At 73.1% G+C, this 55,903-nt stretch carries 49 protein-coding genes (1 of these 49 running past the window's edge); 28 read left to right on the top strand and 21 right to left on the bottom strand.

Features of this window, described 5'->3' with window-relative positions:
• Positions 1-5 precede the first annotated feature (5 nt).
• Positions 6-1,220, top strand: a complete 1,215-nt coding sequence (locus tag ACIP84_RS22970; RefSeq protein ID WP_401799810.1) for an acyl-CoA dehydrogenase family protein — start codon at positions 6-8, stop codon at positions 1,218-1,220.
• Between the two features lie 119 nt (positions 1,221-1,339).
• On the opposite strand, the gene ACIP84_RS22975 is transcribed toward ACIP84_RS22970, so the two are convergent.
• Positions 1,340-1,933 (bottom strand): TetR/AcrR family transcriptional regulator, encoded by a 594-nt coding sequence (locus ACIP84_RS22975; protein ID WP_401799812.1) that lies wholly within the window; start codon positions 1,931-1,933, stop codon positions 1,340-1,342.
• Between the two features lie 108 nt (positions 1,934-2,041).
• Positions 2,042-2,818 (bottom strand): SDR family oxidoreductase, encoded by a 777-nt coding sequence (locus ACIP84_RS22980; RefSeq protein ID WP_401799814.1) that lies wholly within the window; start codon positions 2,816-2,818, stop codon positions 2,042-2,044.
• Positions 2,819-3,021: 203 nt separating this feature from the next.
• Between ACIP84_RS22980 and ACIP84_RS22985 the strand changes: the two genes are divergently transcribed.
• From ACIP84_RS22985 to ACIP84_RS23005, 5 genes are all read left to right on the top strand, one after another.
• On the top strand, positions 3,022-4,314 hold the full coding sequence (locus ACIP84_RS22985; protein ID WP_401799817.1) for an exo-beta-N-acetylmuramidase NamZ domain-containing protein: 1,293 nt from the start codon (positions 3,022-3,024) through the stop codon (positions 4,312-4,314).
• Between the two features lie 118 nt (positions 4,315-4,432).
• A complete protein-coding gene (locus tag ACIP84_RS22990) occupies positions 4,433-5,776 on the top strand; it encodes an erythromycin esterase family protein (protein WP_401799819.1) in 1,344 nt (447 codons plus the stop codon).
• A gap of 194 nt (positions 5,777-5,970) precedes the next feature.
• Entirely contained in the window at positions 5,971-7,239 is a 1,269-nt protein-coding gene (locus ACIP84_RS22995; RefSeq protein WP_401800039.1) for a serine-threonine protein kinase, read from the top strand.
• A 214-nt stretch (positions 7,240-7,453) separates the two neighbouring features.
• A complete protein-coding gene (locus ACIP84_RS23000; RefSeq protein WP_355959331.1) occupies positions 7,454-8,068 on the top strand; it encodes a hypothetical protein in 615 nt (204 codons plus the stop codon).
• 17 nt (positions 8,069-8,085) lie between these two features.
• Positions 8,086-8,820 (top strand): 3-keto-5-aminohexanoate cleavage protein, encoded by a 735-nt coding sequence (locus tag ACIP84_RS23005; RefSeq protein ID WP_401799822.1) that lies wholly within the window; start codon positions 8,086-8,088, stop codon positions 8,818-8,820.
• A 53-nt stretch (positions 8,821-8,873) separates the two neighbouring features.
• Here ACIP84_RS23005 and soxR read toward each other — a convergent pair whose 3' ends face one another.
• On the bottom strand, positions 8,874-9,356 hold the full coding sequence (gene soxR, locus ACIP84_RS23010) for a redox-sensitive transcriptional activator SoxR (RefSeq protein ID WP_355959333.1): 483 nt from the start codon (positions 9,354-9,356) through the stop codon (positions 8,874-8,876).
• 124 nt (positions 9,357-9,480) lie between these two features.
• Here soxR and ACIP84_RS23015 point away from each other — a divergent pair, with 124 nt between their 5' ends.
• Positions 9,481-9,942, top strand: coding sequence for a MaoC family dehydratase (locus ACIP84_RS23015; protein ID WP_055601811.1), 462 nt, complete (start codon positions 9,481-9,483; stop codon positions 9,940-9,942).
• On the opposite strand, the gene ACIP84_RS23020 is transcribed toward ACIP84_RS23015, so the two are convergent.
• The 3 genes from ACIP84_RS23020 to ACIP84_RS23030 all read right to left on the bottom strand — a co-directional run bounded on the left by ACIP84_RS23020 (position 9,933) and on the right by ACIP84_RS23030 (position 12,191).
• Positions 9,933-10,559: a TetR/AcrR family transcriptional regulator gene (locus tag ACIP84_RS23020; RefSeq protein WP_355959335.1), complete on the bottom strand. Its 627-nt coding sequence runs from the start codon at positions 10,557-10,559 to the stop codon at positions 9,933-9,935. The two genes, ACIP84_RS23015 and ACIP84_RS23020, sit on opposite strands and share 10 nt — an antisense overlap.
• A gap of 100 nt (positions 10,560-10,659) precedes the next feature.
• Positions 10,660-10,947 (bottom strand): YiaA/YiaB family inner membrane protein, encoded by a 288-nt coding sequence (locus tag ACIP84_RS23025; protein WP_055601809.1) that lies wholly within the window; start codon positions 10,945-10,947, stop codon positions 10,660-10,662.
• A 92-nt stretch (positions 10,948-11,039) separates the two neighbouring features.
• On the bottom strand, positions 11,040-12,191 hold the full coding sequence (locus tag ACIP84_RS23030; RefSeq protein ID WP_401799825.1) for an acyl-CoA dehydrogenase family protein: 1,152 nt from the start codon (positions 12,189-12,191) through the stop codon (positions 11,040-11,042).
• A 71-nt stretch (positions 12,192-12,262) separates the two neighbouring features.
• Here ACIP84_RS23030 and ACIP84_RS23035 point away from each other — a divergent pair, with 71 nt between their 5' ends.
• The 4 genes from ACIP84_RS23035 (at position 12,263) to ACIP84_RS23050 (ending at position 15,691) form a co-directional block, all read left to right on the top strand.
• A complete protein-coding gene (locus ACIP84_RS23035; protein WP_401799827.1) occupies positions 12,263-12,970 on the top strand; it encodes a TetR/AcrR family transcriptional regulator in 708 nt (235 codons plus the stop codon).
• A gap of 18 nt (positions 12,971-12,988) precedes the next feature.
• Positions 12,989-13,684: an ArsR/SmtB family transcription factor gene (locus ACIP84_RS23040; RefSeq protein ID WP_401799829.1), complete on the top strand. Its 696-nt coding sequence runs from the start codon at positions 12,989-12,991 to the stop codon at positions 13,682-13,684.
• Positions 13,685-13,887: 203 nt separating this feature from the next.
• Complete coding sequence (locus ACIP84_RS23045) at positions 13,888-14,802, top strand: DMT family transporter (protein WP_401799830.1); 915 nt, start codon at positions 13,888-13,890, stop codon at positions 14,800-14,802.
• 214 nt (positions 14,803-15,016) lie between these two features.
• A complete protein-coding gene (locus ACIP84_RS23050) occupies positions 15,017-15,691 on the top strand; it encodes a TetR family transcriptional regulator (protein ID WP_355959344.1) in 675 nt (224 codons plus the stop codon).
• 61 nt (positions 15,692-15,752) lie between these two features.
• On the opposite strand, the gene ACIP84_RS23055 is transcribed toward ACIP84_RS23050, so the two are convergent.
• Complete coding sequence (locus ACIP84_RS23055; RefSeq protein ID WP_355959345.1) at positions 15,753-16,415, bottom strand: helix-turn-helix domain-containing protein; 663 nt, start codon at positions 16,413-16,415, stop codon at positions 15,753-15,755.
• Positions 16,416-16,537: 122 nt separating this feature from the next.
• On the opposite strand from ACIP84_RS23055, the gene ACIP84_RS23060 reads away from it, so the two are divergent.
• The 10 genes from ACIP84_RS23060 to ACIP84_RS23105 all read left to right on the top strand — a co-directional run bounded on the left by ACIP84_RS23060 (position 16,538) and on the right by ACIP84_RS23105 (position 25,546).
• Complete coding sequence (locus ACIP84_RS23060; RefSeq protein ID WP_189833334.1) at positions 16,538-17,476, top strand: DMT family transporter; 939 nt, start codon at positions 16,538-16,540, stop codon at positions 17,474-17,476.
• A 77-nt stretch (positions 17,477-17,553) separates the two neighbouring features.
• Positions 17,554-18,354 carry an MBL fold metallo-hydrolase gene (locus ACIP84_RS23065; RefSeq protein ID WP_355959347.1) on the top strand — a complete coding sequence of 267 codons (801 nt, stop codon included), beginning with the start codon at positions 17,554-17,556 and terminating at the stop codon, positions 18,352-18,354.
• 26 nt (positions 18,355-18,380) lie between these two features.
• Positions 18,381-19,082, top strand: coding sequence for a DsbA family protein (locus ACIP84_RS23070; RefSeq protein WP_073915220.1), 702 nt, complete (start codon positions 18,381-18,383; stop codon positions 19,080-19,082).
• A 220-nt stretch (positions 19,083-19,302) separates the two neighbouring features.
• On the top strand, positions 19,303-20,481 hold the full coding sequence (locus ACIP84_RS23075) for an aminotransferase class I/II-fold pyridoxal phosphate-dependent enzyme (RefSeq protein ID WP_355959349.1): 1,179 nt from the start codon (positions 19,303-19,305) through the stop codon (positions 20,479-20,481).
• Positions 20,471-21,016 (top strand): DUF6190 family protein, encoded by a 546-nt coding sequence (locus ACIP84_RS23080; RefSeq protein WP_401799836.1) that lies wholly within the window; start codon positions 20,471-20,473, stop codon positions 21,014-21,016. The genes ACIP84_RS23075 and ACIP84_RS23080 overlap by 11 nt, the downstream gene beginning before the upstream one ends.
• 25 nt (positions 21,017-21,041) lie before the next feature.
• On the top strand, positions 21,042-21,848 hold the full coding sequence (locus ACIP84_RS23085; protein WP_383583938.1) for a dihydrodipicolinate synthase family protein: 807 nt from the start codon (positions 21,042-21,044) through the stop codon (positions 21,846-21,848).
• On the top strand, positions 21,845-22,735 hold the full coding sequence (locus tag ACIP84_RS23090) for an iron-containing redox enzyme family protein (protein WP_401799838.1): 891 nt from the start codon (positions 21,845-21,847) through the stop codon (positions 22,733-22,735). The genes ACIP84_RS23085 and ACIP84_RS23090 overlap by 4 nt, the downstream gene beginning before the upstream one ends.
• A complete protein-coding gene (locus tag ACIP84_RS23095) occupies positions 22,732-23,112 on the top strand; it encodes a Rieske 2Fe-2S domain-containing protein (RefSeq protein WP_355959354.1) in 381 nt (126 codons plus the stop codon). Before ACIP84_RS23090 ends, ACIP84_RS23095 begins: the two co-directional genes overlap by 4 nt.
• Positions 23,109-24,560, top strand: coding sequence for a purine-cytosine permease family protein (locus tag ACIP84_RS23100; RefSeq protein ID WP_401799840.1), 1,452 nt, complete (start codon positions 23,109-23,111; stop codon positions 24,558-24,560). The genes ACIP84_RS23095 and ACIP84_RS23100 overlap by 4 nt, the downstream gene beginning before the upstream one ends.
• Before the next feature lie 2 nt (positions 24,561-24,562).
• Positions 24,563-25,546 (top strand): PDR/VanB family oxidoreductase, encoded by a 984-nt coding sequence (locus tag ACIP84_RS23105; RefSeq protein WP_355959357.1) that lies wholly within the window; start codon positions 24,563-24,565, stop codon positions 25,544-25,546.
• A 183-nt stretch (positions 25,547-25,729) separates the two neighbouring features.
• Here ACIP84_RS23105 and ACIP84_RS23110 read toward each other — a convergent pair whose 3' ends face one another.
• The 12 genes from ACIP84_RS23110 to ACIP84_RS23165 form a co-directional block, all read right to left on the bottom strand.
• Positions 25,730-26,812, bottom strand: coding sequence for a Zn-dependent alcohol dehydrogenase (locus ACIP84_RS23110; RefSeq protein WP_401800042.1), 1,083 nt, complete (start codon positions 26,810-26,812; stop codon positions 25,730-25,732).
• Positions 26,813-26,969: 157 nt separating this feature from the next.
• Positions 26,970-28,361, bottom strand: a complete 1,392-nt coding sequence (locus ACIP84_RS23115; protein ID WP_401799843.1) for an aldehyde dehydrogenase family protein — start codon at positions 28,359-28,361, stop codon at positions 26,970-26,972.
• Between the two features lie 268 nt (positions 28,362-28,629).
• The gene (locus ACIP84_RS23120) at positions 28,630-29,439 is read right to left on the bottom strand and encodes a class F sortase (RefSeq protein ID WP_401799845.1); all 810 of its coding nucleotides are present in this window, start codon (positions 29,437-29,439) and stop codon (positions 28,630-28,632) included.
• Positions 29,440-29,512: 73 nt separating this feature from the next.
• On the bottom strand, positions 29,513-30,364 hold the full coding sequence (locus tag ACIP84_RS23125; RefSeq protein WP_401799846.1) for a hypothetical protein: 852 nt from the start codon (positions 30,362-30,364) through the stop codon (positions 29,513-29,515).
• Positions 30,365-30,504: 140 nt separating this feature from the next.
• The gene (locus ACIP84_RS23130) at positions 30,505-31,959 is read right to left on the bottom strand and encodes a CitMHS family transporter (RefSeq protein ID WP_401799849.1); all 1,455 of its coding nucleotides are present in this window, start codon (positions 31,957-31,959) and stop codon (positions 30,505-30,507) included.
• A gap of 132 nt (positions 31,960-32,091) precedes the next feature.
• Positions 32,092-34,293 carry a molybdopterin oxidoreductase family protein gene (locus tag ACIP84_RS23135; protein WP_401799851.1) on the bottom strand — a complete coding sequence of 734 codons (2,202 nt, stop codon included), beginning with the start codon at positions 34,291-34,293 and terminating at the stop codon, positions 32,092-32,094.
• Between the two features lie 84 nt (positions 34,294-34,377).
• Positions 34,378-35,007 (bottom strand): TetR/AcrR family transcriptional regulator, encoded by a 630-nt coding sequence (locus ACIP84_RS23140; RefSeq protein ID WP_355959366.1) that lies wholly within the window; start codon positions 35,005-35,007, stop codon positions 34,378-34,380.
• Between the two features lie 82 nt (positions 35,008-35,089).
• The gene (locus ACIP84_RS23145; protein ID WP_401799854.1) at positions 35,090-36,628 is read right to left on the bottom strand and encodes a hypothetical protein; all 1,539 of its coding nucleotides are present in this window, start codon (positions 36,626-36,628) and stop codon (positions 35,090-35,092) included.
• A 145-nt stretch (positions 36,629-36,773) separates the two neighbouring features.
• Positions 36,774-41,681: an RICIN domain-containing protein gene (locus ACIP84_RS23150; RefSeq protein WP_401799855.1), complete on the bottom strand. Its 4,908-nt coding sequence runs from the start codon at positions 41,679-41,681 to the stop codon at positions 36,774-36,776.
• 469 nt (positions 41,682-42,150) lie between these two features.
• On the bottom strand, positions 42,151-43,488 hold the full coding sequence (locus ACIP84_RS23155; RefSeq protein WP_401799857.1) for a hypothetical protein: 1,338 nt from the start codon (positions 43,486-43,488) through the stop codon (positions 42,151-42,153).
• Positions 43,485-44,318 (bottom strand): hypothetical protein, encoded by an 834-nt coding sequence (locus tag ACIP84_RS23160; RefSeq protein ID WP_401799859.1) that lies wholly within the window; start codon positions 44,316-44,318, stop codon positions 43,485-43,487. Before ACIP84_RS23160 ends, ACIP84_RS23155 begins: the two co-directional genes overlap by 4 nt.
• Positions 44,315-46,576, bottom strand: a complete 2,262-nt coding sequence (locus tag ACIP84_RS23165) for a right-handed parallel beta-helix repeat-containing protein (protein WP_401799862.1) — start codon at positions 46,574-46,576, stop codon at positions 44,315-44,317. The genes ACIP84_RS23160 and ACIP84_RS23165 overlap by 4 nt, the downstream gene beginning before the upstream one ends.
• Before the next feature lie 206 nt (positions 46,577-46,782).
• Between ACIP84_RS23165 and hmgA the strand changes: the two genes are divergently transcribed.
• The 3 genes from hmgA (at position 46,783) to ACIP84_RS23180 (ending at position 50,442) form a co-directional block, all read left to right on the top strand.
• On the top strand, positions 46,783-48,114 hold the full coding sequence (gene hmgA / locus ACIP84_RS23170; protein WP_355959375.1) for a homogentisate 1,2-dioxygenase: 1,332 nt from the start codon (positions 46,783-46,785) through the stop codon (positions 48,112-48,114).
• A 40-nt stretch (positions 48,115-48,154) separates the two neighbouring features.
• A complete protein-coding gene (locus tag ACIP84_RS23175; RefSeq protein WP_355959377.1) occupies positions 48,155-48,904 on the top strand; it encodes a GntR family transcriptional regulator in 750 nt (249 codons plus the stop codon).
• A gap of 263 nt (positions 48,905-49,167) precedes the next feature.
• Positions 49,168-50,442, top strand: coding sequence for a type ISP restriction/modification enzyme (locus tag ACIP84_RS23180; protein ID WP_401799865.1), 1,275 nt, complete (start codon positions 49,168-49,170; stop codon positions 50,440-50,442).
• Here ACIP84_RS23180 and ACIP84_RS23185 read toward each other — a convergent pair.
• Positions 50,429-51,166: a TetR/AcrR family transcriptional regulator gene (locus tag ACIP84_RS23185; protein WP_401799868.1), complete on the bottom strand. Its 738-nt coding sequence runs from the start codon at positions 51,164-51,166 to the stop codon at positions 50,429-50,431. The genes ACIP84_RS23180 and ACIP84_RS23185 overlap by 14 nt on opposite strands.
• A gap of 62 nt (positions 51,167-51,228) precedes the next feature.
• Here ACIP84_RS23185 and ACIP84_RS23190 point away from each other — a divergent pair, with 62 nt between their 5' ends.
• The 3 genes from ACIP84_RS23190 to ACIP84_RS23200 all read left to right on the top strand — a co-directional run bounded on the left by ACIP84_RS23190 (position 51,229) and on the right by ACIP84_RS23200 (position 54,255).
• On the top strand, positions 51,229-52,167 hold the full coding sequence (locus tag ACIP84_RS23190; protein ID WP_401799870.1) for an ATP-binding cassette domain-containing protein: 939 nt from the start codon (positions 51,229-51,231) through the stop codon (positions 52,165-52,167).
• A complete protein-coding gene (locus ACIP84_RS23195) occupies positions 52,164-52,982 on the top strand; it encodes an ABC transporter permease (protein ID WP_401799873.1) in 819 nt (272 codons plus the stop codon). The genes ACIP84_RS23190 and ACIP84_RS23195 overlap by 4 nt, the downstream gene beginning before the upstream one ends.
• 76 nt (positions 52,983-53,058) lie before the next feature.
• Entirely contained in the window at positions 53,059-54,255 is a 1,197-nt protein-coding gene (locus tag ACIP84_RS23200; protein ID WP_401799875.1) for a CaiB/BaiF CoA transferase family protein, read from the top strand.
• Between the two features lie 284 nt (positions 54,256-54,539).
• On the opposite strand, the gene ACIP84_RS23205 is transcribed toward ACIP84_RS23200, so the two are convergent.
• Positions 54,540-54,812 (bottom strand): hypothetical protein, encoded by a 273-nt coding sequence (locus tag ACIP84_RS23205; protein WP_030315798.1) that lies wholly within the window; start codon positions 54,810-54,812, stop codon positions 54,540-54,542.
• Positions 54,813-55,146: 334 nt separating this feature from the next.
• Between ACIP84_RS23205 and ACIP84_RS23210 the strand changes: the two genes are divergently transcribed.
• A protein-coding gene (locus ACIP84_RS23210) for a protein kinase (RefSeq protein ID WP_401799878.1) crosses the window boundary here: on the top strand, positions 55,147-55,903 show its 5' portion. The gene runs 290 nt beyond the window's last position; the window shows 757 of its 1,047 coding nt (coding positions 1-757); the start codon lies at positions 55,147-55,149; its stop codon lies off the right edge, out of view.

Below are 55,903 nucleotides of genomic sequence, written 5' to 3' on the forward strand. Positions count from 1 at the left end.
CCGCCATGGACTTCGCCTACGACGCGCGCACCGAGGAACTCCGCGAGAAGCTCCTCGCCTTCATGGACGAGCACGTGTATCCGGCCGAGCGGACGGCCGAGGAGCAGCGCGCCCTGCTCACCTCGCCGTGGGACACCCCGCCGGTCGTCGAGGAGCTGAAGGCCGAGGCCAAGCGGCAGGGCCTCTGGAACCTCTTCCTGCCGGACGCGGAGTACGGTGCCGGGCTGACGAACCTCCAGTACGCGCCGCTCGCCGAGATCACCGGCCGCAGCCCGCAGCTGGCCCCGACCGCCCTCAACTGCGCCGCCCCGGACACCGGGAACATGGAGCTGCTCGCCCAGTTCGGCGACGAGGCGCAGCGGAAGCAGTGGCTGGAGCCGCTCCTCACGGGCGAGATCCGCTCGGCGTTCGCGATGACGGAGCCGGAGGTCGCCTCCTCCGACGCGACGAACATCGAGACCCGGATCCGGCGGGACGGCGACTCGTACGTCGTCGACGGCCGCAAGTGGTATATCTCCGGAGCCATGAACCCCGACTGCAGGATCTTCATCGTGATGGGCAAGACCGACCCCGACGGGGCCGACCTCCGCCGTCAGCAGTCGATGATCCTGGTGCCGCGCGACACCCCCGGAGTGGAGGTGCGGCGCGCGATGCAGGTCTACGGGTACGAGGACCACTACCACGGCGGGCACGCCGAGGTGGTCTTCGACGACGTCCGCGTCCCCGCCTCGCACCTCATCGGCGAGGAGGGCGGCGGCTTCGCCATCGCGCAGGCCCGGCTCGGCCCCGGCCGCATCCACCACTGCATGCGGCTCATCGGCATGGCCGAGCGGGCCGTCGAGCTGATGTGCCGCCGGGCGGTCTCCCGTACCGCCTTCGGCAAGACCCTCGCCCAGCAGGGCGTCGTGCAGAACTGGATCGCGGACGCGCGGGTGCAGATCGAGCAGTTGCGGCTTCTCGTCCTCAAGACGGCCTGGCTCATGGACACCGTCGGCAACCGGGGCGCGCACACCGAGATCCAGGCCATCAAGATCGCGACCCCGCGCGCGGTGGTCGACATCATCGACAAGGCCGTGCAGGCGCACGGGGCGGGCGGGGTCTCGCAGGACTTCCCGCTGGCCGAACTGTGGGCGGCGGCGCGGACGCTGAAGCTCGCCGACGGCCCGGACGAGGTGCACCAGCGGTCGCTGGCGCGCCGGGAGCTGAAGAAGTACCTGTAGCCGGCCCGGGCCTCAGCCCAGGCGCACCCACGACGAGAAGCGGCGGTCGACGGCCGCCGCCCGCTCGTCCGTCTCTTCCGCCCCGCCCACGGGCGGGCCGGTTGTCCCCGAAGGGGCCCTCAGGGCCGCAGGGCCCTGAGCAGGAGGTCGGCGAGGTGGCCGGCGACCTGCTCGGGGGTGAGCGGGCCGTCCGGGCGGTACCAGGTGGAGAGGTGGTGCACCGAGCCGAAGTGGTAGTCGACGACCAGGTCGGCGGGGGTCGCAGAGGAGAACACCCCGGCCCGCTGCCCCTCCTCGATCAGGGCGCGGAACCGCTCGTGGTAGCGGCGCCTCTCCGACCTGACCTGCTTGTTCTTCTCCGGGCTGAGGTGGTGCATGGAGCGGAAGAAGATGGCGGCGTCGTCGAGGTTCTCGATGGTGGTGACGACGACGTCGGCGGCGGCGTCGCGCAGCCGGTCCTCGATGGGCGCGTCGGCGTCCGCGAAGGCGTCGAGGCGCTCCTGCTGGAGGCGCAGGACGCGGGAGTAGACCTCCTGGAGGAGGTCCTCCTTGGAGCCGAAGTAGTGGTAGAGCGCGCCCTTGGTGACCCCTGCGGCCTCGACGATCTCCTGGACGGAGGTGCGGTCGTACCCCCGCTCCGCGAAGAGCCGGGTGGCGGCGGCGAGGAGCCTCTGGGGGACGGGTGCGCCGCTCCCTTCCGTCGTCCTGGCCATGCTCCGCCGCCTTCCTTGGTGGTCGTTCTCGGTGGTCGTTCTCGATGATGGTTTTCGGTCAGGGGAACGCGTTCCCGCCGGTAGATCTTCGCATCCGATCGGGTCCGGCTATCGCGTACCCGTCTCCCAGGTCTGCTGGACGTGGTTCATGGTGCCGAGCCAGCGCTCCGGGTCGGTGGCCCGGTTGCGGTAGTAGCCGGCCACCTCGGGGTGCGGCAGGACGAGGAAGCGGTCGGCGGAGATCGCGTCGAGGAGGGCGTCGGCGACGTCCTCGGGCTCGATGGCGGTGGGGGCGAGGACGAGTTCGCCGGCCGTTCCGGCGGCCGTGAGCATGTCCGTACGGACGCCCTGCGGGCAGATGGCGTGGACGGCGAGGCCGCGGTGCCGGTAGGTGAGGGAGAGCCATTCGGCGAAGGCGTACGCGCCGTGCTTGGAGACGCTGTACGGCGCGGCGCCGATCATGGTGAGCAGTCCGGCGGCGGAGACCGTGGAGACGAAGCGGCCGCTGCCGCGCTCCAGCCAGTCGGGGAGCAGGGCGCGGGCCGCGCGGACGTGGGCCATGACGTTGACGTCCCAGGCGGCGGCCCAGACGTCCTCGTCGGCGAAGGCGTCGCCGGGCGAGGAGAGGCCGGCGTTGGCGCACCAGATGTCGACGGTGCCGCCGAGGTCCTCGCGGGCCTCGTCGACGACGGCGGAGGCGTCACCGGGGACGGCGAGGGCGCCGATCTCCTCGGCGACCGCCTTGGTGCGGACGGGGTCGAGGTCGTTGACCACGACCCGGGCCCCCTCGGCCGCGAACCGGCGTGCGAGGGCGGCGCCGATGCCGCCGCCCGCTCCCGTGACGACGACTCCGGCGCCCTGGACCTGGTTCGTGCCCTCGCTCATGGACCCACCTCTCCGCTCGACGGCCTGTGACGACCGCTGTGATGACCTGTGACGACCTGGGGGACGCGGACAGACTAACCAGTCGGTATGGAAAGACGGAAGAGTGTCGGCCGCTTGCCTCGTTCCCGTGGGCGACCAGGACCGCTAGCGTGCGTGCCCATGTCACCCGCCCCGGCCGGGGACGGCGATCGAGGAGGTTTCGCATGGGCCTGTCGCGACGGAGTCTGCTGGCCGCCGGGGGCGCGCTCGGGGCGGTGGCGGCCACCGCGCCCACCGCCTCAGCCGGCGCGTCCAGCGCTTCGACGGGCTCGCCCACCGCTTCGGCGGAGGAGCGGCAGCACGGACACGCGCGCGTACGGACCGGTTTCGAGCGCCTCTCCGGCGACGGGTACGCGCTGCTCTCCGGGGAGCGCGTCGGCGTCGTCACCAACCCGACCGGCATCACGCGGGACGCCCGGCACATCGTCGACGTGATGCACGCCGACGAGCGGGTGGACCTCGTGGCCGTCTTCGGCCCGGAGCACGGTTTCCGGGGCACCGCGCAGGCGGGCGGCTCCGAGGGACGGTACGACGACCCGGCGACCGGACTGCCCGTCTACGACACCTACCTGAAGAGCGGGCAGCCGCTCGCGGACGTCTTCACCGCCTCCGGTGTGGACACCGTCGTCTTCGACATCCAGGACGCCGGCGCCCGCTTCTACACGTACATCTGGACGCTGTACGACTGCATGGTGGCCGCCGCGCTCGCCGGGAAGCGGTTCGTGGTCCTCGACCGGCCGAACCCGGTGACCGGGCGGGCTGCGCTGGGGCCCGTCCTGGACCGGGCGTTCGCCACCTTCGTCGGCCGCGAGCCGATCGCGCAGGCGCACGGCATGACGGTGGCCGAGCTGGCCCGCCTCTTCAACGGCGAGTTCCTCGCGACCCCCGTCGCCCTGGAGACCGTGCGGATGACGGGCTGGCGGCGGACGGACTTCTTCGACGCGACCGGGCTGCCCTGGGTCCCGCCCAGCCCCAACATGCCGACGCCGGAGACCGCACTCGTCTACTCCGGCACCTGCCTCTTCGAGGGGACGAACCTCTCCGAGGGCCGGGGCACCACCCGCCCCTTCGAACTCCTCGGCGCGGAGGGGATCGACCGCCGGTGGGCGGAGGCGGCGAACGCGCTCGGCCTGCCCGGCGTCCGGTTCCGCGAGGCGTACTTCGCGCCGACCTTCTCCAAGTTCCAGGGGAAGACCGTGGGCGGGGTGCAGCTGCACGTCCACGACCGGGAGTCCTTCGATCCGGTACGGGCCGGGATCGGGCTCCTGGTCACCGCCCGGAGCTCGTGGTCCGGCTTCGCCTGGCGGGCGGACCACTGGATCGACAAGCTGACGGGTTCGACGCGGGTACGGACCCTGATCGACGCCGGCGCCGGAGTGGACGAGGTCGTGGGGGCGTGGCAGGCCGACCTGACGGCGTTCCGGGCGGTACGGAGGGAGTATCTGCTGTACCGCTGAGGGCCGTCGCCGCGAGGCCGAACGGGCGGCGGGCAGGGCGGGGGTGGGGTTTTCCCCATGATCGACAGGGGTGCAGAGGGTATGTCCGTGGAATGCCCCGCCGACCAGGCTTGACCCCATGAACCTCTCCGGCACCTCCCTGCGACGTCGACTGCCCCTCGTGGGGCTCCTGCTCGCTGCCTGCCTCGGCTCCCTGGCGCCCGCCGCCGGGGCCGCCGGGCCCCCGGCCGCGCCCGATCCCGCGCGCGAACTCGCCCGCACCGCACAGCCGTTCACCGATCTCCGGCCGCTCGACCGGATGATCGGCTCCGCCAAGGTCGTCGGCATCGGCGAGGCCACCCACAGCTCGGCGGAGTTCTTCACCGCCAAGCACCGGATCTTCGAACACCTCGTGGAGCGCAAGGGCTTCACCACCTTCTCCCTGGAGGCCACCTGGTCCACCGGGCTGCTCGTCGACGAGTGGGTGCGCACGGGCCGCGGCGACATCCGGGCGATCATGCGGGACGAGTTCCAGGAGTCGTACCGCCTCTGGAACACCGAGGAGTACCTCGACCTCTTCCGCTGGATGCGGCGGCACAACGAGCTCCACCCCGGCCACCAGGTCCGCTTCATGGGCAACGACCTCGGCTACGCGGGTGCGAACCTCTTCGACCGCGTGACCTCCTACGTGGCCCGCACCCGTCCCGCGCTCCTCCCCCGCTTCGAGGAGCTGTACCGGAGCTCGCGCCCCACGGGCGAGGTCGAGGAATGGATGAAGGGGTACATGGCCAAGCCGCGCCCCGAGCGGCAGCGGATGGCCTCCGACGTGAACGCGGCGCTCGCCCTCCTGGAGCGGCAGCGGCCCGCGAAGGACCCCCGCGCGCGTGAGGCGGCCCGGTGGGCGGTGCAGCACGCGCGCGCCATCGCCCAGGTCGGCACCGAGTACGCCCACGACATGGAGACGGAGGCGGGGGTCGCTGCGGCGATGCTCTACCGCGACCGGGTCATGGCCGAGAACACCGTCTGGTGGCAGCGTCAGACCGGCGACCGGATCGTGCTCTCCGCGCACAACGGCCATGTCGGCTACGAGACCCCGAAGCCCGACCACTACCCGCGGATCCAGGGCGCCTTCCTGCGGGACGCGCTGGGCCGGGACTACGTGAGCGTCGGCGCCTCCTTCGGGCAGGGGTCGTTCAACGCGCACGACACCGGGGCGCCCGGTGAGCCGCTCCGCCCGTTCACCGTCGGCCCCCTCGGTCCGGACAGCAACGCCCACACCCTGGACCGGGTCTCGCCGACCGCCTTCTACCTGGACATGCGGCGCGCGACGCCGGCCGCACGGGACTGGCTCGCCACCCCCCGGCCGACCAGGGGCATCGGGACGGCGTACCCCTGGCCGGGCGCCGTGCACCAGGCACGTCTCTCCACCGGGTACGACCTGCTGATCCACTTCCCCCGGATCACGGCGGCACGCATCCGCTGAGGCGGGAGACACGGACGGGCCGACTGTGACGGTACGGGAGTCGGCCACGGTCCGTCCGAAAAGGTACGCCTCCCGGTCGAGGTCTGGCCGGGGCCACGCGCGGGCATGCTGGCCCTTGAGCCGCCGCCCGCGCTTGGCGCGTCCGGGTGCGACGGCCACCTCGACGGAGAGGGACGGGCCGGGCCGTGACCGGGATGAGTGTGGAGCCGTACCGGGAGATCACCTTCGACAAGGAGGGTGACGGGCCCGCGGGGCAGCCCGCGGCCCTCGCCGCACTGGCCCGGCAGGGCCTCACCGACCTGGTGGTGTTCGCGCACGGGTGGAACAGCTCCCCGGCCGGCGCCACCCGGCTGTGCTCCGACTTCTTCGAGCCCTTCCCCGGTCTGCTCGCCCCCGGTGTCGAGGCCGGGTACGCGGGCGTGATCTGGCCGTCGATGATGTTCACCGGCGAGCCGGTGCCCGACTACCGGGCCCTCGTGACGGTCCTTCCGGAGAAGGAGCCGGTCCTCGACCGGCTCACCGAACTCCTCGTGACGGCCCCGGCGGACGAGGCGGCGTTCGCCGAGTTCGGCGCGCTGCTGCGGGAGCTGGCGGGCGTGGCCGTCGACGGGGCCGAGCGGGCGGGCGCCGCCGCGCCCCGGGAGCCGGTGCCGCAGTTCCTGGTCGGTGACCCGCTGGAGGTGTGCGCCCTGTTCACCGAGGCCCTGGAGACGGACGCCGGCCCTGCGGAGGGCTTCGATCCTGCGGAGGGCTCCGGTACCGCGGAGGGCTCCGGTACCGCGGAGGGCTTCGGGGAAGGGCTCAGGCGGTACTGGAAGGGGGCCCGGGAGGTCCTGCGGCAGGCCACGTACTACGTGATGAAGAAACGGGCCGGTCGGGTCGGCGAGTTCGGCCTCGGGCCGCTGCTCGGCGAGGTCGCCCGCGCCGCCCCCCGCGTCCGCGTCCACCTGGTCGGCCACAGCATGGGCGCCCGGCTCGTGGCGTACGCGCTGAAGGGGCTGCCGTCGGGGGCGCGCCCGGTCGCCTCCGTCACCCTCCTCCAGGGCGCCTTCTCGCACTACGCGTTCGCGGCCCGGCTGCCACACGATCCCGGGCGCTCGGGCTCGCTGCGGGACCTGCAGCACCGGGTCCAGGGGCCCGTGGTCGCCTGCTACTCGCGGCACGACACGGCGCTCGGTGTGTTCTACCCGCTGGCGTCCCGGCTCGCGGGCGACTCGGCTTCGCTGACCCGGGCCGCCCGTCTGCTCGGTTCGGACGACCCGCGCTGGACGGCGGTCGGGCACGACGGCGTCCAGGCGGTGCCCGGGACGGTCGTACGGCCGCTGGCGAGGGTGCTGCGCGAGGGAGTGCCCGCCTCGGGGTGTGTGAGCGTCGACACGGCGGACGTCGTCCGCTCCCACAGCGACGTCTGCCGCGCGGAGCTGGCCCGGGTGGTGGTGTCGGCGGCGCGGACAGGCAGGTAGGAGGGGGTACGGACGCCCTCCCGAACCTCCTCGGGACCTCACCGTCCCGTCGCCCGCGGCCGCTGGGCACCTCACCGGACTCCTTCGTTCCGCCCTCCCTCGGAGGCCCCTCGGCCCCCGCTGATGGCTGCCATCCGAATTTCGATGGAACACGGCGGGGCGCTCGTTCGTCCCTCTGATATCGCGGAACGACCAGCGACGGAGGTGGCGGGAGATGGCCGGTTTCCGGAGTCTCGCGAGACAGGTGCGCGATCCGGGGTGCGACACGGCCCTGCGCAGGTACTCGCTGCGCAAGTGTCTGGAGCGGTTCGCGCCGTACGGGCACCGGGCTACGTGGGACCACTTGTGCCGCAGGCACAGGTTCGGACCCGAGGACCGGGAGCTCGACCCCGGGCGGCTGATCGCCGCGCTCGACGAGCTGGAGGAGGCGCGGGCCGTGTGGCTCGCGTACGAGGAGGAGTTCGCCGCCCGGCGGCGGCGCGAGAAGCACGAGGGGCTGCGCCGGCTCGGCTCCCTCGACGACTGGCACCGGCGGGTCTGGGGCGGCAACGGCGTGGTGCGGTGCGGCGATCCGGCCGTGCACCCGTCGGACCCGCTGCCCGAGGTGCTGCGGCGGCTGATCACGGCCCTGGAGGGCGACCCGGGCGAGCGGTGCCCGGTGTGCGCGGGGCCGCGCATCGAATGGGCCGGTCCCGGCGACACGTACGAGCCCTGGCTCGGCCCGGTCTGCGGGGACTGCGGGGTGGGCGTGCCGCGAGCGGTCCTCACCTCTGGGGCGCTGGCCCGCGCCCGCGACGAGCGGAACCGCTCGCTGGCGTCGGCGGCGTGAGTCCGCGGGAACCCGACGTGCCGCGGGTCCCACCGGGGGTGCCGCCGCTGCAGGTCTGTCTCAACGGGACGCGGGGGCCCGGGGATTCGGCGGCGGTGCCGATGTCGCCCGCGTCGCTCGCGGAGTCCGCCGCGCGGGCGGTGGCGGCGGGCGCCGGGGAGGTGCGGGTGCATCCCCGGACGCCGTGCGGAGGTACGTCGCTCTCGCCCCGGGTGCTCGGACCCGTCCTGGCCTCGGTCCGGGCGGCGGTGGGCAGGGGCGTGCGGGTCGCGACCGCCGCGGCCGCCGAACCCGACGCGGGGCGCCGGGTGGAGCGGATCCGGTCCTGGGAGGCACTGCCCGACCTGGTGTCGGTCGACTGGCACGAGCCCGGGGCGGAGGAGGTGGCGGCGGTGCTCCTGGAGCGCGGGATCGGGGTCGAGGCCGGGCTGTGGGCCCGTACCGACGGACAGGAACGCTTCGCCCGCTCGCCGCTCGCACCCCGCGTACGACGGGTCCTCGTGAAGGTCCCGTACCCGCCGGCCGTGAACGGGGCCGAGGAGGCCTCCCGCTCCGTCCTGGCGGGGCTCGAACCGCCGCCGGGCGTCCCCGTGTTGCTGCACGGTGAGGACGCCGGTGCCTGGCCGGTGCTGCGGTTCGCCCGGCGGCTGGGCCTCGTCGCCAGGATCGGTCTCGAGGACACCGTGCTGCTGCCGGACGGCACCCGGGCGCGCTCCAACGCGGAGCTGGTCGCCGCGGCCCTCGCGGGCTAGGGTCCTGTCGATCGCGCCGGAGCCGGCCTGCGCGGCACGGCACCCGACAGGGCCTAGGCGGCGTCGCCGCCCGGGGCGGGGTTGCGCACCGGCAGCAGGCGGGAGCCCGCCATCCGCTCGCCGAAGGCGTCGTCGGGGTTGGACAGCACGCAGGTCTCCAGGGAGAGACAGCCGCAGCCGATGCAGTCCGTCAGGTGGTCGCGGAGCCGGCCGAGCTGCTTGATGCGCTCGTCCAGCTCGGTGCGCCAGGCCGCCGAGAGCCGGGCCCAGTCCTCGTTCGTGGGCGTGCGCTCCTCCGGGAGCTGGGCGAGGGCCTGGCGGATCGTCGCCAGCGGGATCCCCACGCGCTGCGCGGCGCGGACGAAGGCGACCCGGCGGAGCGTGTCGCGGCCGTAGCGGCGCTGGTTGCCGGTGGTGCGGCGGCTGCTGATGAGTCCCTTCGCCTCGTAGAAGTGGAGGGCGGAGACGGCGGCCCCGCTCCGGGCGGAGAGCTGGCCGACGGTGAGCTCGTGGATCTTCTCTGGAATCTGCGGCACCCCGTGACCCTACTGGTCCGTTGACAGCGGACCGCTCACCCCACATGCTGAGCAAGCGCTTAGATACCGACCGTTGGGTATGCCGTACCAGGTGGGGTATGCCGGACCAGAAGGGACCAGGAACATGGCCGAGCCGAGGATCTTCACCTCCGCCGAGGAGCTGCGCGCGGGGGTCGGCGAACAGCTGGGGCACAGCGACTGGGTGGAGATCGACCAGAAGCGGATCGACCTCTTCGCCGAGGCGACCGGGGACCACCAGTGGATCCACGTGGACCCGGAGCGCGCGGCCACCGGTCCGTTCGGCACGACCATCGCGCACGGCTATCTGACCCTGTCGCTGCTCCCGCTGTTCGTTCCGCAGGTGCTGCGGGTCGAGGGCATGAAGATGGGCCTCAACTACGGCACGGAGAAGGTGCGTTTCCCCGCTCCCGTGCCGGTCGGCTCGCGACTGCGCGCCACGGCCGTCCTGACGAAGGTCGAGGAGGCCGGCGGCGGCGTGCAGGTGACGGCGGCCGTGACGGTGGAGCGCGAGGGCTCCGAGAAGCCGGTCTGTGTCGCCGAGTCGGTCTCCCGCTACTACTTCTGAGCGCCGACCATCCTGAGGACGAGGTCGGCGTAGAGCGCGCCGACCTCGTCGGGCGACCGGCGTCCCTGGGCGTTGAACCAGCGCGAGACGTCGATGCAGAGCGAGAGCACGGCGACCGTGGTGCCCGCGACGTCCGGCACGTCGAACTCCCCCGCCGCCACGCCCTCGTCGATGATGCCGCGCACCGCCGCGTCGGACCGGCGGCGCAGCTCCACGATCTCGGCCCGGTGCTCGGGGCCGAGGGCGTCGAGCTCGTACTGGACGACCCGCGCGGTGGTGTGGCGCTCGGCGTGCCAGCGGACGAAGGAGCGCACGGCGTCCGCGAGGCGCTCGGCGGCCGTGCCCTCGCCGGCGGCCGCGGCCCGGAGGATCTCCAGGGCCTTGTCGTGACCGATGCGGCTGATCCGGTGGAGCAGCTCTTCCTTGGTCTTGTAGTGGATGTAGAGCGCGGCCGGGCTCATCCCCGCGCGGCCGGCGATGTCCCGGGTGGTGGTGGCGTGGTAACCGCGCTCGGCGAACGCCTCGACGGCGGCCACCAGCAGTCGCCGGGCCGCCTCGGGCGTGACCTCGCCCCAGGGCATGTCCTCGCCCCCGGGCGTCTCCTCCGCCGCGCTCATCCCACACTCCCTCTCGGACCCCGTCAGGACGCTCACCATACCAACGAGGGTGAGCAAGCGCTTAGAGACCGGGCGTGGCAGCTCAGGACCCGCCGGGCGGTCAGAGCTTCTGGAAGGGGTCGTGCTCGGCGAGCAGCTTCTCGAGACGGGCCTGGTCGACCCGGCTGACGATCTGCCCGGCCTCCTGGCGGTCGCGGACGACCTTGGCGAGCGTGAAGGACGAGGTGGTGAGGTAGAGGACCGCGACGGCGAGGAAGGCGCGGACCCAGGCGCTGGCCTCCAGCTGGTAGATGCCGATGGCCACGGCCCCGAGGGCGAGCGAGAAGGAGGCGACGGCCTGGGCGTAGTAGGCGGCGGTGTTCTGCTGCTTGACCGGTGTGTCACTCATGGGCACAGCATCGGGCGGATGTGGCCGGTGCCACATCCGTCCTCGTACTCAGCCGGGTACTCAGAAGGGCGGGCCGGTGGACCCGGACGGGGTCAGAACGCGGAGACCCCCGTCAGCGCCCGGCCGATGATGAGCTTCTGGATCTGGCTGGTGCCCTCGTACAGGGTCATGACGCGGGCGTCCCTGAGGAGCTTCCCGACCGGGTACTCGTCGATGTAGCCGTAGCCGCCGAAGACCTGGAGGGCGTTGTTCGCGGCGCGGACGGCGGCCTCGGAGGCGTACAGCTTCGCCTTGGAGGCGGCGGTCGCGAAGTCCTGGCCGCGGTCGATCAGGTCGGCGACCCGCCAGGTGAGCAGCCGGGCGGCGTCCACGTCGACGGCGATGTCGCTGATCAGCTCCTGCACGAGCTGGTACGAGGCGATGGGCTTGCCGAACTGCTCGCGCTCCCCGGCGTACCGGACGGCCGCGTCGAGCGCGGCCTGGGCGATGCCGACGCAGCCGGCGGCGACGGACATCCGGCCCTTGGCGAGGGCGGACATGGCGACGGTGAAGCCCTTGCCCTCGGGGCCGAGCATCGCGGCGGCGGGGACGCGGACGTCCTCGAGGACGAGTTCGGCGGTGGCCTGGCCGCGCAAGCCGAGTTTGCCGTGGATGGCGCGACGGGTGAGGCCCGGGGTGTCGGTGGGGACGAGGAAGGCGGAGACGCCCTTGTGGCCGGGGGTGTCGCGGGTGCGGGCGAAGAGCAGCACCACCTCGGCCCAGGTGCCGTTGGTGATGAACATCTTGGTGCCGTTGATGCGGTAGTCGTCGCCGTCGCGCACGGCCCGGGTGGCGAGGTTCCCCGCGTCGGATCCGGTGCCGGGCTCGGTGAGGCCGAAGCAGCCGAGCGCCTCGCCGGAGGCGAGCCGGGGCAGCCACTCCCGCTTCTGCTCCTCGCTGCCCCAGGCGGCCACGGTCTTGGCGACCAGACCGAGCGAGACGGAGACGATGCCGCGCACGGAGGAGTCGCCGCGGCCGAGTTCCTCGGTGACGAGGCAGTACGCGAGGTGGTCGCCGCCGGAGCCGCCGTACTGCTCCGGGATCGTGAGTCCGAGGAAGCCGACGGCGCCGAGCTTCTTCACGATCGCCCGGTCCACCTCCTCGGCGCGGTCCCACGCCACGGCGTGCGGGGCGACCTCGCGGGCGACGAAGTCCTCGGCGAGCCGCCGTACGGCTTCCTGCTCCTCGCTGAGTTCCAGATTCATGCGGCGCCCACCTCACCCGACCGTTTAATTACCACTGCTAGTTTTCATGGTGCAGGCCTACTATGTGCGCCATGGCCCGACCGCGCAAGCCCCTGCTCAGCCGAGACCGCATCGTCGAGACGGCGGGCGCGCTCGTGGACGCGGAGGGCCTCGACGCGCTCTCGACCCGGCGGCTCGCGGCCGAACTCGGGGTCAGCGGTCCCTCGCTCTACAACCACTTCCGCACCAAGGACGAGATCCTCGACGCCGTCGCCGACGCGGTGAGCGCGAAGATCGACCTGTCGATGTTCGCGGAGGACGACGGCCGCGACTGGCAGACGGCGCTGCACGACTGGGCCGTCTCCTACCGCGCCGCCCTCGCCGACCACCCGCACATCGTCCCGGTCCTCGCCCAGGGCCCCGGCCGCCGCCCGGCGGGCCTGCGCGTCGCGGACGCGGTCTTCGGCGCGATGGTCCGCGCGGGCTGGCCACCGGCCCAGGCCACCTCCATCGGCGCGCTGATGCGGTACTTCATCACCGGCTCGGCCCTCGGCTCCTTCGCGCGCGGCTTCGTCGACGACGAGGCGGCCTACGACCCGGCCGACTACCCTCACCTCGGGCAGGCGCACCGCCTCGCCGAGCACCGTCAGAAGGTCGACGAGGGCGCGTTCGCCACGGGCCTGCGGGCACTGCTCGACGGGCTGCGGCTCCAGTACGAGGCCCAGGTGCGCCAGTCCGCGGCGCGGCCCGCGGCCCGCCCCTCCGCCCCGTGGAACAGTTCGGCCACCGCCGAAGGGTGAGTGCGGGAGGGTGGAGGCATGGCAGCCTCTGACCTCGCCGCGCTCGCGGCGCTCTTCGCGGACGAGACCCGCGCCGCGTTCCTGCTCGCCCTGCTCGACGGGCGGGCCTGGACCTCCGGGGAACTCGCCCGGCACGCGGGCGTGGCCCCGTCCACCGCAAGCGAGCACCTCGGAAAGCTCGTCACCGGCGGGGTGCTCGCGGAGGAACGGCAGGGCCGCCACCGGTACGTGCGCCTCGCCGACCCCGGGATCGCGCATCTGGTCGAGGACCTGGCCGCCCGGTCCGAACCGGCGGTGCCCCCGCCGCCCCGCTCGCTGGGCGCCGCGAGCGCCGGCCGGGCGATGGCCCGGGGCCGGACCTGCTACGACCATCTCGCCGGGCGACTCGGCATCGCGATCACCGAGGCGATGACGGTCCGCGGACTGCTGCGCCAGGACACCGGGTTCGCGCTCACGGACCGGGGCCTTGCCTGGTTCGACGAGCTGGGCATCCCGCTCGTACGCCGGGGGCGGCGGCCCGTCGCGCGCGGCTGCCTCGACTGGACCGAGCGCCGGCCGCACCTCGCGGGGCTCGCGGGCGCCGCGCTGTGCCGGCACGCGCTGGACGAGGCGTGGTGCGTGCGGATCGGATCCGAGCGGGCCGTGAAGGTGACCGGGCGCGGCGAGAGCGCGCTGTACGCGAACCTGGGGATCGCGCCGGAGGAGCTGCGATGAGGCCGCTGCCGCAGGGCGTCCCCCGGACGGGGAGCGGGAGCGGGAGCGGACCTGGGCCCACGAGCGGGTCCGACCCCGGTCCCGGCCCCGGCCCCGACCTCGGCCCCGACCCCGGCCCCGGCCCCGACCTCGGTCCCGACCCCGGCCCCGGCCCCGGGGATATTGCGGTGAGCGCCGAAGGGTCCGCGCCCTACGGTCGACCCATGCAGAAGCAATCCTCACGGCTCGCCCTCGCCGCCGCCGGTGTCACCGTCGTCCTGTGGGCCTCCGCCTTCGTCTCCATCCGCAGCGCGGGAGAGGCCTACTCCCCCGGCGCACTCGCGCTCGGGCGGCTGCTCGCCGGCACCCTGGTCCTCGGAGCCGTCCTGCTGATCCGGCGGGAGGGGCTGCCGCCCCGGGCGGCCTGGCCGGGAATCCTGGTCTCCGGCCTCCTGTGGTTCGGGGTCTACATGGTGGTGCTCAACTGGGGCGAGCAGGAGGTCGACGCGGGCACGGCGGCGATGGTGGTGAACATCGGGCCGGTCCTGATCGCGCTGCTCGGCGCCCGCTTCCTGAAGGAGTCCCTGCCGCCGCGGCTGCTCGCGGGCATGGCGGTCTCCTTCGCGGGCGCGGTGGTCGTGGGCCTCTCGATGTCCCGCGCCTCCTCCGGCGCGCACGCCTCGCTGCTCGGCGTCCTCCTCTGCGTCCTGGCGGCGATCGCGTACGCGGGCGGGGTCGTGGCGCAGAAGCCGGCGCTCGCCCACGGCAGCGCGCTCCAGGTGACGACGTTCGGGTGCCTGGTGGGGGCGGTGGCCTGTCTGCCGTTCGCGGGGCAGCTGGTCGACGAGGCGGGCCGGGCCCCGCTGCCGGCGACTCTGAACATGGTCTATCTGGGGGTGTTCCCGACCGCGCTCGCGTTCACGACCTGGGCCTACGCCCTGGCCCGTACGACCGCGGGGCGGATGGGCGCGACGACGTACGCCGTGCCCGCCTTGGTGGTGCTGATGGCGTGGCTGTTCCTCGGCGAGCTGCCGGGGCTGCTCACGCTCGCCGGGGGCGCGCTGTGCCTGGCGGGTGTGGCTGTATCCCGTTCACGGGCGCGGACCTCCGCCGGCGCCGGAACGGCTGAATCCACCTGACAGGGCATGGCTCCGGTTCCGGACACTTCACGCGCCTCCGACGCCGGGTGTGCGCCCGCGACCTGGAGGGGAGATGCCCGTCAAGCCCCAGTTTCGGCCGGTGGGGCGAGAGGACACGTTTCGTGGCCCCTCGGCCGGATAGTTTCGAGTCGGTCACAGGCGCGGGGCCGGAACATCACGCTCCGGCACCTTCTCGCAAGCCGACGGGGGAGTCATGGCGATTCAGCAGCGGGCGGAACGTACAAGACAGGAAATCCTGTCGGCAGCCGCGAGGGTGTTCGACAGACACGGGTACGAGCGGGCCTCACTCGCCAGGATCGCCGGCGAGGCCCGGGTGACGACCGGCGCGCTCGTCTTCCACTTCGCGACCAAGGCGGAGCTCGCGACGGCGGTCCACGGGCGGGCCCACGCGGCCACCCGGATCACGGTCGAGTCGGCATGCCTGTCCACGGAGGGCGTCGGCGGCACCGCGATCGACAAGCTGGTGATCGCCACGCACGCGCTGATACGGCTCTTCGAGACCGATCCGACGGCGCGCGCCGGTGAACGCCTCGCACGGGAGCTCCAATTAGCCGACCCGGGGTTCTCCCGGGACTGCCCCTGGCGGCGCGAGGTGGCGCGCCTGGCGCGCTACGCGGAGGCCGAGAAGGCCCTGCGTCCCGGCGTGGACGCGACGGCGGTCGCCGCGCTGATCGGCTATGTGATCACCGGGGTCGAGCTGGAGATGCGCTGTCCGAACGGCCCGTCCGACGAGTGCTGGCCCGCCGAGGACCCGCGGAGCGCCGACAGCGGCGCCCTGCACGGTCCCGCCGAGCAACGGCTCGACCGCATCTGGAAGTTGATCCTCCCGGGCCTGGTCCACCCGGCCGGTAGACGGCACGGCGCCTAGCCGCGCGGGCGTCCCGGCGGGCGGTGTCCGGCGGGCCGCCGGCGCCGCGCGCCGCCCCGTCTCACTCCCCCGAACGCAGCAGCTGACGCGCGAAGTCGGCGAGGGAGCGGCCGATGCGTTCGGTCGACAGGCCGAGTTCGTGCCGCTGGAACTGGTAGAGCTCGGGTGACAGCGGGCTGAGCGCGATGTCGATCAGCGGGTCCGGGTCCTGGATCCCGTGGTCGACGAGCAGCGTGCGGACGTGCACGCGCCAGAAGCCGTACGCGCCCGTCCGGAAGCGCGCGGGACCGGTCTCCGCGCCGAGGGCCAGTGGCAGGTGCCGCTCCAGGAGATCGAGCATCGCCAGGTAGAACGCCGCCAGTCGCTCCCCCGCGGGTGCGCCGGGGCCGAGCGGCGGCGGGCCGTAGATGAGCTGGCCCTGGAGCCGGCGCTCGTGCTCGTCGAGCAGCGCGACGGCGACCGACGAGGGATCGGGGAAGCTCCGGTAGAGCGTGGCCCGGCCCACCCCGGCGGCCTTGGCGATCCGGTCCATGGTGACCGTCCGCGGATCCTGCTGGGCGAAGAGCTGCTCGGCCGCGGCCAGGATCTGGGCACGGTTGCGTTCCGCGTCCGCGCGTCTGCGCGGGGCGACCGGCTGGTCGTCCGCGGCCTGAAGATCGCCGAGGAGCCCGCCGACCCGGTGGACGGAGGCGGCTCCACGACCCCGCTGCTCTTCGTCGCTCATGGACCAGACCTTACTTCCCCTGGAGCTAAGTGGACACCTTGTCCGTTTGCCATGTCCCGTGGCATGCTAAACGGACTCAGTGTCCACTTATCCGCTCGCCATCCCGCCCCAGGGAGATCCAGATGCACACCGCGCTCCTCGCCGCGGCCCTGCTGGTCGGCTGCCTCCTGGCCGTCCAGGCCTCGGTGAACCTCCAGCTCAACTCGGCCGTCGGCACCCCGTACGGCGCCTCGACCATCCAGCTCGGCGTCGCGACCGGTCTGCTGACCGTGCTCGCGGTGGCGGCCGGAGCGCTCGGCGCGCTCGGCAAACTGCCCGACGTCGAGCCCTGGCAGCTGCTCGGCGGACTCGCCAGTCCGCTCTACATCACCAGCGGCATCCTGCTCTTCCCACGGCTCGGCGCCCTCGCCGCCGTCGGACTCTTCGTCACCGGCCAGATGTTCGCCTCGCTCGCCCTCGACCTCTTCGGCCTCCTCGGCCTCGAGAAGCAGGACCTGAGCGCCGGGATCGTCATCGGCGCCGTGGCCGTGCTCGCCGGCATCGTCGTGATCATCCGGGGCATGAAGGCGGCGGCCCCTCCCGGCGCCCCCAAGATGTCGAGCGCCGGCCGCGCCGGCTGGCTCGCCCTCGGCATCGTCGCCGGAGCCGTGCTGCCCGTACAGGGCGCGGTCAACGCCCAGCTGCGCGCCCAGCTCAAGCAGCCCGTCACCGTCGCCGTGATCAGCTTCGCGGTGGCGACCTTCACCATCGCCGTCGTCCTGCTCGTGCTGTACGCGACCCGGAAGACGCCGAAGCCCAAGATCGCCCCGCTGAAGAAGATGCCCTGGTGGGGCTGGCTCGGTGGCGCCTGCGCCGCCGCCTACGTCACCGGGACCTTCCTGCTCATCCCCGAGATCGGGGCCGCGGTGACCATCGCGCTCACCGTGACCGGGCAGCAGCTCACCTCGGCCCTGATCGACCACAAGGGCCTCTTCAAGCTCCCCCAGCGCTCCCTCACGAAGCCGCGCGCCCTGGGCCTCGCCCTGCTGATCGCCGGCTCCCTGACCATCCAGCTCGTCTGACCGAGGCCGGCACTCCCCGTGGCCCCCGGGGCCGCCCGGGGGCCACGGCCCGCACGGTGCGTCATGAAAGGTGTGCCATGAAAGCGTCCTACACCGCCGGGCCGGACCTCCACGTCCTCCCCTCGGCACTGCCCATCCCCGGCCTCGGCGACCAGCCGGTGAACGCCTTCCTCCTCCGGTCGGGCCAGCCGATCCTCGTGGACACCGGCATGCCCGTCGACCGGGAGGGCTTCCTGGACTCCCTCTGGTCGCTGATCGAGCCGGCCGATCTGCGCTGGGTCGTCGTCACCCACGACGACCGCGACCACACCGGCGCCCTCGCCCGGATCCTGGAGGCGGCGCCGAACGCGAAGGTCCTCGCCAACGCCATATCGCTGACGCGAATATCCGAAGAGTTCAGCATTCCGCAGGACCGGGTCGTCACCGCCAACCCGGGAAGCCGTGTGAAAGTCGGCGACCGTGAGCTCAGTTTTCACCGGCCGCCCACTTTCGATTCACCCGGAACTCTCGCCGTGTTCGACCATTCCGATGGAACGCTCTACAGCTCCGACAGTTTCGGAACCGTCGTCGAGGAAATCAGCAACGAGTTCGCCGACCTTTCCGAGGAAGAATTCTTCCACGGCTTCGAGGTCCTGAACCGGGCGATAGCCCCGTGGACCGCGCTGGTCGACGAGGCGAAATTCCTCCGGCCGGTGCACGAACTGGCCGCCCTGCGCCCCGCGAAGCTGCTGAGCGCCCACGGGCCGACCGTCCGCGAGGCCGCCGTACCGCGGCTCTTCGAGGCGATGGCCCGCATCCCCTCCCTGCCCGCCTGGCTGCCCGGCGCGGACCTCGACCTCGAGGCCGCGCTCGACGCAGTCGAGCCCCCCGCCGCCTGAGACCCCCGCACGAACCGAGGAGAACCATGTCCGACCCGACCACCGCCGACCTGACGCCGCCGCGCGGAGTCGTCACCGTCTTCTCCGACATCTGGTGTTCCTTCGCGCACATCGCGATCCACCGGCTGCACACCACCCGGGCCCGTCTCGGCCTGGAGGAGCAGGTCGCCTTCGACCTGCGCGCCTTCCCCCTCGAACTGCTCAACGACGCCCCGAGCCCGCGCCCCGGCACGGACAGCGAGGTCGCCCGGATGGCCAGCCTGGAGCCGGCCGCCGGCTGGCAGCTGTGGCAGGCCAAGGACTGGCTCTACCCGTCGACGACCCTGCCCGCCCTGGAGGCGGTACTCGCCGCCAAGGAGCAGAGCCTGCGCGCCTCGGAGCAGCTCGACCTCGGGCTGCGCCGGGCGTTCTGGGCCGAATCGCGCTGCATCAGCCACCGCAAGGTGATCCTGGACGTGGCCGCCGAGACCGGCGCCGTCGACGTCGACGCCCTCGCCGAGGCCCTGGACGACGGGCGCGCGCGCCGGTCGCTCGCGGACCAGGCGGCGCTCGCGGCGAGCGACCGGGTGGACTGCAGCCCCCACCTGTTCCTGCCCGACGGCTCCGACCACGCCAACCCCGGCATCGAGGTGGACTGGGAGGGCGCCTACGGCATCGGCTGGCCGGTGATCGGCTCGGACGACCCGAAGGTGTTCGAGGACATCCTGCTGAAGGCCGCCACTGAATAGTTGAATACGCCGCCGAAAGCGGCCGCACCACCGGAACGACGGCCAGGCATTCCTTTACGAGGAATGCCTGGCCGTCGTTCCTTTTTTTCGCCGGCAGAACATCGCGGTGATTATTAATTGCGTGACCCGGCCGTTATTCGCAAGGCCGCTCGAAGCTCCTACAGTCATTCACGCCGCCGGAATTCCGGACGGAGATTCGTATCGACAGCGGGAGTTCTTCATGTCGTTGACCGACAAGGCAGACGTCAGCACGTTCGTCGACCTCACCCAGCACGAGATCGAAGCCCTGAAGACCCGGTTCAACCTGGCCGACGCACACACCCACCAGCGTCAGTCCACCTCCCAGGAGCGGATCGTCTCGCGGCTTCCGGAGCTGTGGCACGAGTCCGAGTCGAAGCAGCAGGCGCACTTCGAGCGCCAGTTCCTGGACGCCTTCTTCAGGCTGCACCAGCAGCCCACCGCCCGCGCGATGGGCCGCACGCTCCTTTCGTACTCCGCGAGCGTGTCGACCATGGTCGCCGGCATGTTCCTCAAGCAGCGCGGGATGTCGGTGCAGCTGGTCGAGCCCTGCTTCGACAACCTGGTCGACCTGCTGCGCAACATGCAGGTGCCGATCGCCCCGTTCGCCGAGTCGGCGCTGCACGACAAGGACTCCATCTACGAGCGCCTCGTCGAGGAGATCACCGCGGACGCGATCTACCTCGTCGACCCCAACAACCCCACCGGGTTCACCCTGCTCGCCGAGAAGCTGGAAGGCTTCCGCGAGGTCGTCCGCTACTGCGTGGACCACGACAAGGTCCTGGTGATGGACTTCTGCTTCGCGTCCTTCGCACTCTGTGACGAGGGCATCGGGCGGGTGGACATCTACCGGCTCCTGGAGGAGTCCGGCGTCACGTACATGGTCATGGAGGACACCGGCAAGACCTGGCCGATCCAGGACGCCAAGTGCGCCATGATCACGGCCAGCCAGAACATCCAGGAGGAGGTCTACAACCTCCACACCAGCGTCCTCCTGAACGTCTCGCCGTTCGTCCTCAACATGGTCACGCAGTACGTCGAGGACTCCATCACCGACGGTTTCGCCTCCGTCCGCGACATCATCCGCACCAACGGCGAGGCCGCCCGCAACGCCCTCAGCGGCACCATCCTGGAGTTCCAGGAGCCGGTCGTCGGCACCAGCGTCGCCTGGTTCCGCATCAAGCCCGAGCACCTGACCGCCACCCAGCTCCAGGCCGTCCTCTTCGACGAGGAGGTGTACGTCCTGCCGGGCACGTTCTTCTACTGGAACACCAAGGAGAAGGGCGAGCGCTTCGTGCGCCTGGCCCTGGCCCGCGAGCCGGAGCTGTTCGCCGGCGCGATGGAGCGGATGCGGAAGGTGCTCGAGCGCTATGCCGGCTGACACCGACCCGGTGGTGTTCATCGACGCCACCACGTTCATGGGCATGCACAGCAAGGACGACGCGGTCCGCGTGGCCGCCAAGGCCTTCTTCGCCGGCCGGCTGGCCGCGGGGGAAGCGGGCGGGGTCGTCATGAGCTGGGAGCAGGTCGGCCGCTGCGACGACCTCGTGTGGGGCTACGAGCGGGAACTGCAGGACGAGTACTACCCGTTCATGGACGTCCTCCACACGGACCTGGCCATGGACCGGATCGCCTACTCCGAGGACGACGTCCGCCGGGCCTTCGCCGAGCCCGCGCTCGACGGTCTGCCCGCCCATGAACGCCTGCTGCTCGCCCAGGTCATCGGCCGCGGGGGCGTGCTCCACACCGCCAGCCCCCGGCTCGTCCGGGCGGCGGCCGGCCTGCCCGTCGTACCGCTGGCCCCGCTCGTCCCGGCCGGTGCTCCCGCCCTCGGCGAGGAGCCGTCGTTCCCGGCGTACCTGGAGGACCTCTACCGGCGGTCGCTGGTCCTGAAGGTCGTCTCCGAAACCCTCTGAAGTCGTTCCGAAGGGCACCCCACTCATGCCTGGCACCTACTCCGGGACCGTCGTCCCGCTGATCACCCCGTTCGACGAGCACGGCGTCGTCGACGAGCCGAGCGTCGTCCGTCTCCTGGACCACATCCGCGCCGAGGTCAACGGCTTCATGCCGGCCCTGACCTCCGGCGAGGGCTGGAAGCTCGACGCGCGGCAGTGGCAGGACGTCGTCACGTACACCGTCCGGCACGCGGGCGGTCTGCCCGTCCTCGCCGGCATCCAGCTCCCCGACACCGACGCGGTGATCGACCGGGCCCGTACGGCGGCCGCGATCGGCGCCGACGCCGTCGTCGTCACCACGCCGTTCGGCGCCGAGGTGACGCAGGACGACATCGTCGAGCACTACAAGGCGATCCGCGCGGCCCTCGACATCCCGATCTTCCTCTACAACGAGGAGGCGCTCTCGGGCAATCGCATCGAGTTCGACACCCTGATCCGGATCTGCAAGGAGATCCCGGGGATCGTCGGCATCAAGGAGTCCAGCGGCGACGCCGCCTTCACCCGGAACATGGCGGAGGCCGGCACCGGCATCCCGGTCTTCGAGGGCTGGGAGAACCTCCTCGTCGACGCCCGCGGCATCGACGGCTTCATCGGCCCGCTGGCCAACCTCGAACCCTCGCTGTGCAACGCCATGCTGGTCGACCCGACCCCCGACCGGCAGACGGAGATCAACACCGTCTGCGAGCGGTACGGCGTCTTCAAGGACGACTGGTACCGCTGGGTCAAGAAGGAACTGCACCGGCGCGGCGTGATCGCCTCGCCGACCGTCCACGAGGAGGCGAAGGCGGCATGAGCACCACCCCCGCCGCTCCCTCCGCGTCCGCCCCTTCCTCCGTCCCGGTGGCCGCGCACTCGATCACCGCACCGGCCGCGACCTCCCAGCGCGAGCTGCACAGCCTCTACCGGCGGGTCCCCAACCTCGGCGACTACGGGTCGATGACCGCGATCGAGGAGCGCTGGATCCTGCCCAAGGCGCGGGCGTACGAGGCCTCCGCGCCGCGGTTCGGCTCACCCGGCGAACTCCTGCAGGCCCTCAAGGAGTTCCTCGCCGAGGAGGAGGCGTCGCTCCCGGAGAGCGCCACCTTCCTCGCCGAGCACGCCACGCTCGATCAGTTCAAGTTCGTGGTGCGGCAGTTCGCGCTCGACGGTCTCACCGAGTCGGAGTCGCTGCTCCCGGTCGTGCCCCGGCTGCCCTACCGCTCGGCGATGGCGGTCTTCCGCGTCCTCATCGACGAACTCGGCTGCGGCAACGAGGAGAAGGCGCACTCCCAGCTCTACCGCGACCTGCTCACCGAACTCGGCCTGAGCCTCCGGCTCGACGACTACCTCGACGAGACGGTCCCGGAGTGCTTCGCCTACGTCAACATGTTCCACTGGCTGGCGAGCCGGGCCCCCTCGCCCCAGTACTTCCTCGGCGCGTACGCCTACTTCGAGACCAGTGTGCTGTACGCCTTCCAGAGCTTCGCCCGGGCGGCGCGGCGGCTCGGGATCACCCACGACGCCTACTACACCGAGCACCTCTACATCGACTCGTACCACAGCAGTCATATGCGCACGGCGATCCGCGCGCTCGAGGAGCCGGACCTGGCGAAGATCTGGGCGGGCGTGCGACTGGCCTCCGACATCGTCGGCACGGCCACGGAGGCGGCCGTCGCACGAGCCAGGGAGACCGTCGCATGACGGCCGTGCCCGCGGGGCGGCGGCGGGGCTCCGACGAACCCACCGTCCGCCAGGTGACCGAGGACCTGGTCCTCGTCGAGGTCGGCGGCCGCAAGGTCCTCGCGGCCGCCGTCTGCCCCCACCGCGGGGGCCGGCTCAAGTACGGCAGGGTCGACGGGGACAGGCTGCGCATCACCTGCCCCCTGCACCACACGACCTTCGACCTGACCAGCGGGGAGCGCCTGGCGGGAGCGGCGTGCGCGGGCATCCGCGTGGTGGACGTCCTGCCCGGGGACCTGAGCGTTCCCGAGCAGCGCGACCCCACCCACGACAGCCGGGCGGCGGCCGCCACCGAAGCGGCCGTCCCGGGTTCCGCCCCGTCCGGGGGCGCCTCATGACCACCACACCGACCGGGGCGGCGTCCACCGCGACGCCGCCCCGTGCGGCGGTCGACCACGACGGCATCGCACCGGTGCCCGAGGCCGAACGCACCTCGACCCCGGGCGACTTCGGCTGGATCTGGCCCTCCGCACAGTTCTCCTTCGGCACGGTCGTGCTCGGCGCGCTGCCCGTCGTCTTCGGCCTCGGCTGGTGGGCCTCGGCGAGCGCCATCGCCGTCGGCGTGGCCGTCGGCACGGCGCTGCTCGCCCCGCTCGCCCGCTTCGGCGTCCGTACCGGCACCAACGATCCCGTGTCGAGCGGCGCGCACTTCGGCGTGCGGGGCAGGGTCGTCGGCAACGTCCTCACGGTGGTGACCGCGCTCGGCTTCTTCGCCATCGCCGTCTGGACGGGCGGCACCGCCGTGATGGTCGCCGGCCACCGGCTGTTCTCCACCCCCACCGGCCCCGGCGCCCTGACCGCGGCGATGTTCGTGACGGCGGCCGCGGTCGCGCTGGTCGCCGTACGCGGCCACGAGACCCTCGTCCGTACGTACAAGGTCACCGCCGTCACCGGCGGCGCGGTCCTCCTCGGTACCGTGCTCGTCCTCGCCCCGGACTTCGACGCGGGCTACGCCGGCGGGACGCTCGCGCTCGACAGCACCCTGCACACCTGGCTGCTCGCGGCGACCGCCTCCGCCACCGTGCCCCTGTCGTACGCCACCTTCCAGGGCGACTACACCCGCTTCATGCCCGCCTCCACACCCACCGGCAGGGTCGTGCGGGCCAGCGGGGTCTCGATGTTCCTCAGCAGTCTCGCCGCGCTGCTCACCGGCGCGTACGTGACGACCCTCTTCCCCGTCCCCGACGAGCCGTGGCTCCAGGGCCTGACCGACGCGGTGCCCGGCTGGTTCGCGGTCGCGGTGGTCGTCTTCGGCTTCGCGGGCACCCTGCCGCAGGCCGGGCTCTGCCTGTACGCGGCCGGGCTCTCCGCCAACTCCGTGTTCTGGCGCTCCTCACGGGCCGCCGTCACCACGGTGGTCGCGGTGCTCGCGGCGGCCGTGCTGTACCTCGGTGCGGTCGTGTACGACGCCATGGACGCGATGTCGGCGTTCGTGACGCTGCTGCTCACCGTCGTCGCCCCGTGGGCGGCGGTGCTCTTCGTCGGGTACGTGCTCCACCGGGGCAGGTACGACGCGGAGGCGCTGCGCACCTTCACCACCGGCGGAGGCGGCCGGTACTGGTACACCGGCGGGGTCAACCCGCGCGCGGCCACGGCCTTCGCGCTCGGCTCGGTCGTCGGGGTCCTCTGGGTCAACAACCCGCTGTACACCGGCCCGTTGACCGACCTCACGGGAGGGGTCGACCTGAGCCTGCCGGCCTCCTTCGCGGTCGCCGCCGTGCTGTACGGGGTGCTGTGCCGGGTGTGGCCGGAGCCGCTGCTGCCGCCGACACGAGTCTCGAGGTGACGATGTCCACCACAGTCCCGCTCACCGCCCGGCTCACGGTCCGGGCGGTCCTCCCCGAGGCCGAGGGCGTCCTGGGGCTCGTGCTCGCCGATCCCACGGGCGCCGAGCTGGCCCCGTGGGAGCCCGGCGCCCATCTGGAGGTGACGCTGCCGTCCGGGGCGGTCCGGCACTACTCGCTCTGCGGGGACCCGGCGGACTTGACCACGTACCGGCTCGGGGTGCTGCGGGAGCGCGCCGGCCGGGGCGGATCGGAGGAGGTCCACACCTCCGTCGGCGCGGGCACGGTCCTCGGGGTGCGGGGCCCGTTCAACCGCTTCCCGCTGGTGCCCGCCGAACGGTATCTGTTCATCGCGGGCGGCATCGGCATCACCCCGCTGCTTCCGATGGTCCGCTCGCTTCCGCCGGGGTCGTGGTCCTTGCTGTACGGGGGCCGGAGCCTGCCGGCCATGGCGTACCGCGAGGAGCTCGCCGCGCTCCCCGGGGTCACACTCGTCCCGCAGGACACGGCGGGGCTGCCCGACCTGGACGGCGTCCTGGCGGGGCTTCCGGCGGAGACCGCCGTGTACTGCTGCGGGCCCGAGGGGCTGCTGCGGGCGGTGGAGGAACGCTGGTCGGGTCCCCTGCACACGGAGCGGTTCGGGGCGGCGCCGGCGCGGGAGCCCGGGGTGAACCCGGGGGCGAACCCGGGAGAGGGGTCCGGAGAGGTCTCCGGGGCCGATGACGGCTTCGAGGTGGAGCTGCGGCGGAGCGGCCGGACCGTGCACGTCCCGCCCGGCCGCACCCTGCTCGACGCCGTGCGCGAGGTGGTCCCCGGTGTCGCGTACTCCTGCGAGGAGGGCTTCTGCGGCACCTGTGAGACGAAGGTGATCTCCGGGACGCCCGAGCACCACGACTCCGTCCTCGGCGAGGACGAGAAGGCCTCGGGGACGACCATGATGATCTGCGTGGGGCGCTCGCGCGGCGCCCGGCTCGTGCTGGACCTGTGACGCGGCGCCGGCCCGTGGAGCGAAGTGGACCGTGACGCGACGTCGGTCCGAAGCGCGAAGTGGGCCGCGACGCGACGTCGATCCGTGACGCGAAGTGGGTCGCGACGCGAAGTGGGTCGCGACGCGTGGAAGCCCGTACCGATACGTCGGTACGGGCTTCCGCGTGGGCCTGGCCGCCCGGTGTCAGGGGAAGACCACCAGGGCCCGGCCGCCCTTGCCCGCGAGCATGTTCTCGAAGGCGCCCGGGATGCCGTCCAGGCTGATCCGCTCGGTGACGAGCGCGCTCAGGTCGAGGCGCCCGGCGCGGATGTGCTCGGCGAGGACCGGCAGGTCGACGGCGGGGTTCGAGTTGCCGTAGACGCAGCCCGCGAGGGTGCGGCCCCAGTGGAAGATCTCCAGGGCATGGAAGGTGACCTGCTGGTCCTTGCCGCCGATGCCGACGACCGTGGTGCGGCCGCCGCGCCGCGTGGAGTCCCAGGCGGTACGGATGGTGACGGCGCGGCCGACGCACTCGACGGCCACGTCGACGCCCTGGCCCCCCGTCAGCTTCCGGATCTCCTTCGCCGTGGTCTCCGAGGCGACGACGTACTCGGTCGCACCGGCCGCGCGCGCGAGCGCCTCCTTCTCCGGGGAGACGTCCACGGCGACGATCGTCGAGGCGCCCGCGATCCGGGCCGCCTGCAGCGTGGCGAGCCCCACCCCGCCGACACCGAACACCGCCACCGTCTCGCCCACACCGACCCGGGCGGAGTGGTGGACCGCGCCCCAGCCGGTGAGGACGGCGCAGCCGAGGAGGGCGGCGTCGGTGAGCGGCACCCCGTCGGGGACGGGCAGGACGCAGTTCGCGGCGACGACCGTCTCCTCGGCGAAGGCGGCGACGTTGAGTCCTGGGTGGAGCTCGGTGCCGTCCTCGGTGCGGGCGTGCACGTTCGCGGTGCCGGCCAGGGCGTTCGCGCAGAGCCAGACCTCGCCCAGCGAGCAGGGGTGGCAGCCGCCGCAGGACGGCGCCCAGTTGAGGACGACGCCGTCGCCGGGGGCGACATGGGTGACGCCTTCGCCGACGGAGACGACGGTCCCCGCGCCCTCGTGGCCGAGGACGGCGGGCACCGGCACCCGCATGGTGCCGTTGGTGAGGGACAGGTCGGAGTGGCAGACACCGGCGGCCGCGAGCCGGATCCGGACCTGGCCGGGGCCCGGCTCGGGGAGTTCGATGCCGGTGACCTCCAGCGGGGAGCCGACGGCGGGCAGGACGGCGGCGCGGATCAGGCTCACGTGCGGTGCTCCTCGGGGGTCGCGTGGACGGGGCGGAACGGCGGGGCCGGTGGCGTCGGTGCGGCCCGTGGCGCCCATGGCCACCCGTGGGCCGATGGGGCCATGGGCCGGTGGGTCACTGGGCCGATGGGCCGATGGGCCGATGGGCGTCTCAGAACTGCAGGGACTTGGTCTGGAGGTACTCGGTGAGGCCGTGCGCGCCGAGCTCCCGGCCCACGCCGGACTGCTTGTACCCGCCGAAGGGGGCCAGCGGGTTGAACCGGCCGCCGTTGATGTCGACCTGGCCGGCCTCCATGCGGCGGGCGAAGGCGACGGCCTCCTCGGGGTCGCCCCAGACCGCCCCGGCGAGGCCGTACACGGTGCCGTTGGCGATGGCGAGGGCCTCCTCCTCGTCCTCGTACCGGAGGAGCGAGACGACCGGTCCGAAGATCTCCTCCTGCGCGATGGTCATCTCCGGGGTGACGTCGGCGAAGACGGTCGGGGAGACGTAGTAGCCGGTCTCCAGCGGGGCGTCGGGCCCTCCGGCGACGAGCCGGGCGCCCTCCTCGACGCCCTTCTCGATGTAGCCGCGGACGCGCTCCTGCTGCTTGGCGTTGACCAGGGGGCCGAGGCGCTCACCCGGGACGTACTTGGCGACGGCCTCCGCGGCGAGCGCCACCGCCTCCTCGTACCGGTCCGCGGGGATCAGCATGCGGGTCCAGGCGCTGCACTTCTGACCGGAGTTGGACATCACGTTGGCAACGCCGACGGAGACCGCCTGGGCGAGGTCGGCACTCGGCAGGATGACGTTGGCGGACTTGCCGCCGAGTTCGAGGGCGACCCGCTTGACGGCGCCGCCCGCGAGGGCGCCGATGCGGCGGCCGACGGCGGTGGAGCCGGTGAAGGAGACGAGGTCCACGTCGGGGTGCTCGGCGAGGGCCTGCCCCGCGACCGGGCCGAGGCCGGTGACCAGGTTGAAGACGCCGGCCGGCAGGCCCGCCTCGTGCACGGCCTCGGCGAAGAGCTGGGCGGTCAGCGGGGTGTCCTCGGCGGGCTTGAGGACGGTCGTGCAGCCGGCGGCGAGGGCCGGGGCGACCTTGGCGACGACCTGGTGGAGCGGGAAGTTCCAGGGCGTGATCGCGGCGACGACGCCGACGGGCTCCGCGTAGACGGTGGAGTTGCCGACCTTCTCCTCGAAGGAGTGGGTGGCGGCCAGGTCCGCGTACGTCCCCGCCACGGCGATCGGCAGTCCGGCGTGCACGGCGGCGGCGAGCTGCGGCGGAGCGCCGAGTTCGGCGGTGACGGTGGCGGCGATCTCCTCCGCGCGGGCGGCGAGCGCGTCGCGCAGGGCGGCGATCCGGGCGCCGCGCTCGGCCGGCGGCGTCGCGGCCCAGCCGGGCAGAGCGGCGCGGGCGGCGCGTACCGCCGCGTCGACGTCCTCGGCGGTGCCTGCCGGGACGTGGGCGATGACCTGCTCGTCCGCGGGGTTGAGGACGGCGATCGTGTCGGGACCGGCGGCGGGCCGCCACTCCCCGCCGATGTACATCGCGTCGTGCGCCTTCATCCGATGTCTCCTCACACTACCGACGGGTTCGACACCCAAACTAGCGCTGTTAGTTTTTGGGCGCCAGGGCCTCCGGACGTGCCCCCGGTCTCAGTCCCGAGCCGATCGTGCCGCCCCCTCGCACTCCCTGTCCACGGCAGGACCGGACAGCCGCCGGGCACGTCCCGGCACAGCGCCGCGTCCGGCGGGCGCGCACCGGGCGGTGCGGCCCGCCGGACGCGGCGGGGAGGGGGCCGACGGAGCGGCTGGGATCCGTCGGACCCGTGGTTCAGATCTGCTGGGCGATGTCGGTGAGGTGAGCGAACACGACGATGTTCGCCTCGTAGCCTTTTCCGGGTTCGAAGGCTCCGCCGCAGGTGAGCAGCCGCAGTTCGGGCCGCCCCGTGGAGCCGTACACCTCCTTGTCGGGGAAGTCGCTCTTGGAATAGGTGACGACGCGGTCGACCGTGAAGACGGCGACCTTGCCGTCGGCGCGGGCGACCCGGACGGTGTTGCCGGCGCTGAGCGCGTCGAGGCTGACGAAGACGGCGGGTCCGGTGCGGGTGTCACGGTGGCCGACGACGACGGCGGTCCCGCGCTCACCGGGGGTGACCCCCTTCGCGTACCAGCCGACGACCTGGGGGTTGTCGATCGGCGGCGTGGCGAGCCGCCCTTCGCCGTCGAGACCGAGATCCAGCACGGGGGCCTCGATGGTGATGGCCGGTACGGCGACGGTGACGGGACGCGAACGGGCCAGCGGCGCGGGCGGGGACGACGGCCGGGGCGACGGTACGGCCTTCGGCGTCGCACGGGGCGCCGCCTTGCGCTTCGCCTCCGGTTTCACCGTGGACCTCGCCTGCGGCTTCGCCACGGGCTTCGTCTCGGTCTTCGCCACAGGCTTCGCCACGGGCTTCCTCTCGGCCTTCGCCTCGGTCTTCGCCTCGGGCTTCGTCTCGGCCTTCGCCTCGGTCGTCGCCTTGTGGTCGAGGGCCGCCGGAGCTCCGACCGCCGCTCCCGCCCGGGCGGGAGCGGCCGCGGCGGCGGCGAGGGCCGGACCGTCCGGTTCCCCGTCTCCGGCCCACCAGACGCCGCCGGTCACCAGGACCACGGTGACCGTGACGGTCCTGGCGAGCCGGAACAGGCGCCGTTGACGACGCGTGAGGCGCGAGAACCTACGCGGCGCCATTGTCGCGGCGGCGCGAGCGGCGGATAAGGACCAGACCGGCGGTGCCGGCGAGGCCGGCGGCGACGGCCGCCCCGATGCCGAAGCCGGAGGAGTCGTCGGCGGCGACCCGCGCGGTTCCGCCGCCACCCGCGCCGACCGCGCCCTGCGGAGGCCGGCCGCTCCAGCCGTTTCCGCTGTTGTTCCCGCTTCCGCTGTTCCAGCTGTCGCCGCTCTCGCTGCCGCCGCCGTTCCAGCTGTCGCCGTTGCCGCCGGTGGTGTTCGAGCCGGTGGCGTTCGTGCCGTTGCCGCCGGTTCCGTTCGTACCGTTCGTACCGTTCGCGCCGTTGCCGCCGTCGGTGTCGGCGTCGGCGTTCGGGCCGAGGCCGTTCCCGCCCGTGCCGTTACCGCCGCCACCGTTCCCGCCCGTGGGTGGTGGGCTGGCGATGGCGTCACCGGGGCACGTGACCTGGAAGGCCTTCGGCCTGACCACGACGGTCTGGCCCTGGAAGGTCCACGAGAGCCGGTACTGCCCGCTCGGCAGCGAGAGCGGATCCGTCCGCCCCGCGCCGGACGCGAGGCTGAGCTGCCCGGAGAGGGCGGGCCCGTTGGCGGACGGCTGGCGTGAGATCGCCCAGTTGACCTGCTGGAGCGTCTCGAAGTCCGAGGCGGCCAGGTAGAACCTGCAGACCCTCGGTTCGTCCCGCTGGGACGCGGAGGGCGTGCCGACGCTGTGGACCTTGATGTCCCCGCTGTCGCCGGGAGCGGCGAAGGCCGAGGGCGCGCCCGCGAGGGCGAGGCCGCCGAACGTGAGAACGGCGGCCGCGGTCGTGGCGAGAGGGCGGACGGTACGAGCGGACATGCGGGGTTCCTCCGGAGGGAGCCTTGCCGGACAGTACAACCGATAATCGGACTATCTGTCACGGCTTGGCTACAGAGGGTGGCGACATGCGCACGCCACCCTCCGATGTCGCCCGTCCGGCCCAGGCGCGGCCCCGAGGCTCAGATGATGCCGAAGAGGATCCCCGCCGCGAGGACGACGAGCGAGGTCAGCGCGGCCCACTTCACCGTGAACCTGGTGTGGTCGCCGAACTCCACCTTCGCCATGCCGACGAGGACGTACACGGCGGGGACCAGCGGGCTCGACATGTGCAGCGCCTGGCCGACCAGGGAGGCACGCGCGATCTCCAGGGGCGAGACGCCGTGGGCGGCACCCGCCTCGGCGAGGACCGGCACGACGCCGAAGTAGAAGCCGTCGTTCGACATGAAGTAGGTGAGCGGAATGCTGAGCACACCGGTGACCAGGCCCATGTGCGGGCCCATGCCGTCGGGGATGGCACCGACGAGCCAGTCGGCCATGTGCTTCACCATGCCCGTGCCGGTGAGCACACCGGTGAAGACGGCGGCGGCGAAGACCATCCCCGAGACGTTGAGGACGTTGTCCGCGTGGGCGGCGATACGCGCCTTCTGCTCGGCCATCTTCGGATAGTTGACCGTGAGCGCGAGCGCGGCGCCGATCAGGAAGAGCACCGGGATCGGCATCAGTTCGAGGATCATCGCGGCGAGCAGCGCGACCGTCAGTCCGGCGTTGAACCAGTACAGCCCGGGGCGCAGGGTCGCGCGGTTCGGGTCGAGCCCCTGGAACCCCTCGTCCTCGTCCGAGCCCGAACCGGAGCCGGAGCTGGAACCGGAACCGGAGACCGCGCCCGGCGCGTCACCGGAACCGCCGGCGGACTTCTTGGTCAGATCCACGGCACCACCGGCACCGCTGCGGCCGCCACCGGTGCCCGTCGCGACGAGGACCGTGCCGGTCTCGGGCACCAGGACCTCGTCGAGCGTGAGGTAGCCGATGCGCTTCCGCTCGCGGCGCCCGAGGACGTACGCGAGGACGAACACGAAGAGCAGGCCCGTGCCGAGCGCCGGGATCATCGGTACGAAGACATCACCGGCGTCCAGCTTCAGCGCGGTCGCGGCGCGCGCCGTGGGGCCGCCCCAGGGCAGGGTGTTCATGACGCCGTTCGCGGTGGCGGCGACACCCGTCATCACCACCAGGCTCATGCCCAGCCGCTTGTAGAGCGGGTACATCGCCGAGACGGTGATCATGAACGTGGTCGAGCCGTCGCCGTCCAGCGACACGATCGCGGCCAGCACCGCCGTACCCACCACGATCCGTACGGGGTCGGCCTTGCAGAAGCGGAGGATGCCCCGGACGATCGGGTCGAAGAGACCGACGTCGATCATCACGCCGAAGTAGACGATGGCGAACATCAGCATCGCCGCCGTCGGTGCCAGCTTGCCGACGCCTTCGATGACGTAGTCGCCGAGCTGGGCCCCCTGCCCGACCGCCACGCAGAACAGCGCGGGGATCAGCACGAGCGCCGCGATCGGCGACATCTTTTTCATCATGATCAGGACCAGAAAGGTCGCGATCATGGCGAAGCCGAGGACGGTCAGCATGGAGGACACCTCACGTTCACCCTTGAACCCCGCCGAGCGGCGGTCCGGATGACAATAGGTACCCCCTTCTGCCGTTAACAAGACGTTGACGCGTGAGCAATACGAGCAAAACCCCAGGTCACGACGGGGGCGTCACGGCAGGGGCGACACCTGGACGGGGAAGCCGTTCAGGACGGCCGTGCCCGACAGGGGATCGAGCCGGGAGCCGTCGAGCAGCTGGTTGACGTTGACTCCGGGGCGCGCGGACGCGACGGCCAGCCGGGTGCCAGGCCGGTCGTGACCCCAGCCGTGCGGCAGGCTCACCACCCCCGGACGCACTCCGTCGGTCACCTCGACCGGAACCTCCAGCTCGCCGCCCTCGCCCTTGACCCGCGCGAGGCCGCCGTCGGCGAGCCGCAGCCGGGCCGCGTCGTCGGGGTGCACCTGGAGGGTGCACCGGTTCGTACCGCCGCCGAGCGCCGGGGTGTTGTGCAGCCAGCTGTTGTTCGAGCGCAGGTGGCGGCGGCCGACGAGCTGGAGGCTGCCGGCGTCGGGTACGGCGTCGAGCGCGGCCCGCAGCCGGGGGAGGTCGGCGGCGAGCGGCTCGGCGAACAACTCGATCCGTCCGCTGCGCGTCTTGAGGACCTGCGGGAGGCGCGGCTTGAGCGGGCCGAGGTCGATGCCGTTCGGGTGGGCCCGCAGTTCGTCGAGGGTGAGCCCGTACGGGCCGAGGCGCAGCATCATGTCGAGCCGGCGCTCGGGCCCGGTGTCCCCGGTGAGCCCCGCCGCGAACTCCTTGGGGTCCGCCCCGTACGCCGGCGAGTGCTCCTGGGTGACCGCCTTGGCGAGGGTGGTGTCGATCGCGAGCTGGTCGACGGCGGACGGCGGGGCCCCGTGCATCCCGGAGACGGCGAGGATCAGCCGGGCGTGGATCTCGCACTCGTCCATCCGGTCCGCCTCCAGCGGGACGGCCGCCGGGGTGTAGCGGGCCTGGTCGCGGACGGCGAGGGCGTTGAAGGCGAAGTCGAAGTGGGCGCTCCTGGAGGGCGGGGGCGGCGGCAGCAGGACGTCGGCGTGGCGGGTGGTCTCGTTGAGGTACGGGTCGACGGCGACCATCAGGTCGAGGGAGCCGAGTGCCGCGTCGAGGCGGTCCCCGTCGGGCGCGGACAGGACGGGGTTGGAGGCGACGGTGATCAGCGCCCGGATGCGTCCCTCCCCCGGGGTCTCGATCTCCTCGGCGAGCGCCACCATCGGCAACTCCCCCTTGACCTCGGGATGGTGCGAGACCCGGCTGTGGCGGCGGCCGAGGGCGAAGCCCCTGCCGGGTCCCGCGGGGCGCGGGGCGGGCGCGGTGGCGGAGAGCGGGAAGAGGGCGCCGCCGGGGCGGTCGAGGTTGCCGGTGAGGATGTTGAGGACGTCGACGAGCCAGTTGGCGAGGGTGCCGTACGCCACGGTGGAGCTGCCCATCCGCCCGTAGACGGCGGCGGTGGGCGCGGCGGCGAGCTCCCGGGCGAGGGCGCGGATGGTGTCCGCGCCCACGTCGCAGGCGTCGGCGACCGCCTCGGGGCTGAACTCCCGTACCGCGGCCCTCACCTCCTCGACCCCCTCCACCTGGGCGGCGAGCGGTCCGAGGTCGGTGAGCCCCTCCTCGAAGAGGGTGTGGACGAGTGCGGCGAGGAGGAACGCGTCGGCGCCGGGGCGGATGGCGACGTGCCGGTCGGCGATCCGTGCGGTGCGGGTGCGCCGGGGGTCGACGACGGTGAGGGTTCCGCCGCGCCGGCGCAGTGCCTTGAGCCTGCCGGGGAAGTCGGGGGCGGTGCACAGGCTTCCGTTGGAGTCCAGGGGGTTGGCTCCGAGGATCAGCAGGTGGTCGGTGCGGTCCAGGTCCGGCACGGGGATCGCGAAGGGGTCTCCGAACAGCAGGCCGCTGGAGACGTGCTTGGGCATCTGGTCGATCGTCGACGCCGTGAAGAGGTTCCGCGTGCGCAACGCGCCGATCAGCAGGGGCGGGTAGAGGGCGCCGGCGATCGTGTGCACATTGGGGTTGCCCAGGACGATACCCACGGCATCCGGCCCGTACTCCTCGATCAGTGGACGGATTCTCGCCGCGATCGTGTCGAACGCCTCCTCCCAGGTCGCCTCCTGGAGCCGTCCGTCCTTCCTGACCAGCGGGGTGCGGAGCCGGTCGGGGTCGGCGTCGATCCCGGGGAAGGCGGCCCCCTTGGGGCAGACGAACCCCTGGCTGAACACGTCCTCGCGGTTTCCGCGCGCCCCGGTGACCCGGGCCCCCTCGATCGTCAGGGTCAGTCCGCAGGTCGCTTCGCAGAGGGGGCAGATACGCAGGGCGGTGGACATGGCGTCTCCCGGGGGCAGCGTCGGGTCGGGGCCGGGGCGTCGGCCCGCCGCGAGCATACCGACCGGTAGGCACGCCCGGGAGGGTTACGACAGGGAGGGCGAGAGATAGGCGTGAAGGAGCTGCCGGGTCTCGTCGATGACGGCCGGGTCGCCCTCGGGAGCGGCCCGGAAGGCGAGCCGCACGAGAGTGTCGGCGGTCTCGACGCCGACCCGGACCTTGCGTCGCAGCGTCTCGTCCGCGGGGCGGCCGAGGTGGGCGGCGAGCAGCTCGCAGATCCGCTCGGCGACCAGGCCGTTGGGGTCCTCGCCCGCCTCCTCGGCGGCGGGCACGCCGAAGTCGACGAGGGCGAAGCCGGGAACGGTCCGCTTCATGGCGATGAACTCGTCGAGGACGCCGTCGATGGCCGCGTGGGGGTCGGGATCGGCCGCGGCGTCGAGGTGGGCGGCGATCCGTTCGGCGTACCGGTCGAGGTTCCGGTGGGCGAGCGCGGAGACCATGGCCCGCTTGTTGTCGAAGAAGCGGTAGACGGAACCGATGGGGACTCCCGCGCGGGCGGCGACGGCACGGGTGCTCAGCTGCTCGTAGCCGGTCTCGTCGAGCAGTTCGGCGCAGGTGTCGAGGATCCGGGCGAGCCGCTCGGCGCTCCGCTGCTGCACGGGGGCCCGGCGCAGCGTGGACGGGGTCTGGGCGTGGGACTGGGGCACGGGGTCCATGATGCCGTTCCGGCCGTCCTGCCGGACCCGGCGGGGCGTGGCAGGGCCTCTCAGGGCGCGGAACCGTCCGGTGTGACGGCGCTCAGTCGTGCCGGACGAGCAGTTCCAGGGCCTCGGACACGTGCCACGCGCCGTAGCCGAAGCGCTCGCCGAGCGTGCGGCAGCGGACGTACCGCTCCTCGGTGAGGGGGACGGCGAGGACCGCGAGGAGGCGGACGAGCAACCGGAGGCCGAGGTCCGGATCGACCTCGGCGACGACGCGCGCCACGGCCTCGGCCGCGGCCGCGCCCGGCAGGGGGCGCGCGTGCGGACTCACCGTACGGCGCGCGAGCTCCGGTGACAGTTCCGTCAGGAGGTCCTGGACGTCGTCGGTGAGATCGGACCGGACCGGGAGCGCGCCGGGCCGGTGGCCGGGGGCGACCTCGGCGAGGTGGTCACGGCAGGCGGCGACGACCGTCCGGAGCCAGTCCCTGCCGTCCGCGCCCGCCGCCTCGATGTCGTACCCCCGATCCGAGGCGGCACCCCACGCGGTGGTGATCGTGTCGGTGGGCACCGGGGATTCCAGGAGGCGGAGGGCGTCCTGGAGCAGCGCGGCCGCCGCGGAGCCCGGGGTCTGGCCCGCCTCGTCGTCGGCCACGGCCCGCTCCAGGACCTCGCCGGGCGTGTGCGCGTACCAGGGCCCGGCGAACCGGGACGCGAGCGCGGTGAGTCCGAAGTCCCCTTCCGCGTCACGGCGGGCCGGGTCGACGGGCGGCCACCGTACGACGAGGTCGTCGTGGACGAGCGGACCGGGGTACGCGAGACGCTCGCCGAGCGCCGCCAGGCGGTCGTACTGCGCCTTGCCCACGGCGATGTGCCGGGCCTTCAGGACCCGGAGGCAGAGACGGAGGGCCAGGTCGGCGTCGCACTGCGCCGCGATCGACTCCAGCGCCGCCCGGGGAAACGCGATCCGCGAAGCCCCGGCGGGAGCAGCGGAGGACAGGGGGTCCGCCACCGGCAGGGAGTCCGGCATACGCGGGGAGCCCGGCGCCGGCCCCGGGTCCGCCACCGGCCGAGGGTCCGACGCCGGCAAGGGGTCCGCCACCGGCCGGGAGTCCGCCACCGGCGGGAAGTCCGATGCGGGCCGGGAGTCCGCCACCGGGTCCTCCTCCGACGCGCGGGCGCCGGGCGTCCGGGGTCCGTTCGCCTCGGCGGCCGATGCCCGGATCTCCGCGACGACGTCCTCCCGCAGCAGCGTCTCGTCGGCCTCGGGCCGTGCGAACCCGGCGGTGTTCCGGCCGGTGTCCGCGCGGACGCGGGCCGGATACAGCCCCGCGAGCCTCCCCAGCCAGCCCCTCATGTCCAGACCGTGGTCGGCCGGGTCGAAGCGCCCGCCCACCGCCGCCAGCCACACCTCGCGCAAGGCGGCGTCGGGGACCTCGGAGTCCAACAGGAGGCGGACGTCGTTCCCGAGCTCGACGGCCCCTTCCCCCTCGCACACGCCCGCCACGTCCGCGGCGAGCCGGAGCACGGCCGGGAGGTCCGGCGGCGGCCCCGTGGCGGCGGACACCCGCGCGGTGAGTTCGCCGAGACCGAAGTCCCCCTCGTAGAACTCCCCGTACCTCTCGCGCTGCCGCGGCATGTTCACTTCCTCGTCGTCGGGCCCGGCGGGATCCACCGGGCCGTGGAGCGGGCCCGCCCCGGAACCGGGACGGGCCCTTCGTCAACGGGTCGCCGGTGGCCGGATCGTGGACCCGGCCACCGACGACCGACGGACCTTCGTCCGATCAGACGGGATACGCCGTGTAGATGATGTATCCCATGTGACCCTTCTTCTTCATCCGCTTGAGAACGACCTTGACCTCGTTCCCCGCTGCCGTCCACGACCCGTCCGGCCGGTACACCTTGCCCAGGGACGACTGCGCTCCCCATGAACCGGAGATCGGGAACTCCTCCTTGTTCGCCCACTGGCCCCGCTTGTTGAGCCAGTTGTCCAGGGCGTCGAAGCTGGCCTGCCGGCGCTTGCCACCGGGGAAGAAGTAGTCCGAGACGACACGGTCGATCGCCTGCTGGGCGATGTCCTGGTTCGTCCAGACACTGCTGATCCCGGGCCGGCCCCGGCGCAGGTTGTCCGCCGCGAAGTCGGCGGCCTGCTGGGGCGTCACGTCGACGTGCCGGCTCAGCGTGTGGGCCCCGGTGCCCGGGAAGGCCACCTCGTCGGCGAGGTTCATGCAGTTGTGCACGAGGAGGTCCCGCGCGCGCGTGCCCTCGGGGCGCACGTAGAACGTGTGCAGGCCGTCGACGGTCACGTCGTACACCGTGCTCGGGGCGAGCCCCGAGCGGTCCCTGAGCCCGCCGACGGCGACCGACGTGCCCTCGGGGGTGAGCAGCGCGTCGCCCGTGCGCAGCTCGGAGACGAACCTCCAGCCCCGCCCGTCGACGTACACCCGGTGTCCGGCGGTGCTCGTCAGGACGGATCCGTCGACGAGGGTGATGTCGACGAGCCGCTCGGTGTCGTGCGCGTAGGTCGCGGAAACCTTCTGGGAGCGGCGCTCCCCGGTCTCCGGATCGGCGGCGAGGACCCGGTCCCCGCGGCGGATGTCACCGATCGCCTTGTGGCTGCCGTCCGCCATCAGCACCCGGGTGGTGCCCGGGAAACTGTTGACCCTGCAGGAGGTCAGCAGGTCCTCGTACAGGTTGACCGTGTTCTCGAGCCGCGCCAGCGTGGCCGGGTCCAGCCCGTCCAGCTTCTTGAGCGTGTTGAACGCGTCACGGACGCCGATCCCGGTGTTGAGCGCGGCGTGGAGGGCGGTGATCGCATCGCCGACCTTGGTGAACGCCTTGCCCGGGATGAAGTTGCTCGCGGCCCAGGCGCAGCCGCCGGCGCTGCCCTTCCAGCAGTCGATGAAGTCCTGCAGGAGGATGGCCTTGAGGAGCTTGTAGGCGACGGTCTCCTCGATGAGGTCCCACTTGCTGAAGTAGCGGGTGACCTCCTTCTTCAGGCCCTTGAACGGCTGCCGTTCGAGCAGCAGGGTGGCCTCGGACGGGCAGCCGGTCTCCGTCGCCGGCACGTCGGGGTCGGTGCACAGGAAGAAGTCGACCTCGACGTCGAACGTGACGTCGAACGTGACGGTGCACCCCGTCCAGCCCGGTTCGAGGAGGCACGGCTTCTGCTGCTTGGAGTCGGTGATCTTGAGGGTGTCCTCGTCGACGACGAAGAACGTGCCGCCGATCCCGCCCGTGCCCGCGCCGTCCTTGATCTGCTGGTTGGCCTGCTTCCGGGCGGCGGAATCGGCCGCCTCCTGCGCCTCCTTGGCGTACTTCAGCGCGTCCTTGGCCGCTTCCTCCGCCGCCGTCGCGGCGGCGTCGGCGCGGTCGGCCGCGGCGCGGGCGTCCTTGGCGGACTGCTCGGCGGCGGCAGCGGCGGATCGGGCGCCCTCGGCGTCCAGCGCCGCCTGGTCGGCGGAGTCGCGGGCGGCCTTGGCGTGCCCCTCCGCGCGTCCGGCCGCCTTGTCGGCGGCGGCGGCGTCCTCGCCGGCCTGACGGTCCCACTCGACCGTACGGGCCAGGGACTCGGCCGCCTTGGCAGCGGCGCGGGCGGCGTCGCCCGCGTAGCCGAGGGCCTCCTTGGCGTAGCCGCGCGCCTCGGCCGCGTATCCGGCGGCGTTGGCGGCGTGCACGTACGCCTGCTTGGCCTCGCCGGTGGCGGCGTCCGCGATGGCCTTGGCGGCGGCCGCCTCGTCCTTCGCGTTCTTGGCGTGGGCGTCGGCGACGGCCTTCTGCTGCTCGGCGATGGTCTTCGACGCCTGGCCGGTCAGCACGACCAGGCCGGCGGCGGAGTCCGTCGTGACGTACGGGGAGCCGAGCTGGATCGCGTCGTTGGCGGGCTGGGCGACCTGTGCGGCCGAGTTCCCCGCGTCCACGGCCGCCTGGGCCGTGACGTGGGCGAACCCCGAGGCCTTGGCGGCGGCGGCCAGGGCCTTCGCCGCCTCCTTGTTCGCCTCGTCCGCGTGGGTCCTGGCCTCCCTGGCCCTGGCCTCCGCCTCGTCGGCGAGCTTCACCGCGGCCTTCGCCGCGTCGGCGGCGCGCCGCGATGCCGTGAGGGCGTCGGCCACGGCGCTGGTCGCGGTCTTCACCGCCGCCTCGGACTTGAGCTTGGCGGCCTGGGCCGCGTCCGAGTCGGCACGGGCCCGGCTCGCGGCGGCCTCCGCGCGCGTGGCGGCGGCGTCGGCCTCGGCGGCGGCCGCCGTCGCGGCGTCCGCCTCGCCCCGGGCCCGGCCCGCGGCGGCCTCCGCGTTGTCCGCGTGCGTGTCGGCGGCGTCCGCGGCCGTCCGGGACTCCTGGGCGGCGGCGTCGGACTCGTGGGCCTGGGCGAAGGCCTCCTTCGCGTCGGCCTTGGCACGGGCGGCGTCCGCCCGCTGTTCGGCGGCCCAGGCGTCGTCCCGCAGTTCGCGGGCCTTGTCCTTGGCCTTCACCGCGTCGTTCTTCTTCTGGACCGCGGTGGATTCGGCGGACTCGGCGAGCTTCCTCGCGTCCTCCGCCTTCACCGCCTCGGCCTCGGCGTTCCTGCGGTGCTGTGCCGCCTCGCCCTGCTTGGCGACGGCGGTCAGCTTCTCCTTCTCGGCGGTCTTCTCCTCCGCCTCCGCCGACAGCCTGCGGGCGTGGGCGACGGCGGCGGCCGCCTTGGCGTCCGCCTCCGCCTGCACGGCGACGGCGAGCTTGGCCTCGGCGGTCTCCTTCTCCTTCTTGGCGGTGTCGCGCTGGAACCTGGCGCCCTCCGCCGCGGACTTGGCCTGCCACTCGGCGGCGCGGGCCGCCTCCTTGCGGAACTCGGCCTTCGACAGGGAGGCCTGGGCCAGCGCGCGCTGCGTGATCGTCTCGCTGTCCGCCGCGGCCGCCCGGGTGGCGGCCTCGGCGGTCTCGCCCGCCTTCACCATGGCGTCGAGCGCGGCAGCGGCGCCCCTGGTGACCTGGGCCTTCTGCAGACCCACCAGCAGTCCGCGGCCGCGCGGGGCGCCGTTGGTGTCGGCGATGGCGTACGCGGCCTGCTCGGCGGCGTCGGAGGCGGCCACGGCCGTCTTGGCCGCAGCGGCCTGCTGCTTGATGACGGCGAGCTGCGCCTTGGCGCCCGCGCGGGCGTCGGCGATGCCCTTGGCCGCCTGGTCGTGGTGGGCCTTGGGCTGCACCTCGCCCTTCTGGCCGGACGGCTTGATGGTGACCTGCTGGGAACCGGCGACGGCGCAGGTGGCGAGCAGCGCGTCCTTGCCGAGGTCGTACGTCGGGAAGTTCAGGCACTTGCCGGAGCCGACGCCCTTGAGCTGCGTGGTGGCGCGGGGGGTGTACTCCCAGGTCTGCGCGGCGGAGCTGTTGCAGGTGTAGATCTGGATCTTCGCGCCGACGGCCGAGCTGTTGTTGGCGACGTCGAGGCAGGACATGGACTTGGCGTTGCGCAGGTGGAGACCGTGGTCGTCACCTTCCATCCGCCATTGCTGCGCGGCCGAGCCGTTGCACGTGTGGACCTGGACGGGAGTGCCGTTGGCCGTCGCCCCGCCCTGTGCCTCAAGGCACTTGCCCGCCGCGCCCTTCAGCTGGATCGTGGAATCGGCGTCGCCGATCCAGCCGACGCCGCCCGCCGACCAGTAGTCCTGCCAGCGGGTGAGGTGGTTGGCGACCCATGAATGGCCGAGCATCTGACCGAGCGCCCGGGAGCCGGTGGCGAGCGCCTTGGTGGCGTCCTCGCTCGCGTCCACGACGCGGTTGCGCTGGGTGGCCTGGGAGGCGATCTCCCGCTGCCACTCGGCGGCGGCCTCGGCGGCCGCGGGGCCGGTGACGCTGTTCGGGTCGATCGGGTCGCGCCAGGCGCAGGTCGAGAAGCGCGTCTTCAGGTCCTCGACGGCGATGCGGTACTCGGGGCTGCCCGGCGTGGGGCCCGTACGGGGGAAGCCGCCCTGGGCGAGGAAGAGGCGGGCGTTGTCCGCGCCGGTGGGCTCGAAGGTGGCTTCCTTCAGCCACTCGAAGCCGGCGTGCTCGGCGCCGTCCCGGTACCAGTCCGTGCTCGTCTGGGGGTCGGGGGCCTTGCCGTAGAGCGGGGTGCCGAGATCGGTGACGGCCTTGCGGGTCTTCTCGTCGGCCTTCGGGGTGGGGTCGACGTAGAAGTCGCCCTCGTCCTTCCAGAACCGGTCCGCGATCCACTTGGTCAGGCCGGTCTGGGTGTGGAAGTCCTCGCCGCCGCCGACCCCGGGGGGCCAGTGGAAGGTCGCGTCGTTGATGCCGGCCACGGTCGTCAGCCCGTAGACCGGCTTCTTCCAGCTCTCGCGGAGGGCGTAGATGTCCGCCAGTTCCTTGTCGGCGGCGGCCCGGTCCTTGTCGAAGGCCGCGGCGAGGGGAGTGTTCTCCCAGTACTTGCGGTCGGCGGCCGTGCGGAGGGCCTCGGGCGACAGGTCGAGGCCGCCCTGGGCGACGGCGGCCATCGCGGGCCCGCCCATGCGCAGCACTTCGGCCATGAGGCACTGGTCCTGCCGCAGTTGCTCCGCGGCGGTGTCCGTGTACCAGTCGTAGTCGTTGCCCACCGCGTCCATGCGCGGGGAGGTGGGGAGGCCCGGCTGGACGGCCAGGCCGCCGAGCAGCGCCAGGCCGACCACGGAGGTGGTCAGGGGGCTGAGGACCGCGGAGAACCGCGATCCGGATGCGAACATCCTTGGTCTGGAACGCAAAACTGCATCCTTCGTACGGAACGAGGACGGTGGGGGCGCCCGTCGGGAGAAGGAGCTCCGGATACGCGCCGGCCGGACGCGGCGATCCTGGAGCCGAACAGGCCCGCCGAAGCCGAACAGGGCCACTGGGGCCTCGTTCAGGGCAGCGCGGATCGCTGTCGCGGCATGGTCGGTCCATCCCTCCCCGTGGCGGCACTGTTCCCCCGGCCGCCGGTGATGTGCGCGCCGTCGTGGGGGCTGGTCGGACCCCGCTCGGCGCGCGGGGATCACCATAGCCACAGCCCAACCCCCTTGATCAAGGGAAATCTTGGAGCGATTACGGCCGGGGTGACGCGGGCCTGCTCCACCCGGGACCGGCCGGGGTCTACGCGGGCGGGTTCGGGAGGTGGGGCGGCGGGGGCGACGCGGGCCTGTTCGGGCGGGGGCCGGTGGGGGCGACGCGGGCCCCTGGTCAGGCGATCAGCAGGCCGATGCCGCCGAGGGTGTACGCGATCATCAGCGCGAACAGCGGGAGTTGGCCGGCGACCGCGCGGTCGGGCGGGAAGTGGCGCACCGACCGGTCGTGGGCGGCGACGACACCCAGGACGTGGCCGGTGACGATCGCGGTGACCTGAAGGGTCGCGAGGCCGCCGGGACCCAGGAACGGGGCGGGTGCGAGGGCGTTGTCAGTCCCCCCTGTCATCATCACTGTACGTGGCCCTTCGGTGACGAGGAGCGAGAAGTAGTGGGCGACGAGATAGCCGAGGGCGATGGGCAGGAGCGAGTGGGCGAAGGAGGTGAGCGGGGTGGTGAGGCTGCGGTTCATCAGGCGGAGGGCGCCCGCGCAGAGTCCGTAGCAGGAGGCGACGAGGGCGACGGCGGCGAGCAGGCCGAGCGTGGCGGTGGGGACGGGGCCGAGGGGTGAGGTCTGGAGGGTGGTGATCCAGCGGGGGTTGTCGGAGAGACCGTCGTAGGCGGTGGAGCCGAGGAGGACGCAGACGGTGGCGACGAGACCGGGGATCTGCGGGGTGGCGTCGAGGCCGTGGAAGGGGGAGCGGAGGACGAGCCGGCCGTCGACGCGGCGGCCGAGCGGGGAGAGCCGGGCGAGAAGGGAGGAGTACACCTCGAAGAGGTCGGCGTGGGCGAACCATCGGTCGCCGTAGCGGGCGGCGCCGATGAGCTGGAAGCCGGTGTGGAGGGCGAGGGCGGTCAGCAGGGTGGCGGAGGAGGTGTTGTCGGGGGCGACGAGTTCGAGCCAGGTGAAGAGGAGGAGCCCGAGGGCGGCCGGGCGGATGCCGACGGCGGCGGGCAGCGGACGGGGGTTCCGCGGCGGGTGGAGGGAGTGGACGGCGCGCAGGGGGTTGAGGAGGCGCCAGACGGGGCCGAGGAGGAGGGAGGCGGGGACGAGTCCGACCCAGAGCAGGACGTAGAGGGCGCCGGGCGCGGGGTTGCGGTCGGGGTCGTCCGGTCCGAGAAGGAGGTGGAGGAGCAAGACGAGGGCGGCGACGGCGCCGAGGAGCCGGAGGGCGGTGCGGGTGGCGGAGGCGTCGGCGACCCGTTGGAGCGCCGCGGGGAGCGGGTGTCCCGCCAGGTCGCCGCGGAAGCGGGAGGAGGACCAGAGCAGCCCGAGCGCGAGGAAGGAGACGAGGAGCGCGGCGAAGGCGCCCGCGTAGGCGTAGAAGGGCGAGAGGGGGAGGTCGTGCCGGGAGCCCACGCCGTGGGCGAGCGGAAGGCCGAGACCGCGGCCGGGCTCGGAGGTGAGGGCGTGGGCCTGGGCGAGTGGGGCGGTCAGGGTGAGCGTGCCGGTCATCGGACGACGAGTTGGGTCAGCAGGAGTCCGGACTCGTGGGTCTCGACCTCGAAGAGGCCGGTGAGGTCCGCGGTGAGGGTGAGGGTGGCGGGCGTGCCGGGAGAGAGGGGGAGTTCGCGGTCGTAGCCGTGCACATGGAGGGTGTCGGCGCGGTCGCTGGTGACACGGAGGGTGAGGCGTTCGCCCTTCTTCAACTCGACGCGGGAGGGAGGTGGCTGGACGGTCGATCCGGAGACGGTGATGTCGACGGTGCGTCCGGTGGCGGTCGGCCGGGGTTTCGGCGCCGGGCTCGGGGGCGCGGCGCCGTCCAGTCGGACGGTGGCCTGGACGGGGGCGCCGGCGACGGCCCAGGCGGTGTGGTCGTCGGCGTGGAGACGGACGGTGAGGGTTCGGGTGCCGGCCGGTACGTGTCCCCACGGGCTGTAGAGGCGGCCGGCCTCGCGGCCGTCGATCAGGAGGCGGGCGTGGCCGCGGCCCGGGAGGGCCGCGCCGCCGGTGCTGTCGGGGGTGAAGCGGAACCTCTCCACCGTGAGGTGGACGTTCCAGCCGCCCTCGGTGTCGGGGCGGGACTCGACACGGACGGTGGGCGCTTCCGCCGCGGGGAGTTCTCGGAGCCGGTGCCCGCTCTCGTCCCGCGCGGTGAGCAGGGTGCCGGTGCCGCCGGTGGCCTCCTCATGGCTGGTGCCGGGCTTGTGGTGGGTGGTGGCCCGGCCGCCGCAGCCGGTGAGGAGCAGGGCGGCGGCCAGGAGCGCGGCCAGGGCCGCGACGAGGGACGGGCGGGTGACGCCGACGCGGGGCGGGCGGGTGACGCCGGCGCGGGGCCGCCTCATGCCGTGGCCTCACCGTGCGGCCGGGCCTCGGCCGGGGCGGCGCCCGTCCCAAGGGCCGTGCCGGGTGCCGCACCAGGGGCCGCATCGGAGGCTGTGCCGGGGCCGGCGCCCGGGGCCGTGCCCGCCCGCGAGCCCGCCTCGGAGTCGGGGCCCGGGGTCGAGTCCACCGGGTGGGGGTCCGGGGTCGCCTCCGCCGGGTCGGGGCCCGGGGTCCTGTCCGCCGGGACGGGGTCCGGGGTCGCCTCCGTCGGGGCGGGGGCGCGGGCTCCGGCGGCCGCGACCGCCCACAGCAGCCAGATCACGCCCAGCAGAAGGCGGAGCCAGGCGGGGCTCAGGGGGATGCCGGGGACCATCAGGATCGCCTTGTCGAAGGCGTCGAGGAGGGTGAGGGCGCCGAGGACCACGGTGATCCAGGCGAGGACGGGGCGGGCGGGACGCAGGGCGAGGCCGAGGAGGGTCCACCAGACGCCGGTGAGGAGCAGCGCGAGGGCCGGGACGGCGGTCGGGGTGAGGGCGAGGGTCGAGCCGGCGACGTCGAGGGCGAGACCCGCCAGGCCGATGAGGGTGGCGGCGAACGCGAGGCGGTTGCCGCGCAGGCGGCGCCACCAGAGGGCGAAGCCGGCCAGGGCGAGGACGAGGGAGCTGCCGAGGGCGAGTTGGGTCTCGACGCGCTGGAGGCCGCGGGCGCCGTACCAGTCGCAGCCTGCCGGGAGGCGGCGTGCCTGGACGTTGTAGTCGGCGCAGACGAGGAGTTGGGCGAGCTTGACGGGTTCGCCGATGAGCCGGTCGGTGCCGCCGGAGACGTCACCGCGGCGCGCCCCGCAGTCGGGCAGGGCACCGGGGCTGGAGGCGCCGGTGTCGGGCTGCCAGCAGTTGCCGCCGCCCTGGCCGTCCCACCAGACGTCGGTGCGATTGGGGCGGGCGGTGCCGGACTTGTCGATGCCGAGGTGGTTGCCGGCGTAGCGGTTGTGGTGGGAGGTGTCGGTCTGCTTGCCCCAGGCGGACTCGCCGCGGATGAAGGCGGGGACGGCGTTGAGGTAGAAGGCGGTGCGCTGGTGACCGTAGACCCAGTTGCCCTCGTAGAGGTTCCAGTTGCCGCCGGCGGTGATGATGCCGGTGCCGGGGGGCATGGAGATCTGGGGGCAGACGACGCCCTGTTCGTAGCCGCGCTCGACGGGCGGTTTGGCGCAGGTGCCGTCGGCGACGTACGGGTAGTAGTTCTGGTTGTTGTCGTGGATCAGGTTGCGTTCGAAGCGGGCGTGGTTCTGCGGCAGTCCGGGGTGGCCGGGGAAGGCGGAGTCCATGGAGGCGCCGCCCATGTTGTGGTCGAACTCGTTGTCGTGGACCCAGACCGAGTCTCCGGCGGTGCCGGAGTAGCCCACCATGTTGTGGTGGCTGCGGCAGCCGGTGATCTCGATGGAGTAGCGGGGGACGTCGTAGCCGCGGCCGTCGTTGATGTCGGAGGCCGAGCCGGGGTAGATGCCGGAGTCGCCGTTGCCGTAGGACTCGCAGTTCTTGTAGAGGCCGTGGTCGGAGGCGAAGGTGAGGAAGCCGTACTCGTCGTTCCAGCGGGTGAGGACGTCGTCGATGACGAAGCCGTCGGCGGCGAGGACGTACAACGAGTTGAACGTGGTGCGCTGGGCGGTGAAGTTGCGGAAGTAGACGCCGTCGGCTCCGTCGGCCCGCAGTGCGTTGAGCTTCCGGTACTTGGCGTCGATGACGACGTCGAGGCGGGAGGCTCCGGTGCCCTCGATCTGGAGGTTCTTCTTGCCGAGGACGGCGACGAGGTTCTGGTTGTGCGGGCACTGCCGCTGCTGCTCGTAACTGAGGATCTCGTAGCCGAGCGAGGACTTGGGCGCGTCGAGCGTGGCGCAGGCTCCGGTGGGCGGGGGCAGCGAGGGCTCCTCCTCGTACAGGCCGGGGAGGATCGCGATGGTCAGGCCGGGCCGGTCGACGGCGTCGACGGCCTGCTGGAGATGGCGGTAGCCCTCGCGGGCGCAGCGCTCGTAGAGGGTGCGGTTGCGGGCCTTGAGGGGGGCCGGGAACCGGGAGATCCGGCTTTCGAACGCGGTCCGGTCGGTCTTGCAGACGAGGAGGTCGGGTTCCCCGGTGCGGAGCTTCGGCACGGTGCCGGAGCCGTCGGGGAAGGTGACGGGCCGCTCCTCGTGGGCCTGGGCCCCGGGGGCGGTGAGCAGGGCCGCGGCGAGAGCCGCGAGCACGACCGAGAGCGCGAGGACGAACCTTCGGGTCCAGGACATGCGCGTGAGAGTAGAGGATTGTTCATCTTTTCGACCCCCTCGCGCAGCACCTGATTTCCGCGGCCCCCGATGCCGGAAGCCGAGCCGCCGCCCCGTTTCGGCCACCGGCCCCCGACGCCCCGTTGACGTGAGCCGCGCGGAATCCTACGGTCATGCATAGGATTCCCTTGTGGGCTTCCCTTGTGGCCTCAGGACAGGAGCGGGCGATGACCACGGAGCAGGCCGAGAAGCGCGAGCAGGCCAGGAAGACGGCCGAGGCGCTCGGCTACAGCACCGGTTTCGGCAACGAGCACAGCTCGGAGGCGATCCCCGGCGCACTGCCGCACGGCCGCAACTCACCGCAGCGGGCACCCCTCGGTCTCTACGCCGAGCAGCTCAGCGGCAGTGCGTTCACCGAGCCGCGGGCGCACAACCGCCGCTCCTGGCTCTACCGGATCCGCCCCTCCGCCGCGCACCCGCCGTTCACCCGGATCGACAACGGTGACGTCCGCTCCGCGCCCTTCGACCAGACGGTGCCCGACCCCAACCGGCTGCGCTGGAACCCGCTGCCCGACCCGGCCCCCGGCACCGACTGGCTGGCCGGCCTGTGGACCCTCGGCGGCAACGGCGACGCGACGCAGCGGTCCGGCATGGCCGTGCACCTGTACCACGCGAACGCCTCCATGGAGCGGGTCTTCGGCAACGCGGACGGCGAGCTGCTGATCGTCCCGGAGCGCGGCGGCCTCCTCCTCCGCACCGAGCTGGGCCTGCTCGCCGTCCACCCCGGCGAGACGGCGCTGATCCCGCGCGGGGTCCGCTTCCGTGTGGACCTGCTGGAGGAGACCGCCCGCGGCTACGTCTGCGAGAACTACGGGGCTCCGTTCCAACTCCCCGACCTCGGCCCGATCGGCGCCAACGGCCTCGCCAACGCCCGTGACTTCCGGGCCCCGGTCGCCGCCTACGAGGACGTCGAGGGTCCGGTCGAGGTGGTCAACAAGTACTGCGGCAACCTCTGGTCGGCGACCTACGGCCACTCACCGCTCGATGTCGTCGCCTGGCACGGCAACCACACCCCCTACGTCTATGACCTGCACCGTTTCAATGTCATCGGGACGATCTCGTACGACCACCCCGACCCGTCGATCTTCACGGTCCTCACCTCTCCCTCCGACACCCCCGGGCTCGCGAGCGTCGACTTCGTCGTCTTCGCCCCGCGCTGGCTGGTCGGCGAGGACACCTTCCGGCCGCCGTACTTCCACCGCAACGTGATGAGCGAGTACATGGGCCTCATCGAGGGCGCGTACGACGCGAAGGCGGAGGGCTTCGTACCGGGCGGCGGCTCGCTGCACAACATGATGTCCGCGCACGGCCCCGACCGTGAGACCTTCGACCGGGCGAGCGCCGCCGAGCTGAAGCCGCAGAAGATCGACGACGGCCTTGCCTTCATGTTCGAGACCCGCTGGCCGGTGACCGCGACCCCGCAGGCCGCGGGCGCCGACCACCTGCAGAAGGGCTACGACGACGTATGGCAGGGTCTGGAGCGCCACTTTCGGCCGTAGTGTCTCGGCCGTAAGCCCGTAGCCTTCGTACGGAGAACCCGTGACCGCCTTCGCACCCGACTCGCTGGTCCTGAACCGCAAGCTGCCGCTCTGGTATCAGGTCTCGCAGTCGCTGCGCGCCTCGATACTGGGCCGCACGCCCGACGCCTCGCTGCGGCTGCCCACCGAGGAGCAGCTCGCGGCGCACTACGGCGTCAGTGTGCTCACGATGCGCCAGGCCCTCAAGGAGCTGGAGGAGGAGGGCCTGATCAGCCGGCACCGGCGGCGCGGGACCTTCATCGAGCCGGGCGCCCGGCGCTCCACCCCGCGCCGGCTGCTCGGCTCGATCGACGCGATCGTGGCCCAGCAGTCGGGCGAGCGGACGACGGTCCTCGGGCACGGCAGCGAGGCGGTGCCGGGTGAGCTCTCCGAACACTTCCCCGACCTGGCCGAGATCGTGGCGTACCGGCGGCTGCGCCGCGACCTGGAGAGCGGTGAGCCGACCAACTGGGCGGAGAACGCGGTGCGTCCCGAGCTCGCCGCCGCGATCGACCCGGCGGATCTGGAGCGCTGGCCGATGACGAAGGTGCTGCGGGACGTCGTCGGGGTGCGGATCAGCCGCATCACGGACACGGTCGAGGCCCGTCTCGCCGACCCTGAGACGGCGGCGCTCCTGGAGGTCCCGCTCCTGTCGCCGATCCTCCACTACACGGGCGTGACCTACGACGAGGAGGGCAGGGTCGTCGACGTGGCGCGCATCCGGTACCGGGGCGACCGCTTCTCCTTCACGGTCACGGTCGAGGCTCAGTGACGGTGACGGCCGAAGCCCTTTGACGGTCGCGGCCGGAGCCCGACGACCGGCGCGGCCGGAGCCCGGTGACCAGACCAGCACTGCCGAAGCCCGATGACCGGCGCGGCCAGAGCCCGGTGACGTCACCGCCGAAGCCCGATGGTCGTCCCTGCCAGCGTCCGGTGACCGGTACCGGCAGCGCTCGGTGACCGTCACCGCCGGATCCCGCCAGCCGGAGGCCGGGGTCTTCGGGCAGTGGAGACCCGCGGACGGCGGTCGTTAGCATGCGGGGCGTGACGGAAGCCCCCGGAGCGAACAACGCCGATCTGCCGCCCCTCGCCGACGCGCCGCCCGTCGCCGACCTTCCCCTCCTCGACGACCTCATGCCGTGGTCCGTCGCGCCGCTGCGGTTCGGCCGCTCGTGGATCGTGGCGCCGGACGCCCGGACCCTGCGGTCCCGCTGGGACCGCCTGGCGGCCGCCGAAGGGGCCGAGCGCGAGGCCTTGTTCCGCCCCAGCCGGGCGCGGACCCCGTCGAGTGCGGTCGCCGCGCTGCCGGGCCAGCGGACCGGGACCGTGCGCTGGGCCCGTGAACCGGGGCCGTGCCCGGAGCCGGTACGGGTCGCGCGCGGGCCGTTCGACGAGCAGCTGCTGCTGCCCGACCACCGGCTGATCGACACCGCGCGGCCGGAGCTGTGGCGGGTCGCCGGCGAGCCGCAGCTCTTCGTGGTCGAGCAGGGGTACGTGCCCGGGGCGGCCGGCCCCGCACTTCTGGTGACGGCGGCGCTGCCCGAGGGCCGCTCCCCCGCGGGCCGACCGGGCCGGATCCGTCCGCTGTTCCGGCGCCCCGGGGGCCTGGAGCCGAATCTGGCCCCCGGCCTCCTCGGCTTCCTCGGCGAGCGGTACGGGCACGAGGTCGGCGCCCTGGAGTGGCTCGCGTGGACGGTGGCGGCGGCCCGCCCCTCCCCCGCCGGATGCCGGGTGCCGCTCCCCCGGGACCCGGAGGTCTGGGCGGCGGGCGTGGCGCTCGGCCGGGACCTCGTCGACATCCAGGTGCGGGGTGCGCTGAGCGGGGCGAAGCCGCGGCTGCCCGGCGGGCGCCGTCCGTACGTGCGCGCGGCGGTCCCACCGCGCCCCGGGGCGTTGACGTACGACGCGGCCGACGAGGCCCTGTGTCTCGACGAGGGCCGCATCTCGCCCGTACCGGCGGAGGCCTGGGAGTTCAGCGTCGGCGGGGCGCGGGTCCTCGAGCAGTGGTTCGCGCACCGGACCGCCCCGGCGGAGCCCGGGTCGCTCGACGCGATCGGACCGGCGGTCTGGCCGCAGGAGTGGACCTCGGAGCTGCTCGACCTGGTCACGGTGCTGGCGCTGACCGGCGCGCGGGAGCCGGAGCGGGCGGCCCTCGCGTCGGATGCCCTCGCCTCGGAGGCGGCCGGGTCCGCGGGCCGGGAGGAGCTGCGGGCGGCGGGCGTCCTGCCTCCGCCGGCCGGGTCCCGCCGTCCCGCCTCCGTGCTCGACCATCAGGAGGAGGGCCCGGAGGGCCAGTTCATGCTGCTGTGACGGGGCCCTCCGGCGGCGCGAACGAGTCGAGGAGGCGGCTGATGGTCAGGGCGAAGATCTCGTCCGGGTCGACGGGGGCGGCGGGGGCCTCGGCGAGCAGCCCGGCGAGGTGCGGGTACCGTCCGCTCGCGATCTGTCCCATGAGGTAGGCGCCGCGCACCGCCTGCTCCTCCTCTTCGGACCAGGGGAGTCCGCGGGCGCGTTCGGCGATGGCCTGTTCGTTGGCGACGGTCGCCATCACCGTGCCGTTGACCATGGCGATCAGCTGCATCTTGAGCCCCGGGGGGATGTCGAGCGGGACGAGGCAGCCGAGGCACCACTCCAGGAAGCGCAGGGCGTTGGGGCTGAATCCGTAGGCGGTGGTCATCACCCGGGCCAGCCAGGGGTGCCGGTACATGATCGCGCGGCTCTGGTACGCGATCCCGGTCATGTCCGCGCGCCAGTCGCCGCTGGGTTCCTCGGGGAGCGCGTACTCGCCGCTGACGGCGTCCACCATCAGCTCGTACAGGTCCTCCTTGCGGGGGACGTAGTTGTAGAGCGACATGGTGCCGCAGCCGATCTCGGCGGCGATCCGCCGCATGGAGACCGCGTCGATGCCGTCCGTGTCGGCGACGCGCACGGCGGCGTCCACGATGTCCCGCCGGCTGTACGCCGGTTTCGGGCCGCGGCCCGCGCGTTCGGGCCGCGCCCAGATCACTTCCGGTTCGGCCGCTCGGCCCGCCATGGATCATCACCTCGCTCCCATCGTAGTTACGTACACCGTACGTAGTGCGATATGGTCCCGCCATGACGACTACGTACGCTGTACTTAGTGAGGGTCTGCAGAAGCGATACGGCGATGTCCACGCCCTGCGCGGCCTCGATCTCGCCGTCCCCGAGGGCTCGGTCTGCGGCGTCCTCGGCCCTAACGGCGCCGGCAAGACCACCGCCGTCCGCGTCCTGACGACCCTGGTGAAACCCGACGCGGGCAGCGCGCGGGTGGCCGGCCACGACGTGGTGCGCGATCCGGCGGGGGTACGCCGGCGGATCGCGGTCACCGGGCAGTACGCCTCCGTCGACGGGGACCTGACCGGCGCCGAGAACCTGCGGCTCTTCGCGCGGCTGCTGCGCGCCCCGCGCAGCCGCGCCGACGAACTCCTGGATCAGTTCGGCCTCACAGCGGCCGCCGGACGCCCCGCCCGCACCTACTCCGGTGGCCTGCGCCGCCGCCTCGACCTGGCCGCGAGCCTGCTCGTACCGCCGCGGGTCCTCTTCCTCGACGAACCGACGACCGGGCTCGACCCGCAGAGCCGCAACGGGATCCGGGACGCCGTACGGGGGTTGGCGTCCCAGGGCACGACGGTGCTGCTGACCACGCAGTACCTGGAGGAGGCCGACCAGCTCGCCGACGACATCGTCCTGATCGACGAGGGCCGCGTGGCCCAGCGCGGCACCCCGGCCGAACTCAAGGCGCTCGTCGGCAGCTACGCCGAGGTGGTCGTCGCCGACCCCTCGGCGCTCGAAGCGGCCGCGGCCGTCCTCGACCGGCTGACCGGCTCGGCCCCGGCCCTGGACGCCGAGCGCCGCACGGTCGGCGCGGTGACCACGGACGGCACGCTCACCCTCCCCCGGATCGTCCGCGAGGTCGACGCCGCGGGGGTCCTCGTCGTCGACGCCTCGCTGCGCCCGCCCACCCTCGACGAGGTGTTCCTGCGCCTCACCGACCGGAAGGAACTCGTCGCATGAGCACCGCTCTCGTCCAGGAGCAGGGAACGCGTCCGGTGAGCACCGCTCTCGTCCACGACGGAACGGCCGTCCTCGGCCGTCATCTCCTGCGCGTCCGGCACGCGCCCGCGATCACCGTGATGACCCAGACGATGCCGATCGCGTTCCTGCTGTTCTTCGGGTACGTGTTCGGCAGCGCGCTCGCCGTGCCGGGCGCCGAGTACCGGTCCCACCTGGTGCCGGGCCTGCTCGTGGCGACGGCGGCCGGCGGCCTGATGACCGGCATGTTCCAGGCCGCCCAGGACTCCCACCGGGGTGTCATGGACCGCTTCCGGACCATGCCGGTGAGCCGGTCCGCCGTCCCGCTCGGCCAGGCCCTCGCCGACCTCGTGGCCGGCGCCGTCGGCACCGTGCCGCTCGTCCTGGTCGGGCTCGCCATGGGCTGGCGGATCGAGGGGAGCGCGCCGGAGGCCCTGGGCGCCTTCGGTGTGCTGCTGCTCTTCCGCTTCGCGGCGACCTGGGTGGGCATCCTGCTCGGCCTCGCCTCGAAGAGCGAGGAGGCGGCCGGTCAGCTCGGCAGCGCCACCTTCATGCTGCCGCTGCTCTCGAACGCGTACATCCCCACCGACGACCTGCCCGGCCGGCTGCGCACGGTCGCCGAGTGGAACCCGATCTCGGCGGTCACGACGGCGGTACGGGTCCTCTTCGGCAACGCGCCCGTCCCGGCGGACGCGGCCTGGCCGGTGGCCCACCCGGTCGCCGGTGCGTTGCTCTGGTCGCTCGGCCTGATCGCCCTCTTCGCCCCGCTCGCGGTGCGCCGCTACACCCGGGGCTGACGGTTCCCGCCACACCCCGGGGAGTGACATGCCCCCTGGTGACAAGGACCGGCCCCGCAGGGTAGGCAGGGCTTTCATGAGCACTCAGCCACTCCCCCTCGAAGGCACCACGGTCGTCGCCGTCGAGCAGGCCGTCGCGGCCCCCTTCGCCACCCGGCAGCTCGCCGACCTCGGCGCCCGTGTGGTCAAGATCGAGCGCCCCGACGGCGGGGACTTCGCCCGGGGGTACGACACGGCCGCGCGGGGCCTCGCCTCCCACTTCGTGTGGTGCAACCGGGGCAAGGAGTCCGTGGCCGTCGACCTCAAGGACCCGCGCGGTCTCGCCCTCGTCGAGCGGCTGGTGGCCGGCGCGGACGTCTTCGTGCAGAACCTCGCGCAGGGGGCGGCGGCCCGGCTCGGTCTCGACGCCGCCACGCTGTGCGCCGCGCACCCGCGGCTGATCGCGGTGGACGTCTCCGGGTACGGGGCGGCGGGACCGTACGCGCACAAGCGGGCGTACGACATGCTCGTCCAGTGCGAGGCGGGTCTGGTGTCGGTGACCGGGACGCCGGAGCAGCCGGTCAAGTCCGGCATCCCGGCGGCGGACATCGCCGCCGGGATGTACGCCTTCTCCGGCGTCCTCGCCGCGCTCGTACGGCGCGGCACGACCGGCCGGGGCGGCCCGGTGGAGGTCTCCCTGCTCGACTCGCTCGCCGAGTGGATGGGGCACCCGTTGCATTACGGCATGCATGGAGGTACGCCCCCGGCGCGAACGGGGCTCGCGCACGCGGTGATCGCTCCGTACGACGCCTATCCGACGGCGGACGGCGGTCTGGTGCTGCTCTCCGTGCAGAACGACCGGGAGTGGCGGCGGCTCGCCGAGCAGGTCCTCGGCCGGCCCGACCTCGCCGACGCCCCGGAGTTCTCGACGAACACGGCGCGGGTGGCGGGCCGGGCGGCGACGGACGCGGTGGTCGCGGCGGCCCTGGCCCCGCTGACGGCGCCCGAGGCGCTGGCCCGGCTCGACGCGGCGGGCATCGCCTGCGCCCGGCTCAACTCGGTCGCCGAACTCGCGGACCACCCGCAGCTGACGGCCCGTGACCGCTGGCGGGAGGTCGGGTCTCAGGTCGGGCCGCTGCGTTCGCTGCTGCCGCCGATCGTGTTCCCGGACGCGCCGGAACCGCGCATGGACCGGATCCCGGCCCTCGGGCAGGACACGGACGAGGTCCTCGGGGAGCTCGGGCTGCCGGAGGCGGAGGTGAAGGAGCTGAGGCGTGCGGGGGTGATCGCCTGAGGCCACGCGGGGGACCCGGCTGGCCTGAGGCCACGCGGGGGCTCGGCTCCGGCCCCCCTCTGGCGGCGTCGGGCGTCTCTCGCGGGACCGAGGCGCCTTGCGAGGCCAGGCGCCGCACGCGGGGTCGGGCCCGCGGCCGGGTACGACTGAGCGCCGGACGGGCGGGGACACGTCCGGCGACGTCGCAGTCGTGCGGTCAGGCAGTCGTGCAGTCGGAGTCGTAAGGGCGACCGGGCGGAAGCGGGCGGGAACCTCGGGGTTGCTCGGCCCGGTGCGCCCGGCTCCTAGTGGCGCGTTCCGAAGAGGGAGCGGCGCAGGCGACGGAGCGGGGCGAAGAGCGAGACCCGCGCGCTGCGGCTGCGGTGACCGTGCACCGGAACCTCGGGCGTGCGCGACGTCAGTTCACGCATCAGCAGCGTCGCCTCGGCCACCTCACGCTGGGGCACGGCGGGACCGCCGAGCACCGCGAGATGACGGTCGAGCCGCGAACTCGTCGCGCTGCTCCCGCAGGTGATGGCAGGCACTCGCGGCCTGCTGCGCATTGCTATCTGTTCCATGTCACTCCCCACCCGTACAAGGGCACCCGACCCAGGGCAGGTTAACCCTATCGCCCCGCGGTGACACCCGTGTATCCCGGCGACGGGATGCACGGCACTCGTACGGGGGTTGACGGTCACCGTCCGAATCCATCTGATTCCAGGGCGAGTTGGACAGGATTCGAACACCTGCCGAACCGTCACGAACCATCCTGCCCTCCGGACCCGCGTACCAGCGCACCCGGACCGGTGTGATCTCCACCACCAAGATCGTCGCAGGGGGGGGCGCGCGGGCGGAGCACCGCACCGCCGACGGACCGGGGCCGGGCGGACGCCCCTCGGCTACCGTGGATCCATGACGGTGATCGCGGGTCGTTACCGGCTTCTGGACGTGCTCGCCGAAGGGGCGACGGGCACCGTCTGGCGCGCCCTCGACGAGACGGACCGCCACGAGGTGGCCCTCAAGGAGCTCGGGGCCCCGGAGGGGCTTCCGGCGGAAGAGGTGCCCCTTCTGTACGCGCGGCGCGAGCGCGAGGCCCGGGCCGCCGCCCGGATCTCCCACCCCGCTGTCGTACGGGTCCTCGGCGTCGCCACGGAGGACGGCCGGCCCTGGGCCGTGATGGAGCTCGTCCGGGGCCTCAGCCTGGCCGAGACCCTGGAGGCGGCCGGGCCGCTGCCGCCGCGCGAGGCCGCCCGTGTCGGGGCGGAGGTGCTGGCCGGGCTGCGTGCGGCCCGGGAGGCCGGCGTCCCGCACCGCGAGGTGGATCCGGAGCACGTCCTCCTCGCCAACGACGGGCGGATCGTCGTGACCGGCTTCGGTACGGCCCCGGAGGACGATCCCGGTCCCGCGGCGGAGCTGCGCGCCCTGGGGAGGCTCCTCGACGCGACGGTGTCGGCACGGCCGTCGCCGCTGCCCGCGAAGGACGACCGGGCCGGGGAGCTCCGCGCCCTCGTCGGAGGGCTGTCGGAGGAGGACCCGGAGCACCCCCTGACGGCGGACCAGGTCGAGCGGGAGCTGCGGCGGGTGGCGACGGGCGGGGCGCGCCCCGCACGGCCGGGGCCGAACCGGCCGGGGCCGAGCGAGGTCCCGGCGGAACCGTCGGCCGGAGCGT

The sequence above is a fragment of the Streptomyces sp. NPDC088707 genome (assembly GCF_044752725.1).
Classification (GTDB): domain Bacteria; phylum Actinomycetota; class Actinomycetes; order Streptomycetales; family Streptomycetaceae; genus Streptomyces.

What these genes read in the sequence shown, in the direction of transcription:
- ACIP84_RS23160 (WP_401799859.1), bottom strand. Translation starts at nt 44,318, where the DNA reads ATGAGGCGGCCCCGCGCCGGCGTCACCCGCCCGCCCCGCGTCGGCGTC.
- ACIP84_RS23040 (WP_401799829.1), top strand. Translation starts at nt 12,989, where the DNA reads ATGGCAGCCTCTGACCTCGCCGCGCTCGCGGCGCTCTTCGCGGACGAG.
- ACIP84_RS23055 (WP_355959345.1), bottom strand. Translation starts at nt 16,415, where the DNA reads ATGAGCGACGAAGAGCAGCGGGGTCGTGGAGCCGCCTCCGTCCACCGG.
- ACIP84_RS23030 (WP_401799825.1), bottom strand. Translation starts at nt 12,191, where the DNA reads ATGAATCTGGAACTCAGCGAGGAGCAGGAAGCCGTACGGCGGCTCGCC.
- ACIP84_RS23125 (WP_401799846.1), bottom strand. Translation starts at nt 30,364, where the DNA reads ATGTCCGCTCGTACCGTCCGCCCTCTCGCCACGACCGCGGCCGCCGTT.
- ACIP84_RS22970 (WP_401799810.1), top strand. Translation starts at nt 6, where the DNA reads ATGGACTTCGCCTACGACGCGCGCACCGAGGAACTCCGCGAGAAGCTC.
- ACIP84_RS23045 (WP_401799830.1), top strand. Translation starts at nt 13,888, where the DNA reads ATGCAGAAGCAATCCTCACGGCTCGCCCTCGCCGCCGCCGGTGTCACC.
- ACIP84_RS23165 (WP_401799862.1), bottom strand. Translation starts at nt 46,576, where the DNA reads ATGTCCTGGACCCGAAGGTTCGTCCTCGCGCTCTCGGTCGTGCTCGCG.
- ACIP84_RS23115 (WP_401799843.1), bottom strand. Translation starts at nt 28,361, where the DNA reads ATGAAGGCGCACGACGCGATGTACATCGGCGGGGAGTGGCGGCCCGCC.
- ACIP84_RS23205 (WP_030315798.1), bottom strand. Translation starts at nt 54,812, where the DNA reads ATGGAACAGATAGCAATGCGCAGCAGGCCGCGAGTGCCTGCCATCACC.
- hmgA (WP_355959375.1), top strand. Translation starts at nt 46,783, where the DNA reads ATGACCACGGAGCAGGCCGAGAAGCGCGAGCAGGCCAGGAAGACGGCC.
- ACIP84_RS23015 (WP_055601811.1), top strand. Translation starts at nt 9,481, where the DNA reads ATGGCCGAGCCGAGGATCTTCACCTCCGCCGAGGAGCTGCGCGCGGGG.
- ACIP84_RS23145 (WP_401799854.1), bottom strand. Translation starts at nt 36,628, where the DNA reads ATGCCGCGGCAGCGCGAGAGGTACGGGGAGTTCTACGAGGGGGACTTC.
- ACIP84_RS23070 (WP_073915220.1), top strand. Translation starts at nt 18,381, where the DNA reads ATGTCCGACCCGACCACCGCCGACCTGACGCCGCCGCGCGGAGTCGTC.
- ACIP84_RS23190 (WP_401799870.1), top strand. Translation starts at nt 51,229, where the DNA reads ATGACGACTACGTACGCTGTACTTAGTGAGGGTCTGCAGAAGCGATAC.
- ACIP84_RS23180 (WP_401799865.1), top strand. Translation starts at nt 49,168, where the DNA reads ATGCGGGGCGTGACGGAAGCCCCCGGAGCGAACAACGCCGATCTGCCG.
- ACIP84_RS22995 (WP_401800039.1), top strand. Translation starts at nt 5,971, where the DNA reads ATGAGTGTGGAGCCGTACCGGGAGATCACCTTCGACAAGGAGGGTGAC.
- ACIP84_RS23155 (WP_401799857.1), bottom strand. Translation starts at nt 43,488, where the DNA reads ATGACCGGCACGCTCACCCTGACCGCCCCACTCGCCCAGGCCCACGCC.
- ACIP84_RS23140 (WP_355959366.1), bottom strand. Translation starts at nt 35,007, where the DNA reads ATGGACCCCGTGCCCCAGTCCCACGCCCAGACCCCGTCCACGCTGCGC.
- ACIP84_RS23075 (WP_355959349.1), top strand. Translation starts at nt 19,303, where the DNA reads ATGTCGTTGACCGACAAGGCAGACGTCAGCACGTTCGTCGACCTCACC.
- ACIP84_RS23100 (WP_401799840.1), top strand. Translation starts at nt 23,109, where the DNA reads ATGACCACCACACCGACCGGGGCGGCGTCCACCGCGACGCCGCCCCGT.
- ACIP84_RS23130 (WP_401799849.1), bottom strand. Translation starts at nt 31,959, where the DNA reads ATGCTGACCGTCCTCGGCTTCGCCATGATCGCGACCTTTCTGGTCCTG.
- ACIP84_RS23085 (WP_383583938.1), top strand. Translation starts at nt 21,042, where the DNA reads ATGCCTGGCACCTACTCCGGGACCGTCGTCCCGCTGATCACCCCGTTC.
- ACIP84_RS23200 (WP_401799875.1), top strand. Translation starts at nt 53,059, where the DNA reads ATGAGCACTCAGCCACTCCCCCTCGAAGGCACCACGGTCGTCGCCGTC.
- ACIP84_RS23000 (WP_355959331.1), top strand. Translation starts at nt 7,454, where the DNA reads ATGGCCGGTTTCCGGAGTCTCGCGAGACAGGTGCGCGATCCGGGGTGC.
- ACIP84_RS22990 (WP_401799819.1), top strand. Translation starts at nt 4,433, where the DNA reads ATGAACCTCTCCGGCACCTCCCTGCGACGTCGACTGCCCCTCGTGGGG.
- ACIP84_RS23135 (WP_401799851.1), bottom strand. Translation starts at nt 34,293, where the DNA reads ATGTCCACCGCCCTGCGTATCTGCCCCCTCTGCGAAGCGACCTGCGGA.
- ACIP84_RS23050 (WP_355959344.1), top strand. Translation starts at nt 15,017, where the DNA reads ATGGCGATTCAGCAGCGGGCGGAACGTACAAGACAGGAAATCCTGTCG.
- ACIP84_RS23035 (WP_401799827.1), top strand. Translation starts at nt 12,263, where the DNA reads ATGGCCCGACCGCGCAAGCCCCTGCTCAGCCGAGACCGCATCGTCGAG.
- ACIP84_RS23020 (WP_355959335.1), bottom strand. Translation starts at nt 10,559, where the DNA reads ATGAGCGCGGCGGAGGAGACGCCCGGGGGCGAGGACATGCCCTGGGGC.
- ACIP84_RS23025 (WP_055601809.1), bottom strand. Translation starts at nt 10,947, where the DNA reads ATGAGTGACACACCGGTCAAGCAGCAGAACACCGCCGCCTACTACGCC.
- ACIP84_RS23195 (WP_401799873.1), top strand. Translation starts at nt 52,164, where the DNA reads ATGAGCACCGCTCTCGTCCAGGAGCAGGGAACGCGTCCGGTGAGCACC.
- ACIP84_RS23065 (WP_355959347.1), top strand. Translation starts at nt 17,554, where the DNA reads ATGAAAGCGTCCTACACCGCCGGGCCGGACCTCCACGTCCTCCCCTCG.
- ACIP84_RS22980 (WP_401799814.1), bottom strand. Translation starts at nt 2,818, where the DNA reads ATGAGCGAGGGCACGAACCAGGTCCAGGGCGCCGGAGTCGTCGTCACG.
- ACIP84_RS23105 (WP_355959357.1), top strand. Translation starts at nt 24,563, where the DNA reads ATGTCCACCACAGTCCCGCTCACCGCCCGGCTCACGGTCCGGGCGGTC.
- ACIP84_RS23090 (WP_401799838.1), top strand. Translation starts at nt 21,845, where the DNA reads ATGAGCACCACCCCCGCCGCTCCCTCCGCGTCCGCCCCTTCCTCCGTC.
- ACIP84_RS23185 (WP_401799868.1), bottom strand. Translation starts at nt 51,166, where the DNA reads ATGGCGGGCCGAGCGGCCGAACCGGAAGTGATCTGGGCGCGGCCCGAA.
- ACIP84_RS22975 (WP_401799812.1), bottom strand. Translation starts at nt 1,933, where the DNA reads ATGGCCAGGACGACGGAAGGGAGCGGCGCACCCGTCCCCCAGAGGCTC.
- ACIP84_RS22985 (WP_401799817.1), top strand. Translation starts at nt 3,022, where the DNA reads ATGGGCCTGTCGCGACGGAGTCTGCTGGCCGCCGGGGGCGCGCTCGGG.
- ACIP84_RS23080 (WP_401799836.1), top strand. Translation starts at nt 20,471, where the DNA reads ATGCCGGCTGACACCGACCCGGTGGTGTTCATCGACGCCACCACGTTC.
- ACIP84_RS23095 (WP_355959354.1), top strand. Translation starts at nt 22,732, where the DNA reads ATGACGGCCGTGCCCGCGGGGCGGCGGCGGGGCTCCGACGAACCCACC.
- ACIP84_RS23060 (WP_189833334.1), top strand. Translation starts at nt 16,538, where the DNA reads ATGCACACCGCGCTCCTCGCCGCGGCCCTGCTGGTCGGCTGCCTCCTG.
- ACIP84_RS23150 (WP_401799855.1), bottom strand. Translation starts at nt 41,681, where the DNA reads ATGTTCGCATCCGGATCGCGGTTCTCCGCGGTCCTCAGCCCCCTGACC.